Genomic DNA, 55105 nt, shown 5'->3' with positions numbered 1-55105 from the left:
GATCTGGCCGGAAGTCACGGCCGGGAAATTGTAGCCGGTCGCCCAGCGTTGCGGGTCGAGCTCGCGGTAGAGCGACAGCTCGCCGGCGGTGAAGGCCTGGAAGAGCACGCCCCCGTCGACGAAATACTCGTAGCGCACCCGGTCGAGGTTGTTCACGCCGCGGTTGAGCGGCAGATCCTTGCCCCAGTAGTCGGGATTCCGGTCGAAATTCACGAACCGCCCGGGCTCGAACTCGCCGATCACGTAAGGACCGGAGCCGACCGGCTTCTGCAGGCTCGATTCGGCGAAGTCCCGCCCCTCCCAGTCCGCCTTCTTCAGGATCGGACGCCAGGCGATCAGCAGCGGCAGCTCGGAATCGGCGGCGTTGAAGGTGAAGCGCACCGAGCGCTCGCCGGTCTGCTCGGCGCCCGCCACCTTTTTCCAGGCGGTGGCGTATCTTGGCAGGCCCTTCTCGCTCAGGGTCTGCATCGACCAGATCACGTCCTCGACCGTGACCGGGCTGCCGTCCGAGAACCGCGCCTCCGGGCGCAGGGTGAACTCGACCCATTCCCGATTCGGCCCCACGTCGATCGATTCGGCGAGCAGCCCGTAGAGCGTGAAGGGCTCGTCCCAGTTCCGCCCCATAAGCGTCTCGAAAACCATCGTCTGGACGGCCCAGGGGGCGCGGCCCTTGAGGATGAACGGGTTGAAGCTGTCGAAGCCGCCGGTCTCGCCGATGCGGATGCTGCCCCCCTTCGGCGCGTCCGGGTTGGCGTAGGGCAGCGCCACAAAATCCGGTGGGAGCGCCGGCTCGCCATACATAGCTATCGCGTGCTGCGGCTGGGCGATCGTCGCGTCGGGGGCGAGAAGCGCGGCGCAGGCGACGATCCCCGCCACCCGGAGCAGGCGTGTCATATGCGTCACATCCCGGATTCCGATTAACCGGCCCCAGCTTTAACCCCGCCCCCCGGGGCCCGCAGCAAGATTTTTGGCTTGGCGGTAGGCCATTGATTTCGTATAAGAGGATCACTGCTCGATAGGTTTCTTGCCTGTATGAAACCTGCCTCAACGACTTGACGCCCTCCTCGTGAGGGCGTCTTTTTTTGCCCTGCCGCATGCGCGGGCGCCGTTGTTCGCAATTGCAGCATCCATGTCGAATTCCGGCCCCGAGACCTCCCGTCGAAGGAATTCGTGAAGTCGCGAGTCTCGTCCTTTCGGGTAGGCTCGACGTTCAAGGGGAGGAATTCACCGCGGAACGAGGATTCGAGTAATGATCGAGCTGTTGATCGCCGCCTGCCTTTCCACCGGCGCCCGCGAGTGCCGCGACTTCTCCCTCCTCTACGACCCGCAGGACTTGACCGTGACGGCCTGCGCCATCCACGGCCAGCGCGAGATCGCCGTCTGGTCGCAGACGCATCCCGGCTGGCAGGTCGCCCGCTGGACCTGCGGCTTCCGCGCCCCCGGCAGCGCCGACATCTGATCCCGGCTCACGACTCGGGCAGGCCCGCCTGCGCGAGGGCGGCGACCTCGGCATCCAGCACCGCCGGATCGCTATAGAAGCTGCCTTCGCGCCAGACGCTCCGGGTGAGCTGCGGATACTCGGCCTGCGCCTGCCGCACGTAGGCCTTCGCCTCCTCGATCCGGCCGAGACGGACGAGCGCGATGGCAAGCGACAGCTTGTTGTAGGGAGAGAGGTTCTCGATCCCGGCGAGCGCTGCCGCCGATTCCTCGTAGCGCCCCATCAGGCGATAGATCCAGTGCCGCATCTGGGCATAGACGCGTTCCATGCGCGGCTCGCGCAGCTCCGCGCGGTCCAGCCAGTCGAGCGCCATCTCGTAGCGGCCATCGGCGATGAGAACGTTGGTCAGGTAGCGCAGGACGTGGCCGTCATAGGGCGCCATCGCGATCGTCAGCTCCGCCTCTCCGACCGCGGCGTCGAACGCGCCCTTCTGCATCAGCACCATGGCGTTGAGCCAGTGCGCCACCCGCTGCGTCTCTGGCGTCAGGTCGTCGCGCGCCAGCGCCCCGCTCACCAGCCGGTCGGCCTCGGCGTAGTGCCAGGCGATGTCGCCGTCCCAGAAATCCCAGGCGGCGGTCCAGTGATACCAGGCGAGCTTGACCGCGAGCAGCGCCGAGTCCGGATACCGCGCCAGCCCCTCCTCCCAGATCCGCCCGCCGCGCGCGTTCTCTTCGGCCGTTTCGGCGTTGTAGTAGACGTCGAGCCCGCGCAGGAAATAGTCGTACTCGCCGAGCGAGGTGCTGTCCTTGCCCCAGGCGTCGCGGAACTGCGCCAGCCGCAATTGCCCGCCCTCGCCGGCGACGGCCCCGAGGATCTTGTCGGAGACCTCGTCGATCAGCGCCCAGGGGTCGGGGCCGACGCGCTCGAACCGCTCCGCCCAGACGCTCCTGCCGCTGCGCGCGTCCTCGAGCTGCGCCGTGACCCGCAGCTTGTCCCCCTCGCGCCGGACGCTTCCCTCGAGCACGTAATCGGCTCCCAGCGCCGCGCCGACCGCCCGCGCGTCCCGCGGACCGTCCCCGTGGGCGAAGGCCGATCCGCGCGCGATGACCACCACGTCCGGCGAGCGCGCCAGCATCGTGATGACGTTCTCGGCCACGCCCGGCCCGAGATAGTCACGCGCCTCCCCCGCCATGCTCGTGAACGGCAGCACCGCGACCACCGGCGTCCGTGTCGCGACCGGATCGTCGCCGAACATCCGCCACGCGCCGACCGCCAGGGCCGCGACCACCGCCGCCGCGGCGAGGATCGCCGCGCGCCGCGCCCCGCGGGCGGCGGCGTCCCCCTGCCCCTCCGGCCCGACGGCGAGCCGGTAGCCGCGGCGCGGGACCGTCTCGACGAGGGTCCTGCCCTCGTCGCCGAGCGCCTTGCGGATCTCGCCGACGCACTGCACCAGGCTGTCGTCGGTCACGGCGATCCCGGGCCAGACCGCTTCCATCAGCTCGTCCTTGGTGACGAGCCGGCCGGGATTCGCGATCAGGTGGCGCAGCACCGCGAAGGCCTGCGGCCGGAGCGCCGCCGCCTGCCCGGCCGGGTCGACGACCCGCCCGGCGTCGAGGTCGATCACGGCGCGCCCGATCCTGACGGCTCCGCGCGGCGTCCCTGCGGCTGTCGCCATTCACTCGTCCCCCGAGGAGCGAACGCCCCATCATACACGAGGCCGCACCGCCCCGTGACGCGAAACCGGCGCAAATCCCCCGGCGTTCGGCGAATTTCGGCGTTTCATCGGCGCGATCTCGGGACCGTCGGGCCGGCCGGGCGCAGGCTTTCCCTAAGAATCGGGGAGAACGCCATGCTCGAGCTCGTGATCGTCGCCTGCCTCTCCGCCGGGGCCTGCCGGGACTTCTCGCAGCTCTACGACCCGCGCGACGTGTCGCTGATGATGTGCGTCGCCGGCGGCCAGGTCGAGGTCGCCCGCTGGGCCGGCGAGCACCCCGGCTGGGAGGTCCGCCGCTGGCGCTGCGGCTACCTGCCCGCCGGCCGCGCCGAGATCTGAGCCGGCGATCCGCTCCGGCCCCGCCGCCGCCGGTTGCCTTCGCAACCGCAGCGACTATGCTGCCGCACGGCAACAACCGGCGGAGAAGGCGATATGTCGCTGAAGGGCAAGGTGGCGGTCGTCACCGGATCGAACTCGGGGATCGGCCTCGGCATCGCCGAGGCGCTCGCCGCGCAGGGCGCGAGCGTCGCGATCAACTCCTTCACCGACCGGCCGGAGGACCATGCGCTCGCCGCGAGGATCGCCGACGAGCACGGCGTCAAGGCCGTCTACATCCCGGCCGACATGTCGAACGGCGCCGCCTGCCGGGCGCTGATCGCCACGGCGAAGGAAAAGCTCGGCTCGGTCGACATCCTCGTCCCCAACGCCGGCATCCAGCACGTCGCCCCGATCGACGAGTTCGACCCGGCGATGTGGGACCGCCTCCAGTCGATCATCCTCGGCTCGACCTTCCACACCACCGCCGCGGCGCTCCCGATCATGCGCGCCGCCGGCTGGGGCCGCATCGTCGTCATCGCCTCCGCCCACGGCCTGACCGCCTCGCCGTTCAAGTCCGCCTACGTCGCCGCCAAGCACGGCCAGATCGGCTTCGTGAAGGTCTGCGCGCTCGAGACGGCGCAGGAGGCGATCACCTGCAACGCCGTCTGCCCGGGCTACGTGCTGACCCCGCTGGTCGAGGCGCAGATCCCCGACACGATGAAGCAGTACAACATGGACCGCGAGACGGTGATCCGCGAGATCCTGCTCCAGCGCCAGCCCTCGAAGCAGTTCGCCACCGTCGAGCAGCTCGGCGGCGTCGTCACCTTCCTCTGCTCGCCCGCCGCCGAGCAGATCACCGGCACGGCGATCTCCGTCGACGGCGGATGGACGGCGCTGTGACCGCCGCCGCGCGCGGGGCCGCCCGGAAGGCCGGCCCGGTGAGCGCCGGCGGTCGCCGGAGGCCGTCGCCGTGAGCGCCGGCCGGCAGGGCCGCAAGGTCGTCAACCTCGCGCTCCAGGGCGGCGGCGCCCACGGCGCCTTCACCTGGGGCGCGCTCGACCGCCTGCTCGAGGAGGAGCAGGTCGAGATCGAGGGCATCACCGCGACCTCGGCCGGGGCGATGAACGCGGCCGCGCTGAAGTCGGGCTACGTCGCCGGCGGCCGCGACGGCGCGCGGGCCTGCCTCGACAAGTTCTGGCTCAAGGTCGCCGGCCTCGACGGCTTCCTGCCGGAGGGCGTGCTCGACTGGCTGCGCGCCGTCGCGCCCTCGCCCGCCGTCACCGCCCGCATCCTCGAGCTGAGCCCGGCGGCGCTCGCCGCCGACGCGGTGACGCGGGTGCTCTCGCCCTACCAGTTCAACCCGACGAACTACCACCCGATGCGGTCGATCGTGACCGGGATGATGAACTACGACGCCATCGCCCGCGACGCCTGGCCGAAGCTCTTCATCTGCGCCACCAACGTGCGCAGCGGCAAGATCAAGGTGTTCTCCGGCCCCGAGATCGGCCCCGACGCCATCCTCGCCTCGGCCTGCCTGCCGACGCTCTACCAGGCGATCCAGATCCCCGACCCGGCGACCGGCGTGGTCGAGGCCTACTGGGACGGCGGCTACATGGGCAACCCCGCGCTCTTCCCGCTCTTCTACAACACCGGCACGAACGACGTGGTCATCGTCCACATCAACCCGATCCGCCGCGACGAGCTGCCGGACACCGCGACCGAGATCCTGAACCGGATCAACGAGATCAGCTTCAACGCCTCGCTCCTGCAGGAGCTTCGGGTGATCGAGTTCGTCCATCGCCTGATCGAGGCCGGCAAGGTCGACCCCACGGCGATGAAGGACGTCCGAATCCACTCGGTCAGCGACGACGCGCTGATGCGCCAGCTCGGCGTCGCCACCAAGCTCACCCCGAACCGCGGCCTGCTCCTCCAGCTCAAGGAGGCGGGCCGCGCCGCCATGGACAACTTCCTGCGCGAGCACTGGGCCGCCATCGGCGTCGAAAGCTCGGTGAACCTCCGAGCGGTGTTCAGCTGAGGCGCCCCGCAACAGCGGCGGGACAAGGACAGCCCGGGCGCGTCGGATCGACGCTGCCACGAGGCGGGACGGCGCCGCTGGTCGACCCTTGCCGCCGCCTCCGTCGCGTAGCGCGGCCGGCTCACTGCACGACACCTGTCTGCTCTGCTGGATCCACGGGGGGCGCGCGCCGACCGACCGACCGAAGCGGGCTTGCCCGCGAGGCCCGGCGCGACAGGCGAAAGCACGGCTTTCGCCGCGCCGACGGCTGGAGCGCGTTGGCGCGGAAGCCGTGGGGGGTGAAGATTTCTCCGTCGCGCGCCATCCGTCCGTGAGCGCCCCGGCGAGCGCGGAATCGCGCTCGCCCCCCGCAGGGGCGATCGCGGACGGATTTGCCGCGGGTCAAATCCGTCTGGCGTCGGCGTCGCGGCCAGCCTCGGGCCGGGCTTCCTCTCCACTGTCGTGCAGTGTGCGCGGTCGGCTCACCCGCCAAACCCGCCCTAATAAAATCAATGGCTTGCTGAATTTTCACGCGTGAACACTACCGCGGCCCGCTCTGCCGCGGGGTCCGCGCCGCCGCCGGCTTCAGCCGCCAGCTCCGGCCCGGGCGCACGACGTCGCGCCACTTGCGGTCGTCCTGCGACTGCCCCGCCAGCGTCGCCTGCACGTCGGCGATCGCCTCCGGCCGCAGCCGGTAATACTGGTGCCGGCCGTGCGACAGCGCCGTCTCCGAGATCTCGCGGCAATCGACCGCGAAGACCCGCTCCCCGACGTTGTCGAGCGTCTGCGGCCCGTCGGCGCCCAGCCGGTCGGCCATGCCCTTGGTCCGGTCCGAGATGGTCAGCGCCACGTCGTTGCTGGCGTGGTAGACGAAGACCCGGTTGGCGAGCTGGTCGAGCGCCTTCAGCTTCAGCGCCGCCTGCAGCGCGTCGTGGTCCTCGTCCGCCGCCATCAGGAAGGCGCAGTCGAACACCCGCGGCGTGCGCCCCTCGTTCAGCTCGACGAACTTGCGCACCGCGTGCCGCAGCGCCCAGTTCCCCATGCTGTGCGCGAGGATGTGCAGCCGCCGCGTGCACTGCCGGAGCGCGTTGCGGTCGGGCACCTCGCCCCGCCGCTGCGCCTCGAGGATGGTCTGCCGGTCGTCGCTCCGCATCTCCTCGAGGAACTCCACCAGCCGCTTCAGCGCCCGCCCCATGGCGAGCCCCGAGGCCTCGGCGTCCTCGCGGTCCGAGAAATAGCTCCACGACGGCTGCACCTGCCCGTCCGAGGGCCAGGAGAACAGCACCACCATCACCTTCTGCCGCGCCGTCGAGTAGAGCTCCTGCAACGCCGCCGCCCGGACCACCGAGTTCTCGAAGGTGTTGGCGAAGCCGTGCAGGTAGACGATGACGTCGAGGTTCTCGGCCTTGAGCCGCTCCCGCAGCTCCTCGAACATCTTGCCCGAGCCGAGCTTCTGGCCGGCGTCCTCCGGCTTGGTCGCGTCGAGCGTCTCGGCGAAGATGCGCACCTTCCCGACGCTCCAGGCGTCGTCGTCCTTGGGATCCTTGCCCTTCAGCCGCGCCTCGGCGACGCCGACCCGGAAGCATTGCGGCCCCGCCGCGTTGAACCGGCGGCCGAAGATCTCCGAGGCCGGCGCCACGGTCTCTCCCGGCTTCGATCCGACGAGCAGGTCCCGGTTGGTGGCGAAATAGACATCAGGCATCGGAATGTCCCCCTTATGCCCTATGCTCCAATGCCGCGACCCTACCACGCCCGAGGTTCCCGCGATATGTCCCCGTTCCTCGCCTCGCCCCTCGCCGCCGCCGCGCTGCTCCTGCCCTCGCTCGCCTTCGCCGCGCTGACGCTGATGCGCGATGCGCCGGCGGAATGGGGGCGGGCGGCGCTGATCGCCTGGACGGCGCTGGTCGCCGCCGGGCTCGGCGGCATGGCGGGCGGCGGACCGCTCGCCGCCGGGCTCGTGCTCGGGTTCGCCGCCATCATGACCGGCGGCCCGCCCGGCCTCGTCGTCGCCGCCCTCGCCGCGGCCGCGCCCCTCGTTCTCGGCGCCCCGCCCGCGCCGCGCTGGGCGCTCGCGGCGCTCGCGGCCCTGCCCGCGCTCGCCGCCCTGCGCGCCGCGCTCGCCTGACCTCGGCCTTGAAGTCGCGGGGCGCGCGGGCTACCTCAGGTCGCCCGGGCCCAGGTGGACGAGACCATGACGTCGCTGCTGCAGATCCTGCTCCTTCTCCTCGACGTGATCTGGTGGGTGGTGATCGCGCACGTGATCATGAGCTGGCTGATCGGCTTCAACGTGCTGAACCGCAGCCAGCCGCTGGTCTGGCAGATCTGGAACGGGCTGGAGCGCCTGCTGGAGCCGATCTACCGGCCGATCCGCAGCGTGCTGCCGAACCTCGGCGGGCTCGACCTCACGCCGCTGGTGGCGATCCTCTGCCTCTACGCGATCCGGATCGTCCTCATCAACAACGCCAGCCTCTTCCTCTGACCCCGCCGCGGCGGGGTCAGTCGAGCCCGTCCTCCGGCGGATAGATGGCGACCCCGGTGAACGTCTGGTTGACGTGGACCGAGTTGAACTGCTCGCCATAGGTGTTGAAGCCGACCACGCCGCGCTCCGACAGCACCCGCGACATCTCCGCGCGCGCGCCCTTCTGCTCGACCTCCAGCCGCCGCAGGATGCAGTCGCAGCCGATGATCGCCGCCGGCCGCACCGGATGCGCCAGCCGGTCGAGCGAGCGCGCGAGGTGCGCGCAGATGTCCGTCGGCTCCGCCAGCGTCAGCGTCAACCCGACCTCGATCGCGGCGTAGAAGCTCAAGGCGCCGTCCGGCTCCACCTTCTGGATCGCCCGCACCCCGTGCCCGCCGGGCGCGGTGACCAGCACCGGATGCGCCGCGAAGACGTGCGGGGTGAGCTCGCCGATCTCGCGCCCGATCCGCCGCGCGTATTCCGCCGCCGCCGGGCGGCCGTCGATCTCGTGGACGATCCGCCGCGCCGCGTCGGCGCGCGTCACCCGCATCGTCGCCCGCGTCGGCCGGAAATGGTCGAACTTGAACACCCGCGCCGGGCAGCGGCTGCGCAGCACCGCCAGCACCGCCGCGTTCTCGTGCGCCGCCCCGCCCGCCAGCACCGCGGTGCGCCGGAAATCCAGCCCGTCCCCCGCCGAGCCGCCGAAGAGCGGCACCGTGCCGAGGCTGTAGCGCAGCGCCGCCACCAGCAGATCCTCGCGCTGCGCCAGCCCGTCGTTCAGCAGCCAGGCGATCTCCCAGGTCCAGTCCGGCCTCTCCGCCGCCAGCTCGCCGCGCATCGCCAGCGCCCGGTCGCCGACCCGCCCCGCGTCGAAGCCGCGCAGGTCCCCGATCAGCTCCACCCGCGCCGCGAAATGCGTCGCCGCGAAGCCGATCGCCACCACCTCGCCCGAGGCGTAGCCGTTCGGCGAGATCTCTCCCGCCGTCGTGCAGCCGATGACCGGAACCCCGGGAAACGCCGCCGCCGCCTCGCCCGCCAGCCGCGGCAGATCCGCCTCCGGCGCCACGAAGATCGCCACGAGCGCCAGCCCGCCCTCGGCCCCGCGCGCCGCGAGATCCGCCAGCGCCCCGGCGGCGTCGGCCACCGGCGCGTGCGCGGTCAGGACGCCGCGATCCAAAGCAAGCTCGCCAGCAGGGGTGCTTATCCCGCCGTCCACGGCCTTCCTCCCGTTCTTTTGCCGCGAGTGTAGGATTGACCGCTCGCCCTTGGCAAGATAATTGCGCGTGACGCTCGTGCGACATGCCAAGAATTGCTCATATTTGCATCAGACCGGCGGTTGTCCGGCCGCGAGAGGAGCCGGTGACGAGCGCCAGGCCCCGGCGAGACCGACGAGCGACAGGGAGCTACCCCGGGAAGAGGGTGATGCCGCCGTCGACCCGGATCACCTGGCCGTTGATGAACTTCGCCCGCGGCCCGGCGAGGAAGGCGACGGCGTCGGCGATCTCCTCCGGCTCGGCGTAGCGGTCGAGCGAAACCTTGTCGCTGCGCATCCGCTCCGGGTCCACCACCCGCGTCGCCTGGAAGCGCGCCGACTTCGTCGGCCCCGGCGAGACGGCGTTGATCCGCACCCCCTTCTCGATCAGCTCCTTGGCGAGGCAGCGGGTGTAATGCACCACCGCCGCCTTCAGCGTCGAGTAGACCACTTCCGGCGAGCAGCCGAGATGCGCCGCCGCCGAGGCGATGTTGACGACCGACCCCGAGCCCCGCGCCACCATCGCCGGCACGAAGGCCTGGCAGACCAGCATCGTGCCGATCAGGTTGTTCTCGGTCAGCACCTTGATGTCCTCGAAGGCGACGTTGAGCGCGTCGTTCGGGTTCGGCTTGCCGCCCGAGGCCCCGATGTCGCCGCCGGCGCAGTTGACGAGGACATGCACCTCGCCGAGGCCCGCGTCGATCTCCGCCTTCATCCGCGCCACGGCGTCCTTGTCGCCGATATTGCCGGTGACCGCCACGCACCGCACTCCGTGGGCCCGGATGCGGTCGGCCACCTCCTCGATGTCGCGGAACTCGCCGTATTTCGCCGGCCCCGCCGCGTCGAGGTCGTGGATCGCCACGTCCGCCCCCAGCTCCGCCAACCGCTCGGCCATGTAGCGCCCGAGCCCGCGGCCCGACCCGGTGACGAAGGCGGTCTTGCCGCTCAGTTCCCTGTCCATCTTTCCTCCCTCGCAGCGACCCCGCCGGGCCCGCGTAGGGCGGGTGATTCACCCGCCCTACAGCCGCTCCCCGCGCGCGCCCAAACGTGAACGCTTGGTGAATGCTTCCGAATACCCAAGCCTTATCAGCCTCTTGACCCCGCTATCACGCGTGTTAGCCGACGCTGTCACGCGTGATAGCCCGCTCATCCCATATCCCCGCCGTCCGCATGTTCTCCGCGCTGCGGCGGATCATCGCCATCTCGTACGCCCCGAGCGCCGCGTCCTCCCCGCGCTCCCACGGCGTCAGCACGTCGTCGTCCTCGTGCAGCCGGTTGACCTGCGCCGCGGCAAGGCACGCCGCCAGCCCCCGCGCGTCCTTCGCCGGGTAGCCCCGCCACCAGCCCGGAGTGAGGAGCCGCACGTGCCGCGCCTCCAGCGCCGCCGGCTCCAGCACGGCGTCGGGGGTCGCGCCGGCGGCGTGGATCAGCCGGATCATCTCGGCATGGGGCACGCACCCGTCCCCGATCGCGCAGCGCACCAGCCGGAACCCCTCGGGCGAGAGCTGGACCCGATAATCCTTCAGGTGCAGGTGAACCACATGCGGCGCGATCGCCCGGGCGAAGTCGAGCGGCGCCTCGGCGACCGGAAAGGTGTTGCCCATGTCGAAGGTGATCCCCACCCCCGGCTGCGCCGCGCAAAACCCGACCAGCTCGGCCGAGCCGAAGTCCTGGTGGTTCTCGATCCCGAGCTTGCGCCCCTCGTCGGCCGCCCGCGGCCCCCACTCGGCCAGAGCCGCCGTGATCGTTTGCAGGAGCCCGGGCCAGTCGGGATGCGCGGCCCGGTCGCCGCACAGCACCGGCGACAGCCCGAGCCGGATCACCTTGGCGTCGAGGAGCCGCGCCGAGCGGAAGGCCGCCTCCATCGGCCCCATCATGTCGAGCCCGGCGCTCGCCACCGGAACCATGTCCAGCTCCGCCAGCCGGTCGCGCAGCCGCCGGATCGCGTCGTCGGACATCTCCTGGAGCCACGGATCGAAGATCTCGACGACCTTCGCCCCCAGCTCCCGCGCGATGGCGAGGAAGCCCTCGAGCCCCGCGCCCTCCGGGTTCGCCCGCGGCGTGCCCCTGCCCTGCAACCCCAGCGTCCAGGTCAGCCCGTAGGGGTTCAGCCCGACCCGCATCAGCGCAGCCCCGCGTCGACGACGATCGTCTGCTTGGTGATCATCCGGCTGTCGTCCGCGGCGAGGAACAGCGCGGCGCGGGCGATCTCCTCGCCGACCAGCAGGCGGGGGATGCATTGCCGGTCGATCATGGCCTGGACCGACTCCTCCGTCGGATACCAGAGCCGGAGCTGCTTCTCGGTCATCACCGCCCCCGGCTCGATGGCGTTCACCCGGATGCCGTCCGGCCCGTAGGCCCGCGCCAGCGCCCCGGTCAGCCCGGTCACCGCCGCCTTGGCGGTGACATAGGCCGCCATGTCGCCGGCCCCGAAGCGCCAGGCGATCGAGGAGAAGTTGATGATCGACCCGCCCCCCAGCGCCTGCATGTCGGGATGGACCGCCTGCGCGGTGAAGTAGTGCGGGCGGATGTTGATGTTCTGGGCGCGGTCCCAGTCCTCGGGCTCCAGCGCGTCGATCGGATGGCGGCGGTCGTCGGCGGCGTTGTTGACCAGCACCGAGATCGGGCCGATCGCCGCCCGGGCGACCACGATCGCGGCCCGCAGCGCCTCGATGTCGGTGATGTCGCAGGAGAGCGCCACGGGCCGGTGCGGCGCGCCGTGCAGCTCGGCGACCAGCGCCTCGGCGGCTTCGTCCTGGATGTCGAGGAACGCGACGCGGGCGGCCTGCCCGGCGAAGGCGCGGACGAGGTCGGCGCCGATGCCGGTCGCGCCCCCGGTGATCAGGACGGCGCGGTCGCGCAGGCTCGGATAGGCGGCGAAGGTCATGGGCGCTCCCGGATCAGGCGTTCGGTGTCGGGATCGAACAGGCAGGCGTTGGCCATGTCGACGCCGAGCTCGACAACCTCGCCCATGGCGGGCGCGCTGTCGGGATCGAAGCGGCCCGTGACCTCGACCGCCCCGAAGCGCATGACGGCATGGGTCTCCGAGCCGGTCGGCTCCACCACCTCGACCGGCGCCGTCAGCCGCGCGACGCCGGTCTTCTGCGAGCGCATGTCGGCGCCGTGGCGGAACAGGTGCTCGGGGCGCACCCCGAGGATCACCCGCCGCCCGCCGGCCGCGGCCGCCGGCTCGCCGTGGAGCGGCAGCAGCGCCCGGCCCTCGCCCATGGCGATCGCGACATGGGTGCGGTCGCCCTCGCGCACCAGCTCGGCCGGGATGAAGTTCATCGCCGGCGAGCCCATGAACCCCGCCACGAACAGGTTCGCCGGCCGGCGATAGATCGCCTGCGGCTCGTCGTATTGCTGGAGCTCGCCCTTGTGCATGACCGCGATCCGCGAGGCGAGCGTCATCGCCTCGACCTGGTCGTGGGTGACGTAGACCGTGGTCTTGCCGATGCGGTGGTGGAGCTTCTTGATCTCCGTCCGCATGTCGACCCGCAGCTTCGCGTCGAGGTTCGAGAGCGGCTCGTCGAACAGGAACAGCGCCGGATCGCGCACCAGCGCCCGCCCCATGGCGACGCGCTGGCGCTGGCCGCCGGAGAGCTGGCCCGGCTTGCGCCGCAGCAGCGGCTCGATCTGGAGGAGCGCGGCCACGCGGGCCACCGCCTCGTCCTGCCGCGCCTTCGGCACGCCGCGGCTCTCCATCCCGAAGGTGATGTTCTCGCGCACCGTCATCGTCGGGTAGAGCGCATAGGACTGGAACACCATGGCGATGTCGCGGTCCTTGGGCGGGACCGAGTTCACCATCCGCGGCCCGATCCAGATCTCCCCCCGGGTGACGCTCTCGAGCCCGGCGATCATCGCCAGCAGCGTCGACTTGCCGCAGCCCGAGGGTCCGACCAGCGCGATGAACTCGCCGTCGCCCACCTCGATGTCGACGCCCTTCAGGACCTCGAGCGCCCCGTAGCTCTTCCGGGCGCCCCGGATGCTCAGGGTCGCCATGCCGCCCCCGTATGGTGTTCACGCGTGAATATTACGTAAGTCATTGATTTCATTATACCAGACTTTTTGTGCACGGCAATGTACGCGGCGCCGACCGACCGAAGCGGGCTTGCCCGCGAGGCCCGGCGCGACAAGCGAAAGCACGGCTTTCGCCGCGCCGGCGGCCGGAGCGCGTTGGCGCGCAGGCCGGCGGGGGCGCCGATTTCCCCGTTGCGCGCCATCCGTCCGTGATCGCCCCGGCGAGCGCGGAATCGCGCTCGCCCCCCGCGGGGCGATCGCGGACGGATTTGCCACGCGTCAAATCCGTCTGGCGTCACGCGTCGCGACCTGCTTCCGGCGGGGTTTGCGTTCCAGCGTCGCGCAGCGTCCACGCTCACTTCACCGCCCCTTGCGTCAGCCCGCGCACGAAGTACTTCCCGCCGAAGAAATAGATCAGCAGCGGCGGCAGCGCCCCGATCAGCACGCCCGCGCTCATCACGTCGTAGTTGCGCACGTTGGTCTGGTCCGAGGCGAGCGCCACCAGCGCCGCGGTGATCGGCTGCGCCTTGCCGGAAGTGAAGACCACGCCGAACAGGAACTCGTTCCAGATCCCCGTGAACTGCCAGATCACCGTCACGATCAGGATCGGCGGCGACAGCGGCAGCACGATCTTGCGGAAGATGCGCCAGAAGCCCGCCCCGTCGATCCGCGCCGCCTTGATCAGGTCGTCGGGAATGTTGACGTAGTAGTTGCGGCAGAACAGCGTCGTGAACGAGATCCCCTGCACCGTGTGGATCAGCACCAGCCCCGCCGTGGTGTTCGAGAGCCCCGTGGCGCCGAGCACGTAGGCCCAGGGCATCAGCGCCACCTGCCCCGGCATGAACACGCCGAACAGCATGATCGTGAACAGCGTCTCCGACCCCGGAAACCGCCACTTCGACAGCACGTAGCCGTTCACCGCCCCGAGCAGCGTCGAGATGATCGTCGCCGGGATCGCCATCTTGAGCGAGTTGACGAAGTTGCCGCGCATCCCCTCGCAGAGCCCGTTGATGCAGTAGGACGACCAGGCGTCCCCCCAGGCCGAGAAGCCGATCGAGCGCGGAAAGGCGATCAGCCCGTTCTGAAGGATCTCCGGCAGAGGCCGGAACGAGTTGAAGATCACCACGAAGAGCGGCAGCAGGTAGACGAGCGAGAAGAGCCCGAGCAGCCCGTAGACCGCCACGAGCCCGCCGAGCCGGCGCCGCCGCGCCGCCGCCGCCTCGGGATCGAGGACCAGCGCCTCAGCCATCCCCCGCCTCCTGCCTGCGCCGCCAGATGAGGAAGAGCGCGTAAGGCACGAGAACCACGGCAAGCGCCAGCAGCATCATGATCGCCGCCGCCGCGCCGATGGCGATCTGCCCGCGCTGGAACATCAGGTCGTAGACGAAGATCGCCGGGAACGTCGTGGAGATGCCGGGCCCGCCCCCGGTCAGCGCCACCACGAGGTCGAAGGTCTTGATGGCGAACTGCAACAGCACCACCGCCACCGCGATGAAGATCGGCCGGATCGAGGGCAGGATCACCTTGCGATAGGTGCGGAACGCGCTCGCCCCGTCGATCGCGGCGGCCTTGACCAGATCGCCGTCCACCGAGCGCAGCCCGGCGAGGAAGAGCGCCATGGCGAAGCCCGAGGATTGCCAGATCCCGGTCAGGATCACCGCCCAGATCGCGTGCTCGCGGCTGGTGGTCAACGCGAACGAGAAGTCGCTCCAGCCGAGCGCGCGCACCAGGAACTCGATCCCCGCCGTCGGCGAGTAGAGCCAGGACCACACCGTGCCGGTCACCACGAACGACACGGCCAGCGGATAGAGGAAGATCGTCCGCCACGCCGCCTCGGCCCGCACCCGCTGGTCGATCAGGATGGCGAGCAGGAGCCCGATCGCCATCGAGCCCGCCACGTAGAAGCCCGAGAACAGGAAGAGGTTGGTATAGGCGATGTTCCAGCGCCGGTTCGCCCACAGCGCGGCGTAGTTCTCGAAGCCGACGAAGCCGTAGGTCGGCAGCAGCGTCGAGTCCGAGAGCGAGATGTAGAACGTCCAGAGCGTGAAGACGACGACGTAGACGAAGCTCGCGAGGAACGACGGCAGGAGCACGAGGAGCGGCCCGTGGCTCCGCAGCCGGTTGCGCCAGGCCGGCTCGGCGGCCGGGACGGGAACGGTCGTGTAGGTCATCGCCGCTTCCTGCGGGCGGCGGCCGGGCCGCCGCCCCGCCTTGTCACATCTGCGCCTCGACCTCGTCGGCCATGGCGTTGGCGGCGTCCTCGGGGCTCATGTCGGAGTTCACGAACTCGGTGATGACGTCCATCATCGCGCCGCGATACTTCTGCAGCACCGTCATGTTGTGCGCCATCGAGCGCACCAGCGTCCCCGCCTCGATCGAGGCCTTGAGGTCCTGCTGGCTGAGCTGCTGGCAGGGGTTGAAGCCCTGGCTGAGGTCGACGTCCATCCGCGCCGGGATCGAGCCCTTGGCCTGGTTGAAGGCGACCTGGAACTCCGGCGACAGGATCAGCGTCGCCAGCATCTTCTGGCCCTCGATGTCGGCGGGCTTCGACTGCTCGAAGAACACCACCGAGTCGGCGTTCAGGATGAAGCCAGGGCCGCCCCAGTCCATCGGCGCCGCGCCGCAGGTGTAGTCCTTGCCGTAGGCATAGCCGCCGGCGTTGAAGGTGCCGATCGACCAGTCGCCCATGATGAAGAACATCGCGTCGCCGTTCGCGACCATGCCGAGGGCGGTGTCGAAGTCGCGGCCCGCGATCGCCGGGTCCATGTACTTGTCGACCATCAGCCGGAACTGCTCCAGCGCCTTGACCATGCCCTCGGAGCGCAGCGCCTCGGGGTCGCCCTCGACGAAGGCCTTGCGGTAGAGGTCGATGTCCGTGCCGTAGACGACCACCTCGAAGGTGGTGGCGTCGGTCCAGTCGGCGCTCATGTGGGCGAGGCAGATCTTGCCGGCGGCGATCGCCTTGTCGCAGTCGGCGTTGAACTCCGCCCAGGTCTTCGGCAGCTCGGCGACGCCGGCGGCCGCCATCGTCGGCACGGACGCGTAGAGCCAGTTGATGCGGTGGATGTTCATCGGCGCGGCGACCCAGTGGCCGTCGGGCTTCATCACCTCGAGGAGCTCCGGCGCGACCAGCGCGTCCCAGCCCTCGGCGGCGGCGAGCTCGTCGAGGTTGGCGGTCTTGCCGGTGGCGTTCCACTCGGCGATCTCGGGGCCCTTGAGCTGCACGGCCGTGGGGGCGTTGCCGGCGAGGACGTCGGCGCGGAGCTTGGCCAGCGTGTTCGCGGTGTGGCCGGCGACCGCGGTCTGCTCCCAGACGCCGCCCCGGGCGGTGAACATCTCGCCGAGCTTGGCGATGGCGGCGGCGTCCGAGCCGGTCGCCCACTGGTGCAGCATCAGCACGTGGGGCGCGTCCTGCGCGGCCGCCGCGCCGGCGAGCACGGATGCGCCGAGGATGGCGGCGAGCGCCGTTCTTGTCCGCATGTTCTTCCTCCCGCTGCGGCGCGGATCCCTGCGCCGGCTTCGCTGCGCCGCCCCTTGCGACGCCCCCTTCTGCGAGGGTTGAATTTTTCCTATTCCGAACATATCCCGGTTGTCAATCGCCGGACCGGCGCGCGGACGAGGAAAAGGTCGCCATGACCGGAACCGGGCTGGAGAGGCTGACGAGCGGCGGCGGCGCCGACAGCGCCCAGGGCCGCATCGTACGGGCGATGCGGGCGCAGGGGCCGCTTTCCGCCGCCGAGCTGGCGCGGGCGACCGGCCTTGCGCGCTCCACCGTGTCGACGGCCTTGGCGGGGCTGCGCAAATCGGGCCTCGTGGTCGAGGCGGCGGGCGCGCCCGCCGCCCGCGGCGTCGGCCGGCCCTCGGCCGCGCTCACGCTCAACCCGGAGGCCGGCACCTGCGTCGGGCTCCACCTGGGCCTGGAGGACGTCCGCGTCATGGTCGCGGATGTCTCCCATTCCGTCATTTCCGAAAAAACCATTCCGCTCTCGCTCGACTATGCGCCGGAAGCGGCGGCCGAGGCGGCGCGCGCCGCCGCCGCCGCCGCCTACGCCGAGGCCGGGCTGGCGCCGGCCGGGATGATCGGGGTCGGCGTCTCGGTCTCCGGGCCGGTGGCGCCCGACGGCACGGTGCATCGGGCGAGCATCATCCCCGGCTGGGCCGGGCTCAACATCCGCGAGGTGTTCGAGCCCGCCTTCGGCCGGCCGATCTTCGCCGACAACGAGAGCAACTGCGCCGCCATCGCCGAGATGACCTGGGGCGCGGCGGTCGGCGAGCCGGACTTCGTGCTCTTCAAGGTCGATCTCGGCGTCGGCGGGGCGATCGTCGCGAACGGAAGGCTGGTCAAGGGCGTCGCCGGCGGCGGCGGCGAGTTCGGGCATGTCTCGCTCGACCCGGCGGGCGAGCTCTGCCGCTGCGGGAATCGCGGCTGCCTCGAGATCTCGGCGAGCTTCGCCCGCCCGCTGGCCGAGCTGTCGCGCCTCGCCGGCCGCGCCGTCGACATGGACGCGGCGATCCGCATGGCCGAGGCCGGCGACGCCGGCGCGCTCGGGCTGATCGAGGACACCGCCGGGCGGGCGGGGCGCGGCCTCGCCATGGTGGGCACGATGCTGAACCCGCCGCTGATCCTGATCGGCGGCCGGATGGCGCTGGCGGGCGACCTGCTGATGGCCCCCCTCGTCCGCGCCTACGAGCGGCAGGCGCTCATCAAGGCCCGCGGCCTGCCGCCGGCGCAGCGCACCCGGATCGCCGTGGGGCGCTTCACCGAGACGGACTCGCTCCTCGGCGCCGTCGGGCTGGTGCTGCGCGACGTGGGCCGCCTCGGGTGACGGAGGGGGCCCGAGGGCCTTCAGGAATCGCGCCCCGGAGTGAGGGTGGTTTTCGCTTCAAGGAAAGCCGCGATCCCCTGCGGGGCTTCCGCGCAGGTGGCTTCCGCTATATGATTACAGGTGATTACAACGGAGCACATCATGCCGCGACACGCTGCAACCGAACCCATCACCATCCGCACGGCCAAGGTGCCGGAGATCGACGCCCTGGCGCGGGCGATGGACCGTTCCCGCAACTACATCGTCAATCAGGCGATCGAGCAGTATCTGGAAGCCAACGCGTGGCAGATGGAGCGGATCGCGGCGGGAATCGAGTCCGCGCGGGCGGGCGAGGTGCAGCCTGCCGATGAGGTCTTTGCCGGGATCGCGGCGAAGCACGGCTGGGCGCGTTGAAGCATCTGGTCATTGCGGAACCCGCCGCCCGCGATCTCGAAGGCATCGTGGACTACATTGCGATGGACAATCCCGTCGCCGCCGAGGGGGTCTATCGCGGGATAGTGGCGGCGGCGCTGAAGCTGCCCCGGTTCCCGGCGCTTGGGCGTCCCGGCCGCCACCCCGAAACCCGCGAGCTGAGCGTTTCGGGACTGCCCTATCTGATCGTCTATGAGGTCGACGCCGAGGCGGTGACGATACTGGCCGTATTCCATACCGCCCGCGACCTGGCGCAGGCCTTGCGGGAACGGATGAACGTCGGTTGATGCGAGGAACGGACCAGCCGGTCCGGGTCGTGATCGCCGCGCACCCGGTGCTTGCGGCCAGGCGGCGCGTCGAAGGCCGGGCGCGCCAGTTTCGGTTTCACGGGCCGCGAAGTCTCCGATGATGCCCGTGGCGGCAGGCGCCCTCAGGCCGTCGCCAGCCAACGCTGCTCCCGCGACGAGCGCAGGATGGTCTCGACCAGCTCCTGCACCCGCAGCCCGGCGCGGAAGTTGAAGGGCTCGGGGATCCGTCCGGCGATGGCGTCGAGATAGCCGGCGACCTCGATCGCCTTCAGGTCGTTGAAGCCGAGCTGGTGCCCCGGCGCGACGCAGAAGCGCCCGTAGGGCGGATGGTCCGGCCCCGCCTCGATCCGCCGGAAGCCCCGCCGCCCCGCTGCGTCGGCGGCGCTGTAGAAATGCAGCTCGTTCAGCCGCTCCTGGGTGAACAGCAGCGCCCCCTTCGAGCCGTAGACCTCGAAGTCGTGCTGCATCTTGCGGCCCATGGCGACCCAGTTCGCCTCGATCGACCCCGACGCGCCCCCGGCGAAGCGCACGAAGGCCCGGGCGACGTCGTCGGTCTCCACCGCCCGCGTCCCCCCTGCCCCGTCGGGCCGCCGCGCGATCGCCGTGACCGCGTCGCCCATCACCGACTCGATCGGCCCGAGCAGGAACTCGGCCGTGGCGAGCGCATGGCTCCCGATGTCCGCCAGCACCCCGCCGCCGACGGGGTCGTTGCGGAAGCTGAAGGGCGCCGCCGCGTCGGCCATGTAGTCCTCGGCATGGACGCCGCGATAGCTCCTGATCTCGCCGAGCTCCCCCGCCGCGATCATCTCCCGCGCGACCCGCAGCATCGGGTTGCAGATATAATTGAACCCGACCTGGGTGCGCGCCCCGGCCGCCTCCGCCGCCTCCGCCATCTCGCGCGCCTCCGCCGCCCGCGGAGCGAGCGGCTTCTCGCAATAGACGTGCTTGCCCGCCGCGATCGCCGCCAGCGCCATCTCGCGATGGAGCGCGTTCGGGGCGGTGATGTCGACGAGGTCGATGTCCGGATCGGCGACCAGCGCCCGCCAGTCCCCCGTCGCCCCGGCGAACCCGAGCGCCGCGGCCGCCGCCGTCGCCGCCGGCTCGTCGCGGTCCGCCAGGGTGTGCAGCACGAGGTCATAGGGCAGGTCGAACACCCGCTGGGCGGTGGCGAAGCCGAAGCTGTGGGTCTTGCCCATGAACCCCGAGCCGATCAGCCCAATGCGAAGCTGCGGCTTCTCACCCGGCATGGACAGGCGCTCCGTTGACCACGAGCGCCGGGTCGATCCGCCCGGCGAAGAAATCGATGACGTTCTGGACGGAGCCCAGCGCCATCCGCTCGGCGCACTCGGTCGTCAGCCCCGCGACATGCGGGGACAGCACCACCTGGTCGAGCGCGAGGAGCGGGTTCTCCGGCGCGACCGGCTCGTCCTCGTAGACGTCGAGCCCCGCCGCCGCCAGCCGCTCCTCCGTCAGCGCCGCGACCAGCGCCGCCTCGTCCAGCAGCCCGCCGCGCGCGGTGTTGACGAGGATCGCGGTCGGCTTCATCGCCGCCAGCTCCGCCGACCCGAGCAGCGCCCCGTCCGTCCGCGGCGCGTGGAGAGTGACGAAGTCCGCCCAGGGCAGCCCCTCCTCCAGCGAGACCGCGGCGACCGGCCCCTCCGGCCAGCCGCGCCCGGCGAGGAACGGATCATGGGCCCGCACCTCCATCCCGAACGCCGCCGCCATCCGCGCCACGTGCCGCCCCGCCCGGCCGTAGCCGACGATCAGGAGCCGCTTACCCCCGAGCTCGCAGGGCTCGAGCCGGTTGCGCCAGCTCCAGTCCCCCGCGCGCACCGAGCGGTCGGCCCGGAGCGCCCGCTTCGCCGCGGCGAGCATCAGCATCATCGCCTGCTCGGCGACCGAGACGGAATTGACGTCCCCGCACACCGCCAGCGCGATTCCCCGCGCCGTCAGCGCCGCCGCGTCGACCGTGTCGTAGCCGACCCCGTGCCGCGACACGATCCTGAGCCGCGGCGCCCGCGCGATCGTCGCGGCGGTGAGCGGCTGGGTGCGGATGACCAGCGCGTCCGCCCGGTCGACCAGCGGCGCGTAGCTCGCCTCGGAGACCTCCTCGACGTAGTCGAAGGTCAGGTCCGGGCAGTCGCGCAAGAGCCGGAGCCCGCTCGGGTGCAGCGCGCCGGCGACGAGGACATGGGGCATCAGTAGCCGGCCTTCCCGCTGGCGGCGGCCGTCGCGCCGCCGCCGGTGAGCTCGCGAAACCGCGCCACGCTCGCCGCGGCGCCGGCGGCGAGCAGGCGGGCGTCGCCGCTCACCGTGGTCATGTCGAACCCCCAGCCGATGGCCCGCGCCGCATATTCCGGGGTCCCGCAATGCAGCGCCGCCCGGATGCCGGCGCGCCGGCAGGCGGCGACGATGGTCCGGAGCGCGTCGACGAGATCGGGCTCCTCGCGGTCGAAGCCGGGGGCGCGGCTGCCGTTCGAGAGGCTGAGCGTCAGGTCCGCCGGCCCGACATAGATGCCGTCGAGCCCCGGCGTCGCGGCGATGGCGTCGAGGTTCGCCATCGCCTCCGCGGTCTCCACCATGGCGAAGGTGAGGATCTCGGAATTGGCCTCCGCCGCGTAGTTCGCCCCGGCGGCGTAGACCGCCCGCGTCGGCCCGAAGCTGCGCTGGCCGAGCGGCGGATAGCGGACGCAGGAGACGAACTCGGCCGCCTGCGCGGCGGTGTTCACCATCGGGCAGATCACCCCGTAGGCGCCCGCGTCGAGCAGCTTCATGATCATCCCCGGGTCGAGCCAGGGCGCCCGCGCCAGCGGCGTCGCCCCCGAGGCCCGCACCGCCTGGAGCATCGGCAGCACGTCCGTGTAGTCGAGCGCCCCGTGCTGGACGTCGATCGTCACGCTGTCGTAGCCCTGCGCCGCCATGATCTCGGCGGTGAACGGGTTGCCGATCGAGAGCCAGGCGTTGATCGTCGGCCGCCCCTCGGCCCAGATCGCCCGCAGCCGGTTCGGGATCATCCGCGCCTCCCCGGCACGCCGCCGTTTGCGGCTAACACGCGTGATAGTGAGATCAAGTCATTCATATCATTCATGATTCCATATCCCGTCAACCATCCGTCAAGGTCTCAGAACACGATCTGCGCGAGCTTGACATCGAGATAGTCGGACATGCTCTCCGTGCCCCCCTCGCGGCCCATGCCGGAATGCCGGACCCCGCCGAAGGGCGCCTCGGAGGCGGCGAGCGCGAAGCTGTTGATCCCGACCATCCCGGCCTTGAGCCCGGCCACCACGCGCCGGGCGCGGTCGGGGCTGCGGGTGAAGGCGTAGGCCGAGAGGCCCATCTCGCCGGCGTTGGCGCGCGCGAGCGCCTCGTCCTCGTCGCGGAAGCTGGCGATGGCGGCTACGGGTCCGAAGTTCTCCTCGGCGAAGACCGGCATGTCGTCGGTCACGTCGGCGAGCACCGTCGGCTCGTGGAAGAACCCGGCGTTGAAGCCCGCCGCCCTGCCCCCGCCGGCGACGACGCGGGCGCCCGCGCGCGTGGCCCCGGCGACGACGGCCTCGATCTCGGCGAGGCGCCGGGCGTTGATCAACGGCCCCATCTGCACGCCCGGGTCGAGCCCGTCGCCGAGCTTCAGGGCCTTGGCCCGCGTGGCGAAGCCCTCGACGAAGGCGTCGTGCAGGCTCTCGTGGACGAGGAAGCGGTCGGGCGTGACGCAGACCTGCCCGGCATTGGCGAACTTGGTCGGCACGGAGACGTCGAGCGCCGTGGCGAGGTCGGCGTCGTCGAAGACGATCAGCGGCGCGTTGCCGCCGAGCTCCATCGTCACCTTCTTCATCGTCGCCGCGGCGTCGCGGATCATCTGCTGGCCGACGCGGGTCGATCCGGTCAGCGAGACCTTGCGGACGGCGGGCGCGGCCATGATCGGGGCGTAGGTCGCCTCGGTCGCGCCGACGACGAGGTTGACCGTCCCCGGCGGCAGGCCGCCGGCGCGGCAGCAGTCGACCAGCGCCATGGCGACGCCCGGGGTCTGGCTCGAGGGGCGGGCGATGACCGCGCAGCCGGCGGCGAGCGCCGGCGCGATCTTGCGGGCGAGGAGCGCCGCGGGGAAGTTCCAGGCGGTGAAGGCCGCGACGACGCCGACGGGCTCGCGGGTGACCTCGAAGCGGCCGCCGGGGACGCGGCTTTCGACGATGCGGCCGTAGATGCGGCGCGCCTCCTCGGCGTGCCAGCGGAACTGGTCGATGGAGAGGCCCCATTCGCGCTCGGACTGGGCGATCGGCTTGCCGGTCTCGGTCGAGATCATCCGCGCCGCCTCGGCCTTGCGGCGGAGCATCTCGTCGGCGATGGCGTGGAGCGCGTCGGCGCGCTCGAAGGCGGAGCGGGCGCGCCAGGCGATGAAGCCGCGGCCGGCGGAGTCGATCGCGGCCTCGGTGTCCGACACGGCCGCGCTCGGCGCGTCGCCGAGCGGCTTGCCGCTCACCGGGCTGATCACCGGCTCGGCGGCGCCGCCGGCGGCTTGCGTCCAGGCTCCGTCGATGAACAATCCGAAGCTCCGGTACATCGCCTTCCCCCCGTGGACGCCCCCTGCCCCCGGGTCTCTGCCCGGCGTCGCGCAACGTTTGTTGCATACCCATTGCTTTGTCAACAACCATTCCGTAAGACGTCCGGAAACCGCTGCGGGAGGAGCGAGATGACCGCGTCGACGATCAGACTGACCATGGCGCAGGCGCTGGTGCGCTATCTCTGCAACCAGTTCACCGAGATCGACGGCGAGCAGGTCCCGCTCTTCGCCGGGGTGTTCGCGATCTTCGGCCACGGCAACGTCACCTGCCTCAGCGAAGCGCTTGAGCCGGTTCAGGAAATACTGCCCACGTGGCGCGGGCAGAACGAGCAGTCGATGGCGCTGGCCGCCATCGCCTTCGCCAAGGCGAAGCGGCGGCGGCAGATCATGGTGGCGGCCTCCTCGATCGGGCCGGGGGCGACCAACATGGTCACCGCCGCCGGTCTCGCCCACTCGAATCGGCTGCCGGTGCTGCTCCTCTCCGGCGACAGCTTCGCCAACCGCCGGCCGGACCCGGTGATGCAGCAGGTGGAGCATTTCGGGAACCCGACGATCACGGTGAACGACGCCTTCAAGGCGGTGACGCGCTACTGGGACCGCATCGCGCTCCCCGAGCAGATCATCGGCTCGCTGCCGCAGGCGGTGGCGGCGATGCTCGACCCGGCGGATTGCGGGCCGGCGTTCCTCGCGCTCTGCCAGGACGCCCAGGAGATGGCGTTCGACTACCCGGAGGCGTTCTTCGCGCCCAATGTCTGGACCGTGCCGCGGCCGCGGCCGGACCGGGTGCGGCTGGCCGAGGCGGTGGCGCTGCTCAAGGGGGCGAAGAAGCCGCTGATCATCTCGGGCGGCGGGGTGCGCTACTCGCTGGCCGAGGAGGTGGTGGCCAAGTTCGCGGCCGACCGCGGCATCCCGCTGACCGAGACCATCGCCGGCAAGGGCGCGGTCGCGCACGACCATCCCGCCCATGCCGGGCCGATCGGCATCCTCGGCTCCACCTCGGCGAACGCGCTGGCGGCCGAGGCGGACGTGGTGCTGGCGATCGGCACCCGGCTGATGGACTTCACCACCGGGTCCTGGACGGTGTTCAACCACGACGCGCGGATCGTCGGGATCAACGCGGCGCGCTGGGACGCGACCAAGCACCGCTCGCTCGCGGTGGTGGGCGACGCGCGCGAGACGGTGGCGGAGATGGATGCAGGCCTCGGCGACTGGAAGGCGCCGGCGGCGTGGACGGCGCGGATCCGGCCGCTGATGGCGGAGTGGAACGGCATCCTCGACGAATTGCAGAAGCCGACCAACGCCGAGACGCCGACCTATGCGCAGGCGATCGCGGCGGTCCATGCCGCCGCGCGGCCGACGGATCCGATCCTCACCGCGGCGGGCGGGCTGCCGGGCGAGCTGGTCAAGGGCTGGCGGGTGAAGAGCCCGAACACCTTCGACTGCGAGTTCGGCTTCTCGACCATGGGCTACGAGATCTCGGCCGGCTGGGGCTACGCCATGGCGCGGCCGGGGACGACGCCGATCGTGATGGTGGGCGACGGCACCTACATGATGATGAACTCGGAGATCTATTCCTCGGTGCTCGCGGGGCACAAGTTCATCCTCGTCGTCTGCGACAACGGCGGCTATGCGGTGATCAACCGGCTGCAGAACGCCAAGGGGACGCCGGGCTTCAACAACCTGATCCGCGACTGCCGGGTGACGGCGCCCTTCGCCGTCGACTTCGTCAAGCACGCGGAATCGATGGGGGCGCTGGCGCGGCGCTGCGAGAGCCTCGCCGATCTCGCGGACGCCATGGCCTGGGCGCAGGGGACCGACCGGACGACGGTGATCTCGATCGACACCGACGCCTTCGCCTGGGCGCCGGGGGATGCGGACTGGGACGTCGGCGTGCCGGAGGTCTCGGAGCGCGACAGCGTGCGGGAGGCGCATGCGAGGCAGGTCGAGATCCGGGCGAGGCAGCGGGTGGGAGTGTGAGGCGATGAAGGCGAGGCTGGGCATCGCCCCGATCGCGTGGTGGAACGACGACCTCGCGGAGCTGTCCGACGACGTGAGCCTCGAGGAATGCCTGCGGCAGGCGCGCGAGGCCGGGTTCACCGGCATGGAGACCGGCCGGCGCTTCCCGATGGACGCGGCGGTGCTCGGGCCGATCCTCGGGCGCTACGGGATCAGCGTCTGCGGGGGCTGGTTCTCCGGGCTGCTGCTCGACGGCGAGATCGAGGCCGAGAAGGACCGGATCGCCGCGCAGATGGCGCTCTTCAAGGCCGCCGGCGCGCCGTGCATCGTCTACGGCGAGACGGCGCGGTCGATCCAGGGCGACCGCTCGAAGCCCCTCGCCACGAAGCCGAAGCTCTCGGAGGAGGAGATCGCCGCCTACGGGCGGAAGATGACCGCGTTCGGGGAATGGTGCGCCGGGCAGGGGATGCCGCTCGCCTATCACCACCACATGGCGGCGGCGATCGAGACGGAGCGGGAGCTCGACCTCTTCATGAAGCATTCCGGCGAGGGGATCCCGCTCCTCTACGACGCCGGCCACATGGCCTTCGCCGGGGGCGACGTGCTCAGGGTGATCGACAACCACCACGCCCGGATCAGCCATGTCCACACCAAGGACGTCCGGCGCAGAGTGATCGACGGGCTCGACCGCAGCCGGGAGAGCTTCCTCGACGCGGTGGTGAAGGGAGCCTTCACCGTGCCCGGCGACGGCGACCTCGACTTCGAGGCGATCGTGAGGCGGCTGGCCGCCCACGGCTACGAGGGCTGGTTCGTCGTCGAGGCCGAGCAGGACCCGAAGGTGAGCCCGCCGCTGGAGATGGCGAAGGTCGGGCACCGCGAGCTGGAGCGGGTCATGGCGGCGGCGGGGTATACGGTCGAGGCCTGATACTGACGCCGGCCGCATCTCGGGGCGGCCGCCCCGCCCGGCCTCGCGGGTTGCGCCCGGGCCCGGCGACATCTCAAGGGGGCATCGGCAGGGACCGGGGGCGCCCGGAGCGCCGGCCTTGGGGCGCGAGGCGAGCCCTCACGACCCGCAGGTTGGAGGGGGAGCGGCGCCGCGCCCCCGATCGAGGGAGGCCGCGCAGCCGGCCGACCGCCAAGCGGCGGCCGAGCGGGACCCCCCTGCGGGGTCCCCGAGGGCGGCGCTGCGCCCGGCCGGGGCGGGGCGCGACGGGTCAGGCCTCGGCGTCGGGGGGGCGTTGCGCCTCGTCGAGCATCTGGGCGATCTCGCGGCGGATCAGGCGGCGCATGTTGCGGCTGATGCGCTCGCCGAGCTCGCCCTGCAGCTCCTCGCGGACGATGTCGTTGATCGTCTGCCGCAGCGCCTCCTCGTCGAAGATCGGCGCCGGGCTCGGGCGGGGGCGCGCCACCGCGAGGCCGTCGGAGAGAAGCTCGCCCGCCCGCGCCGGCGGCGGGGCCGCGGCATCGACGCGCATCTCGGGCGTCAGCAGGATCACGTCGCCGCCCGGCGCGTTGTCGAGGCGGGCGCCGGTCTCGGCCGAGACGAGGGCGCGGATCGAGGCGAGGACCTCGGCGAGCGACTCGGGCGTCTCCTCGCCCGTGCGTCGCTGCCCCGGCTCCTCGGGATCGCTCACGGCTTCTCCCAGCGCTGGCGGATCTTCTCGACCACGCTGGTGTCGTAGCCGCCGACCGGGGCGCGCTGGACCTGGCGGAAGTAGATGTCGGGGTTGTAGCTCTCGATGCCGAGGTTGAGGTGCTCGACGGTGAGCAGGCCCATGGCGCGGAGCACCGCGTAATGGGCGACGTACTCGTTGCGCCGGGCGCGGACCACCTCGGCCTCGGCCTGCAGCCGCTCCTGGTCGGCGTCGAGCACGTCGAGGGTCGAGCGGGCACCGAGGCGGGCCTCCTCGCTGACGCCCTCGTAGGCGATCTGCGCCGCGACGACCTGCTCGCGGTTGGCGACGATGGAGGCGCGCGCCACCTCGAGCTGGGTCCAGGCGTTGTTGGCCTGCTCGGTCACCTGCCGTCCGGAATCCTGCACCTCGAACTTGCGCTGCTCCAGCACCTGCTGGGCCTGGCGGATCAGCGACGAGTTGCGGCCGCCGGAATAGAGCGGCAGGTTCGCGTCGATCGAGGCGCTGAGGTTGTAGCTGTCGTTGGTCAGCCTCGTGTTCGGCGCGACGTTGGGCGAGACGCGCTGCCAGGTGTAGTCGACCTGGCTCGAGGCGGTGATCGAGAGCTTCGAGGCGGAGCGGGCGCGGTCGAAGTCGGAGACCGCCGCGCGCTCGTTGAAGCGGGCCGCGACCATGGCCGGGTTCTGCTGGACGGCGAGTTGCGCCGCCGCCGCCGCCGAGGGCGGCAGCTGGGGCAGCACCGGCGGCGGCTCCAGCGTCCCGGGGAGCGAGCCGACGGCCGCGAGGTAGGCCTGGCGGGCCACCTCGAGGTTGCCGGTGGCGTCGACGAGGTTGCCGCGCGAGGCGGCGAGGCGGGCCTCGGTCTGGCTGACGTCGGTGCGGGTGACCTCGCCGACCTCGAAGCGGTTGTTGGTGGCGTCGACCTGCTCGCCGAGGACGCGGACGTCGTTCTGGGCGATGCGGACGAACTCCAGCGCCTGGATCACGTCCATGTAGGCGGTGACCGCGGCGAAGAGCACCTCCTGCTCGACGTTCACCAGGCTCGCCCGGCCGGCGGCGACGCCGTAGCGGGCGGATTCGATCGCGGCCTTGCTCTCGCCGCTGTCGAAGAGGAGCAGGCTCGCCTGCAGCGCGACCTGGGCGCTGTTGTCGAAGGGAAAGTCGGAGATGTCGGTCTCGCCCGCCGCCGAGGCGCCGGCCTGGACCTGCGGGCGGCGCGCCGAGCGGGCCTGGGCGATGTTCTCGTCGAGCGCGCGCAGCGAGGCGCGGTTGGAGTCGAGGAGCGGGCTCGTCTGGTAGGCGCGGATCAGCGCGTCGGTCAGCGTCTCGGCGAGCGCCGGCGGCGACCAGGCGATGGCGCCGGCGAGGAGCGCCGCGGCGAGGGTGGATAGGCGGGTGCGCGTTTCTGACATGCTCGACCTCGGCGCCCCTCTGCCGGGGGCTCGCGGGAGTATTGGGGGGCCTCCCCTCAAAACTCAAACTCTTTCGTGGCGGCGAAGCCCGGAAGCACCGGCGCCGTTGCATCGAAGGCGCGCCGCCAGGCGATGGCGCCGTCGATCTTCAGCCCGAGGCGGGCCTGGCCGAGGGCGCCGTCGAGGAAGACGGCGACGATGCGGCCCCCCGGCTTGAGCTGGTCGGCGAGCGCCTCGGGCAGGCGCTCCACCCCGCCCTCGACGACGATGACGTCGTAGGGGCCGTGGGCGGGGACGCCGGCGGCGAGCGGGCCGGCCTTGACGACCGCGGTCTCGACGCCCTGGGCGGCGAGGGCGGCCTCGGCGGCCGCCGCCATGGCGGCGTCCTCCTCGACGGCGACCACCGCCTCGGCCATGTGGGCGATGACGGCGGCCGAGTAGCCGAGGGCGCAGCCGACGTCGAGGACGAGGTCCGAAGGCCCGATCTCGACGGCGTCGAGCATCTTGGAGAACACCCGCGGATCGAGGATGACGCGGCCGTTCGGCAGGGGCACGTGCTCGCCGTAGTAGGCGACGGGGCGCAGCGCGTCGGGGACGTAGACCTCGCGCGGGACCTCGAGCATGGCGAGGATGATCGGGTAGCGGGTCACGTCGGACGGACGGACCTGGCAATCGACCATGGCTTCGCGGGCGGCGGCGAAATCGACCATTTCAGGCATCCCTCGGGGCTTTCCTGCGGTGATCGCACATTTCCCCCCGGCAGGCAACGCGATGCGGGCGGGGGGTCATCCCGCCGCCGGGAGGCCGTGGGCGGGGTGGGAGAGCGCGGTCATTATGCCGCGGAGCTCGGCGAGGCCCTTGAGGCGGCCGATGGCGGGGTAGCCGGGCTGGCCGCGGCGGCGGAGGTCGTCGAGGATGTCCTGGCCGTGGTCGGGGCGCATCGGGATCGAGGCGTCGGCGCGGCCCGCGGCGGCGCGGCGGCGTTCCTCGGCCACCACGGCGGCAATGACGGCGACCATGTCGGTGGCGCCGCCGAGGTGCTCGGCCTCGTGGAACGAGCCGCGGACCGCGTCGGTGTCGCGGGCGACGTTGCGCAGGTGGAGGAAGTGAACCCGGTCGCCGAGGCGGCGCATCATGCCGGGCAGGTCGTTGTCGGGCCGCGCGCCGAGCGAGCCGGTGCAGAGGGTGATCCCGCTCGCCGGACTGTCGACGGCGGCCATGACGGCCGTGTAGTCGGCCTCGGTCGACATCACCCGCGGCAGGCCGAGGAGCGGGAAGGGCGGGTCGTCGGGGTGGCAGCAGAGGCGCAGGCCGAGGGACTCGGCGGCGGGGACCACCTCCTCGAGGAAGGCGACGAGGTGGGCGCGCAGCCGGTCGGGGCTGATCGCGCCGTATTCGTCGAGATGGGCGCGGAGGTCGTCGAGGGTCATGTTGTCGGCCGCGCCGGGCAGGCCGAAGGCGACGTTGCGGGCGAGGCGGGCGCGGGCCGCGTCGTCCATGGCGGCGAAGCGGGCGGCGGCCTCGGCGCGGAGGTCCTCGGGGTAGTCGTCGGGGGCGGCGGGGCGCTTGAGGATGTGGAGGTCGAAGGCGGCGAAGTCGGCGAGGTCGAAGCGCATGCAGGTGCCGCCGTGGGCGACGCGGTACGCGAGGTCGGTGCGGGTCCAGTCGAGGACGGGCATGAAGTTGTAGCAGATCACCTCGACGCCGGCGGCGGCGAGGTTCCCGAGGCTCGCGCGGTAGTTCGCGAGGTGCTCGCGCCAGGCGCCCTTCTGCTTCTTGACGTCCTCGGAGACGGGGAGGCTCTCGACCACCTCCCAGGCGATGCCGGAGGGGGTTCCGTCGGTCCGGGTCGCGATCTCCTGCTGGCGGCGGGCGATCTCGGCGGGCTCCCAGACGGCGCCGGTCGGGACGTGGTGGAGCGCCGAGACGACGCCCTCGACGCCGGCCTGGAGCATGTCGTCGATCGAGACCTGATCCTTGGGCCCGAACCACCGCCAGGTCTGCCGCATGCGTCGTCTCCCTCCAGCCCCTGGGGGAATCGCGTCCCCCGGGGCTGATTAGCAGATGCGGGCGTCCGTGTCGGCGCCGCGTGTTCACGCGTGAAAACTCGCCAAGCCATTGATTTCGTGCAATCGTTAACGGGAGCTTGCTGTCGGCCCACACTACACGACGCCTGCCCTGCCGGATCCACGGGGCACGCGTGCCGAGCGACCGAAGCGGGCTTGCCCGCGAGGCCCGGCGCGACAGGCGAAAGCATTGCTTTCGCCGCGCCGACGGCTGGAGCGCGGTTGCGCGCGGAAGCCGTCAGGGGTGAAGATTTCCCCGTCGCGCGCAATCCGTCCGTGAGCGCCCCGGCGAGCGCGGAATCGCGCTCGCCCCCCGAGGGGCGATCGCGGACGGATTTGCCGCGGGTCAAATCCGTCTGGCGGCGCCGTCGCGGCCTGCTTCCGGCCGGGCTTCGGCTTCACCGTCGTGCAGTGTGCCGTCGGCCGGGGCAGCGGGATCCGGGCGCGGCGCGGATCTGATATATCAGGGCCTTGCCTCGTGGGCCCGCATGGGGTCAGATTCGGGCGCGACGGGCCCGGAGGTCCGCGACACGGGGAGGAAGAGAGGATGCCGAAGATCCTGATGCTGACCGGCGAGTTCACCGAGGAATACGAGATCTACGTCTACCAGCAGGGCATGGAGGCGATCGGGCATACGGTGCATGTCGTCTGCCCGGACAAGAAGAAGGGCGAGATGATCCGCACGTCGCTGCACGATTTCGAGGGGCACCAGACCTATCTGGAGCGCTACGGGCATCTCGCGGAGATCAACAAGACCTTCGCCGAGGTGGACGTGACGGAATACGACGCGGTCTACTGCGCCGGCGGGCGCGGGCCGGAATACATCCGCACCGACAAGCGGGTGCAGGCGATGGTCAAGCACTTCCACGACGAGGGCAAGCCGATCTTCACCATCTGCCACGGGGTGCAGATCCTCGTGGCGGTCGACGGGGTGGTGAAGGGCAAGCGCGTCGGCGCGCTCGGGGCCTGCGAGCCGGAGGTGCGGCTGGCGGGGGGCACCTATGTCGACCTGTCGCCGACCGAGTCGCTCATAGACGGCAACATGGTCTCGGCCAAGGGCTGGACGGCGCTGGCGGCGTTCATGCGCGACTGCAACACGGTGCTCGGCACCGAGGTGCGCCACGGCGAGCCGCTGGCGCGCCGAGCCGGCGGCGGCGTGACGGGGGCAGCGTGAAGGGGGCGGCTTGATCGCTGCGCCGGGCCGCTGGGCGCTCTGCGTCGGCGCGGTCCATCGCGACGTCATCGCGCGCGCGGCCCGGCCGCTGCTGCCCGGGGACGACGCGCCGGGGCGGGTCTCGGCCCGGCCCGGGGGCGTGGCGCTCAACGTGGCGCTGGCGCTGGCCGGGCTGGGGCGGCCCGTGGCGCTGCTCGGCGCGGTCGGCGCCGATGCGGAGGGCGCCGCGCTGGTCGCGGCGGCGGTCGCGCGCGGGGTGGACTGCGCCCACGTGCTGCGGCGGGGCGTGACGGACACTTATGTCGGCGTCGAGGGGCCGGACGGGGCGCTGGTCGCCGCCGTCGCCGATTGCGCGGGGCTGGAGGCGGCGGGGGAGGCGATCCTCGCGTCGCCCGCGCTGGCGGCGGCGTGGCCGGGGCCGGTGGTGGCGGACGGCAACCTCTCCCCTGCCCTCCTCGCCGGGCTGGCCGCGACGCCGGCGGGGCGCGGCGGGCTGGCGGTCGTGCCGGCGAGCCCGGCGAAGGCGGGGGCGCTCGCCGGGGCGGCGTTCCGCGGCCGGGCGGCGATCTACCTCAACCTCGGCGAGGCGGCGGCGGCGCTGGGGCGGCCCCTGCCCTCGGCAGCGGTTGCGGCGGCCGCACTGCGGGCCGAGGGGTGGTCCGAGGCGCTGGTGACGGACGGGCCTCGGAGGGCGGCATGGGCGGGGGCCGGGGGCCGGGCCGAGGCGGCGCCGCCCGTGGTGGCGGCGCGGTCGGTCACCGGGGCGGGCGACGTGCTGGTCGCGGCGCATCTCGTGGCGCGGGCGGAGGGGCGCGACCCGGCGGCGGCGCTCGCGGTTGCGCTCGCCGCCGCGGCGGCGCATGTCTCGCGCTCCGACGCCTGCGAGGTCCCCTGATGCCCGGAAGCCCCTGCCCCGGCTCCTGCCGCCCATGCGGCGCGTCGGCGGAGCGCGACCCCGGCCGGAAGCGGGTCGCGACGTCGAAGGCTGACGGATGTGACCCGTGGCGAATCCGTCCGCGATCGCCCCTGCGGGCTGGCGAATTCACGCTTCTCCTCCAGCCGCCATGGACCGAACGACAGGAAGCCGATAGCCGGCCGACCGAAGCGGGCTCCGCCCGCGAGGCTGCGGCGCGACAGGCGAAAGCACGGCTTTCGCCGCGCCGACGGCTGGAGCGCGGTTGCGCGCGGAAGCCGTCAGGGGTGAAGATTTCTGCGGGAGCGCGCAATCCGTCCGTGGTCGCCCCGGCGAGCGCGGCAACGCGCTCGCCCCCCGCAGGGGCGATCGCGGACGGATTTGCCGCGGGTCAAATCCGTCGGGCGTCGCCGTCGCGGCCCATTCCTCCCGATCCGTGGCTTCAGCCGGGATGTGTGAATGCCGTAGCGCTGCGAGGGGCGAGCGCGTTTCCGCGCTCGCGGACGGATGGCGCGCTCCCGGAGAAATCGGCGCCCCTCCCGGCTTCCGCGCCAACGCGCTCCAGCCGCCGGCGCGGCGAAAGCCGGGCTTTCGCCTGTCGCGCCGTAGCCTCGCGGGCGGAGCCCGCGTCGGTCGGCCGGGACAGCCCGCAGGCGGCGTCGTGAGCGCGCCGCTGCGGGTGTCGCCCGAGGTCGCGGAGGCCCTCGCCGGGGGGCGGCCGGTCGTCGCGCTGGAATCGACCATCGTCACCCACGGGATGCCGCATCCCGCCAATGTCGAGACGGCGCGGGCGGTGGAGGCCGTCGTCCGGGCGGGGGGCGCGGTTCCCGCGACCATCGCCGTCTCGGGCGGGGCGATCGAGGTGGGACTGCCGGAGGCGCGGCTGGAGGCGCTGGCGGCGGCGCGGGACGTGCGCAAGCTCAGCCGGGCCGACCTCGCGGTGGCGCTGTCGGAGGGGTGGACGGGGTCGACCACGGTGGCGGCGACGATGATCGCGGCGCGGCTCGCCGGGATCGCCGTCTTCGCGACGGGCGGGATCGGCGGGGTGCATCGCGGGGCGGAGACGAGCTTCGACATCTCGGCGGACCTCGAGGAGCTGGCGCAGACGCCGGTGACGGTGGTGGCCTCCGGGGCGAAGGCGATCCTCGACCTGCCGAAGACGCTGGAGGCGCTGGAGACCCGCGGCGTGCCGGTGATCGCCTATGGCCAGGACGCGCTGCCGGCGTTCTGGTCGCGCGACAGCGGGCTGAGGGCGCCGCTGCGGCTCGACACGCCGGAGGCGGTGGCGCGGGCGCACCTGATGCGGGCGCGGCTCGGGCTGCCGGGGGGGCAGCTGGTCGCCAATCCGGTCCCCGTGGCGGCGGAGATCCCGGCGGCGGAGATCGCGCCGCATATCGGCTCCGCGCTGCAAGCGGCGGACGCGGCGGGGGTTTCGGCCAAGGAGGTGACGCCGTTCCTGCTCGGCCGCGTGCTGGCGGCGACGGAGGGGCGCTCGCTCGCGACCAACGTGGCGCTGGTGCGCGACAATGCCCGGGTGGCCACGGCGATCGCCGTGGCGCTGGCGCGGCTGGCGGCGGAGGCAGGCGGGGGCGTGTCGTAAATTCTTGATCGTCGTGCGATTCCGCCGGGGCGGAAAGCGCGCTAGGCTCGCGGCGGAAGGAAGGTTTCGCGCATGGCCCGAAAGACAGTCCGGCGTCCGCGCCCGCCCAAGACGCCGCTGGGGCAGCGGCTGCGCGGCAATTTCCTGACCGGGCTCGTGGTGGTGCTGCCGGTGTTCCTGACGATCTACCTCGTCTGGGTGATCGTCGGCATCGTCGACGCGCGGGTGATCCCGCTGATCCCGCGGCAGTACAACCCGGAGAACGTCTTCGGGCGCAACATCTTCGGGCTCGGTCTGGTGATGTTCGTGGTCTTCACCACGCTGGTGGGGGCGATGACCAAGGGCTATGTCGGCGCGCGGATCATCCGGGCCGGCGAGGGGCTGGTCGACCGGACGCCGATCATCCGGCGGATCTACAACGCGCTGAAGCAGATCGCCGAGACGGTGTTCAGCCAGACGAACACCTCGTTCCAGCAGGCGTGCCTCGTCGAGCATCCGCGCAAGGGCTGCTGGCGGGTGGCCTTCGTCGCCGGGCCGACGCGGGGCGAGGTGGCGGCGCAACTGGGGGGCGAGTTCGTCAGCGTCTTCGTGCCGAACACGCCGAACCCGACGGCGGGGTTCCTGATCTTCGTGCCGCGGGCGGAGGTGCTGATGCTGGAGATGTCGATCGAGGACGCGGCGAAGGTGGTGATCTCGGGCGGGATGGTGACGCCCGGGGATCCGCGGGTCTCCGGCCCCCTGCCCGCCGCGCCGGCCCGGCGGACGGCGGCGCGGCAGGGGTGAGGTGGGGTAATGCCGGGCGCGCGGTCCGCTCCGTCGCGATCCGTGGCCGGGCGTCTTGACGTCCGGCGTGTGAGGTCCCGCCGTCCCCGCCCCTGCCGCTCCGAGTCGAGCCGGGAGACATGTGCATTTCTCCCGGCGGGCGCCGTCGCGGGACCGGCCGCGCCGCCCCACAAAGCAGCGCGTCCCTCGTCGAGGCGGCGGGGCGGTCAGGCCTTGTAGCCAGAGATGTCCTCGGAGACCTTGGCCATGTTGGCCTCGCGGAGCTTGGCGGCGGCCTCGTCGTAGAGGAAGGGCAGGAAGGCGTAGCGGCGGCCCGAGGTGACGCGGCTGACGGCGTGGAGGAGCGAGCAGGAGAACACCACCGCGCCGCCGGGCGGGGCCTTGAAGCCGCGGGTCCCGTATTCGGGGAAGCTGACCTCGCCGCCGTCGAAGGCGTCGTTGAGGTTGACCGAGACGGCGAAGCGGCGATGCGCCGTGCCATGGGTGGTGTTGTCGCGGTGCGCGGCGAAGTGGCCGCCGTCCTCGGCGGCGTAGCAGGCGACGAGGTAGCGCTCCATGCGCGTCGCCTCGAACTGGTGGACCTTGCGGATCTCGGGGACGACGCGGCGCAGGAAGCGCGATTGCAGCTCGCCGATCAGCGCCTGGTCCTCGATGACGTGGTCCTTGCGGCGCTTCTGGCGCTGGTCCATCACCGCGACGGTCTTGCCCTCGACGTCGCGCATGACGCCGGATTCCTCGCCGCCATGGGCCTCGTAGCGGGCGATCAGCCGGGCGCAGAGCTCGGGCTCGAAGACGCCGGGCAGGAGGATGATCGGGGCCTGGAGCTCGACGCCGGCGAAGCGCGCGGGCGGCGGCAGCGCGGCGAGGCGGTCGAGCGCGGCGGCGATGTCGGAGCGGTCGGGGGCGAAGGGGATGACGTCGATGATGCGCAGCGTCGGGTCGAGGATCATCCACATTCGCCGCACCGCGAGGCCCTCGCCGGGGGCGGGCGCGGCCACGGGGAGCGCGCCGAAGGCGCGGCCGACGGCGCCGTCGAAGTCGAGGAAGAAACGGATGCCGGGGAGGCGGTCGGCGACGCGGCCCTGCGCCTCGTCGGCCGGGTCGGCGGTGACGCCGAAGAGCGAGGCGCGGGCGTCGTCGAAGAGGTCGGGGCGGGCGGCCGCCGCGGCGAGGGCGGCCCGGGCGTGCGGGTCGGCGGCGGTGCCGAAGAACAGGAGCACGAGATAGCGGCCGCCGGCGCTGTCGAAGGCGTAGCGCGGGTTGCCGGCGGTGCGGGCGCGGAACCACGGCGCGGGGTCGCCGGGGAGGAGGTTGACGTAGTCGGGCATGGCGGCTCAAGCGGCGGCTCTCGGGATCCCGTCGAGCCTATCGCGGCTTTTCCCCGGCGGCACGGCGAAAATGCGCCGGGAAGGCTGACGCGGTCGGCATGACGGCTCGCGCCGGCTCCGGGAGCCCGACGGGCCGGCCGCTGCCTTACCTCGGCGACAGGGCGAAGATGCGCCAGGAAGGTCGATATAGTCGGCGTGACGGCTCGCGCCGGCTCCGGGAACCCGGCGCGGCCTTACCCCCGGCGGCGGCGCCAACGATACGGCCAAAATGCGCCGGAAAGCGGCCCTTCGGTTGCGCGCGGTCGCGGCAACGTCACATAAGGGAGCTAGGGCTCCGCAGCGCGGGCGACCGACGGGGGAGGACGAAGATGAGGATCGCGGTTCTCGGCGGCGACGGCTTCTGCGGCTGGCCGACGTCGCTGCATCTCTCGGACCAGGGGCACGAGGTCCATATCCTCGACAACCTCAGCCGGCGCTGGATCGACACCGAGCTCGGCGTGCAGTCGCTGACGCCGATGGACTCGATCCAGGAGCGGACGCGGATCTGGCGGCAGGAGACCGGGCGGACGATCCGCTTCCACCTGCTCGACCTCGCCCGGGACTACGAGCTGCTGAAGGGCTGGCTGCGCGAGCACAAGCCGGACGCCATCGTGCATTTCGCCGAGCAGCGCGCCGCGCCCTATTCGATGAAGTCCGACCGGCACAAGAACTACACCGTCTCGAACAACGTCAACGCCACGCACAACCTGCTGAACGCGCTGGTGGAGACCGAGACGGACGCGCATCTGGTGCATCTCGGCACGATGGGCGTCTATGGCTATTCCACCGTGGGGGCGGCGATCCCGGAGGGGTATCTGACCGTCGGCGTGGAGACGCTGGACGGGCGGACGGTCCCGCAGGAGGTGCTCTATCCGACGCGGCCGGGCTCGATCTACCACATGACCAAGAGCCTCGATCAGATCCTGTTCCAGTTCTACGCCCAGAACGACGGGCTGAGGATCACCGACCTGCATCAGGGGATCGTCTGGGGGACGCATACCGGGCAGACGCGGCGGCATGTGCAGCTGATAAATCGCTTCGACTATGACGGGGATTACGGGACGGTGCTCAACCGCTTCCTCATCCAGGCGGCGATCGGCTATCCGCTGACGGTGCATGGCACCGGCGGGCAGACGCGGGCGTTCATCCACATCCAGGACTCGGTGCGCTGCATCGAGCTGGCGCTCGGCGACGCGCCGAAGCGCGGCGAGCGGGTGAAGATCTTTAACCAGATGACGGAGACGCACCGGGTGCGCGACCTCGCCGAGCTGGTGTCGCGGCTGACCGGGGCGGAGATCGCCTGGCTGCCGAACCCGCGCAAGGAGGCGGCGGAGAACGACCTCGTGGTGCGGAACGACCAGTTCCTGGCGCTGGGGCTCGAGCCGGTCACGCTGGCCGAGGGGCTCCTCGCCGAGGTGGTGGACGTGGCGCGCAAGTACGCCTACCGGGTGGACCGCTCGCGCGTTCCGGCGGTGTCGGCCTGGACGCGGGAGATCGCCAAGATCGTCGAGCGCGACCCGGAGCATCGCGGGCTGAAGTCGGTTTCCTGAGGTCGCGGCCGGGGAGCGTTCCTCTCGCGGGGCAGACGCGCTAGGATGCGGGCATGAACCGCCACGCCCCCGCCCCGCGCCGCGCCACCTACCGGGACGTCCTCGACGCGCCGGAGCATATGGTCGCGGAGCTGATAGAGGGGGCGCTGCATGTGCATCCGCGCCCGGCTTCGCGGCATGCCCTGGCGGGCTCGGTATTGGGCGGGGAGCTCAACGGGGCCTTCCAGCGCGGCCGCGGCGGTCCCGGCGGGTGGTGGATCCTCGACGAGCCGGAGCTGCATCTGGGCGAGAATGTGCTCGTGCCGGACATCGCCGGCTGGCGGCGGGAGCGCATGCCGGCGTTTCCCGATGCGGCGTGGTTCGATCTGGCGCCGGACTGGGTGTGCGAGGTCCTGAGCCCGGGGACGCGGCGGATCGATCTGACGGACAAGCGGCGGCTCTATGGCGCGGCGGGGGTCGAGCATCTGTGGCTGGTCGATCCGCTGGCGCGGACGCTGGAGGCGTTCGCGCTGCGGGAGGGGGCGTGGACGCTGGTCGCCGCGCTGAAGGAGGACGACGAGGTGCGGGTGGCGCCGTTCGAGGCGGTGGGGTTTCCGCTGTCGGCGTCGTGGGCGGATTGATGCGATGAACCGGCACGCCCCCGCTCCCCGGCCCGCGACCTATCAGGACGTGCTCGACGCGCCGGAGCATATGGTCGCGGAGTTGATAGAGGGGGCGCTGCATGTGCATCCCCGCCCTGCCCTCTTGCACGCCTACGCGGCCACCTCGCTCGGCGACGAGATCGTCTCTCCGTTCGGCAAGGGACGGGGGGGACCGGGCGGGTGGATCATCCTTGTGGAGCCGGAGCTCCATCTCGGCGACGACGTGCTGGTGCCCGATCTGGCGGGCTGGCGGCGCGAGCGGATGCACCGGCTCCCCTCCACGGCCTGGACGGAGATCGCGCCAGACTGGGTGTGCGAGGTCCTGAGCCCGGGGACGCGGCGGATCGACCTGACGGACAAGCGGCGGCTCTACGGGGCGGCCGGGGTGGCGCATCTGTGGCTCGTCGATCCGCTGGCGCGGACGCTGGAGGCGTTCGCGCTGCGGGAGGGGGCGTGGACGCTGGTCGCCGCGCTGAAGGAGGACGACGAGGTGCGGGCGGCGCCGTTCGATGCGGTGGGGTTTCCGCTGTCGGCGTTGTGGGCGGATTGAGCCGTGGCGGGCGGTGACGGGGCGCCGGCGCTCGAGGGGGCGCCGGGGGGATCGGCGGCGTTCGTGACGCTGGTGACCAATGCGGATTACCTGCCCGGGGCGCTGGCGCTGGTGCGCTCGCTGGTGCGGACCGGGACGGCGGCGGATGTGGTGGCGATGCACACGCCGGCGGTGGCGGCGGGGGCGCTCGCGCCGCTGGCGGCGCTGGGGGCGCGGCTGGCGGAGGCCGACCTGCTGCCGACCTCGGAAGGGTTCAACGCGGCGCATTCGCGGCGGGCGGTGCATGAGCGGGCGCCCTTCACCAAGGGCGAGAAGCCGGCGTTCCACACGCCGCTCGACAACTTCGTCAAGCTGCGGCTGTGGCAGCTGCCCTACGAGCGGGTGGTGTTCCTCGACGCCGACACGATCGTGCTGCGGCCGATCGACCGGCTGCTCGACTATCCCGAGTTCTCGGCGGCGCCGAACGTCTACGAGAGCGTGACGGATTTCCGGCGGCTGAACTCGGGGGTGTTCGCGGCGCGGCCGTCGACGGCGACCTTCGCGGCGATGCTGGCGCGGCTCGACGCGCCGGGGGCGGTGTGGCGGCGGACGGACCAGACGTTCCTCGAGGCGTTCTTCCCGCGCTGGCAGGGGCTGCCGGTCTACGACAACCTGCTGCAATACGTGTGGCTGAACCTGCCGGAGCTGTGGGACTGGCGGCTCGCGAACGTGGTGCATTTCCAGTACGAGAAGCCCTGGGACCCGGCGAACCCGAAGGCCGGGCGGCTCGCGCCGCTGATCGCGCTGTGGCGGGCCTTCCATGACGGCGGGGAGATCCCGGACATCGACGCCCTGCCCGGACCGGACGCGTGCGCGTCCTCCTGACCGGCGGCTCCGGGCAGGTCGGGGCCTTCGTGGCGCCGGCGCTGGCGGCGGCGGGGCACGAGGTCGTGCATCTGGCGCGGCGACCGCCGGCGGCGGGGGAATGGGCGCGCTGGGCGCTGGGGGACGCGGGCCCCCTGCCCCGGGCCGAGGCGCTGGTGCATCTCGCCTTCGCGCATGTGTCGGGACGCTATCGCGGCGGCGAGGGCGAGGATGCGGAGGGGTTCCTCGCGGCGAACCTCGGCGGCTCGCTGGCGCTCGTGGCGGCGGCGCGGGCGGGGGGCGTGCGGCGGGTGGTGTTCCTGTCGAGCCGGGCCGTCTATGGGGACGGGCGACGCGGGGAGGCGCTGCGGGAGGACGATGCGCTGGCGCCGGATTCGCTCTACGGGGCGATGAAGCGCGACGTGGAGGCCGCGGTCCTGGCGGCGCCGGGGGGCGTGGCGTTGCGGGCGACGGGGGTCTATGGGCTCGCGCCCGGGGCGGCGACGCACAAGTGGACGGGGCTCTTCGCGGAGTATCTGGCGGGGCGGCCGGTGGCGCCGCGGCGGGCGACGGAGGTGCATGGCGACGACCTTGCGGCGGCGGTCGTGCTGATGCTGGCGCGGCCGGCGGCGGAGGGGGCGTTCAACGTCTCGGACCTGATGGTCGACCGGGGCGATCTGCTGGCGGCGGTGCAGGCGCGGACGGGGGCGGCGGGAGCGCCGCCCGGGCCGGATCCGGGGCCGGCGCCGGGGGAGATGGCGACGGAGCGGCTGCGGGCGCTCGGCTGGCGGCCGGGGGGCGCGGCGCGGCTGGCGGGGTTTCTCGATGCGCTGTTCGGGCCGCCGGAGGAGGCGGCGCCGCCCGCCTGACGGGCCGTCATGCGTCTGGCGCAAGGCGGGTCTGCAAAAACGCCGAGTGGCGCGGCGGCGACACCGGTGCAAGAATGCCATTCCTGTTGGCCTTCCTGTTTCGGGTTCATCCATGATGTCCGCCCTGTACGAGGTGATCGGTCTGGTCGCCGCCGCGTTGACGACGTTCGCCTTCCTGCCCCAGGTCGTGCAGACTTGGCGGAGCCGCTCGACCGAGGGGCTGAACCTGCCGATGCTGCTCGTGCTGTCGGCCGGCATCCTGCTCTGGACGTTCTACGGCGTCGGGACCGGCCAGCTGCCGGTGATCCTCTCCAACGGGGTGACGCTGCTGCTCGTCGCCGTGCTGCTGGCGCTGAAGCTGCGGGACCTGCGCCGGCCGCGGGCCTGAGGCTATCGGCGCTTCGGGCTGCGGCTCCGACGCGCCCGCCTGCGCGGGCGCCTGCTGAAGGCGCCGGAATCCCGGCGAAACGCCAGCCACGCCGCTTCTTCGTCTCCGCCGTCAGCCCTCGAGGCCGAGGCGGCGGTGCCACTCGGCGAGGCTCTCGTCGGGGTAGCGGTCGAAGCTGCGGTCCTTGGGGCCGAGGCAGGGCTCGACCCAGGCCGGGCGGCCGGCCAGCATGAGGTGGGTGCGTTCGGGCGGGACCGGCAGGGGCGTGTCGATGGCGCCGGCGTGGGGGTGGATCAGCTCCGGCCAGCGCGGGTCCCAGACCCAGAGCGCCGTGCCGCAGCGGCCGCAGAACGCCCGCTCGCCGGGGCTGAGCGCGTCGCCCTCGTCGTGGAGGACGGCGTGGAAGCGGCGGACCTCCGCCTCGCCCTCGACCTTCAGCGACGCCGCCTCGGCCCCGAGGTTGATGGCGAAGCCGCCGGTTCCCGCGGTCTTGCGGCAGATCGAGCAGTAGCAGAGCAGGAACGGATAGGGATGCGGCGCCTCGACCGCGAAGCGGACGGCGCCGCAGTGGCAGGAGCCTTCGAGGTGCATAGCCGTCTCCTCGGCGCGTATCTACTGGCTTCCAAAGATGAGAATCATTGAGCTAACCGCGCACACGACGCATATCGGCGCGTATGGTATCATAACAAAGGGCTGGAAAGCGACACGCCACGGATTGCTTTGCTCTTTCCAGTACTTCTCGCGATCTCCTTCAGAAACCACCGGATAGTACGTTTTATAGCCCCTGAACTACCAATCGTAGCTCTGGAACGGCGCTGGATCAGGGAAGATCCTGTATGGATCTGATCGAAAGTGTGCCTCGATCACTTTGATCCTGGGGCGTAGAGCCGCTTGGAACATCTTCCAGTAGGTTTCAACGTACCAGATTGAGATCGTGACAATAGCTACAGCTATTGGGATGAGATAATTCAAACTATACGACTCATTGAATCCTAGGGCAATCGCAACTATTGCGCCGCTGGCGACCCATCCTTTTATAGTTATGGATCGACGATCGTAATCTTCGTAGAGATTTTGAAGAAGTATATACTCATCCTTCAGAAAACTGTCTCTCTGTTCAGAATCCATGCGCCCTCCTGGCGTGCAGCTGATCGACAGCTACTTCGTCCCGAACATCCGGTCCCCCGCGTCGCCCAGCCCGGGCATGATGTAGCCCTTCTCGTTCAGGCGCTCGTCAAGGGCGGCGGTGACGACGCGGACGTCGGGGTGGGCCTCGGCCATGCGCTTCACGCCCTCGGGGGCGGCGAGGAGGCAGAGGAAGCGGATGTCGGTGGCGCCCTTCTCCTTCAGCAGCGTCACGGCGGCGGCGGAGGAGTTGCCGGTGGCGAGCATCGGGTCGAGGACGATGGTGACGCGCTCGTGGAGGTCGGCGGGGACCTTGTCGTAGTATTGCACCGGCTGGAGGGTCTTCTCGTCGCGGTAGAGGCCGATGAAGCCGACGCGGGCCGAGGGGATCAGCTCGAGCACGCCGTCGAGGAGGCCGTTGCCGGCGCGCAGGATCGAGATCAGCGCCAGCTTCTTGCCGAGGAGCGTCGGGGCCTCCATGCGCTGGAGGGGCGTCTCGACCTCCATGGTCGTCATGGGCAGGTCGCGGGTGACCTCGTAGGCGAGGAGCAGCGAGATCTCGCGCAGGAGCTGGCGGAAGCCGGCGGTGGAGGTCTCGCGGTCGCGCATCAGCGTCAGCTTGTGCTGCACGAGCGGGTGGTCGACGATGGTGAGCTGGGTCATTCTCTCTCCAGGCGGGCGAGGAGGCGGGCGCGGGTCGCGTCGTCGCAGAAGGCGCCCGCGAGCGCGTCGCGGTTGAGGGCGGCGAGGTCGGCCGGGGTCCAGCCGAAGGCCTGCGCGAGGGCGGCGTACTCGGCGGACAGCGTGGTGTGGAAGTAGGGCGGGTCGTCGGTCGAGAGGCTGACGCGGACGCCGGCGGCGCGCAGGCGGGCGACCGGGTGGGAGGGCCAGTCGGGGTAGAGGCCGAGGGCGAGGTTGGAGCCGGGGCAGACCTCGAGGAGGATCTCCTCGGCGGCGAGGCGGCGGACGAGGGCGGGGTCCTCGATGGCGCGGACGCCGTGGCCGATGCGGGTGACCGGCAGGCAGTCGAGGACCGCGGCGACGCTCTCGGGGCCGGCGACCTCGCCGGCATGGGCGGTGAGGCCGAGCCCGGCCTCGGCGGCGGCGGCGAAGGCGCGGGCGTAGTCGGAAGGGTGGCCGACGCGTTCCTCGCCGGCGAGGCCGAAGCCGGTGACGCGGGGGTGGGGGGTGGCGGCGACGGTCCGGGCGGCGCGCTCGGCGCGGTCGCGGCCGAGGTGGCGGATGGCGACGGGGATGAAGCGGGCCTCGACCGCGGGGACGGCGTCGGCCCCCTGCCCCATGGCGGCGAGGAAGTCGGGCCAGGCGGCGGGGTCGCCGGCGGCGCAGAGGTCGGGGGCGAGGAAGAGCTCGGCGTAGATCACGCCCTGGGCGGCGGAGGTTTGCAGGACGGCGGCCACGAGGCGGCGGAAGTCGTCGGGCGTGGCGAGGACGGAGCAGGCGGCCTCGTAGGTGCGCAGGAAGCCGGCGAAGTCGGACCAGCGGTAGGCGCCGTCGGGGGTGAAGAGGCGCGAGAGGTCGATGTGCTTCTCGGCGGCGAGCGTGCGGATGAAGGCGGGCGGCGCGGCGCCTTCGAGGTGGAGGTGCAGCTCGACCTTCGGGAGGGCGGTCCAGTCGCCGGGCGCGGTCATCGGCGGGCCGCGGGACGGCGGAGCAGTAGGCGGAGGGTGCGGCAGGCGCTCATGGGACGGCCCGCGCGGAGGCCGAGGGACGGGAGGCGGCGGCCCGCTGTCGTGGCGCGGGGGCGGTCATGGGCGGACGGTCCCGCGGGGATCCGGCGGCAGGCCGCGAAAGCGCGTGACGGGCGCGGATCCTGGCGCCGGCCTCGCTGCGGCGGGCGGTGGCGGCAGCCAGAAATGCAGCGGCGGTTGGCGGCGCGGGGTCACGGGCGGGGGGTTCCGTGGCGGCCGGGAGGCAGGCCGAGGTGGCGGGCGATGGTCTCGGCGACGTCGGCGAAGGCGATGAGGCCGAGGGGGGCCGGCGCGCCGGGGCCGAGGGCGAGGACGGGGACGCGCTCGCGGGTGTGGTCGGCGCCGGGATGCGTCGGGTCGTTGCCGTGGTCCGCCGTCAGGATCAGCAGATCGTCGGGGCGGAGGCGGGCGAGGATCTCGGGCAGGCGGGCGTCGAAGGCCTCGAGCGCGCGGGCGTAGCCGGAGACGTCGCGGGGGTGGCCCCATAGGGTGTCGAAGTCGACGTAGTTGGCGAAGATCAGGTCGCCGTCCCCGGCCGCGTCGAGCGCCGCGAGGGTGGCGTCGAGGAGCGCCATGTCGTCCTTGCCCTTGGCCAGCGTGGTGATGCCGCGGTGGGCGAAGATGTCGCCGATCTTGCCGACGGCGTGGGTGCGGCCGCCGGCCGCCACTACGCGGTCGAGGATGGTCGGCTCGGGCGGCGGGATGGCGAGGTCGCGGCGGTTCGCCGTGCGGACGAAGGTCTCCGGGGTCTCGCCGGTGAACGGGCGGGCGATGACGCGGCCGACGCGCAGCGGGTGGACGATCCCGGCGGCGATGCTGCAGGTCTCGTAGAGGCGGTCGAGGCCGAAACGCGTCTCGTGGGCGGCGATCTGAAGGACGCTGTCGGCGGAGGTGTAGAGGATGGGCTTGCCGGTGGCGATGTGCTCCGCGCCGAAGCGGCGGATCACCGGCATGCCGGAGGAATGGGCGTTGCAGAGCGTGCCCGGAAGGTGGGCGCGGGCGATCAGCGGGTCGAGGACCTCGGGCGGGATCGCCGGATCGGTGCGGGGGAAGTAATGCCACTCCCAGGGGACGGGGACGCCGGCGAGCTCCCAGTGGCCGGAGGGGGTGTCCTTGCCGCGGGAGATCTCGGTGGCGGCGCCCCAGAGGCCGTTCGCGGTGTCGGGGAGGCCGGTCTCGAGGCCGGAGGCGAGACGGATCGCCGGGCCGAGGCCGAGGGCGGCGAGGTTGGGGACGTGGAGCGGGCCGGAGCGGCCGTCCTCGGCGCGGCCTCCGGCGCAGGCGAGCGCGATGTGGCCGAGGGTGTTCGCGCCCTCGTCGCCGAAGGCGGCGGCGTCGGGGGCGCCGCCGCAGCCGACCGAGTCGAGGACGAGGAGCGCGGCGCGGGGCATCAGGCGGCGTCCCGGGCCGGAGCGGGATCGCCCGGGGCCGGCCGGGGGAGGCGGCCTTTGCCGCCAAGAGGAGCGCGCAGGTGCGCGCAGGGTCTTTTTGTTTTTTTTCCGCCTGTTGGCGGAAAACGACTGCTCTCCAGGTTAGCAAACCTGAATGAAATCCTGTGCGCCGTGGCCGGGGGCCGCGTGGGGGCGGGGACCGTCGCGCGATCCGCTCCGCGACGCGCGCGCCGAGGCCCGGGGCGCGGTCCGCGCGGCGGGCGCGACGCGGGCTCGGCGGTCCGGGCGGGGGCGGTCCTGCGACCCGCTCCGCGATGCGGGCGCGGCCCAGCGGCCGTGCGGCGGTGGGCGGGCGCGGTCACGCGATCCGCTCGACGATGAGCGCGCCCTCGTCGGGGGCGCGGCCCTCGATGCGGTAGGCGAGGCGGAGGCGGTCGGCGGCGCGGGCGAAGGCGGCCTCGTCGGCGGCGTGGAGGCGGGCGATGGGCGTGTCGGGCTCGACCACGGCGCCGAGGCCGACGAGGCCCTCGAAGCCGACGGAATGGTCGATGTCGTCGGCGGCGCGGCGGCGGCCGCCGCCGAGCTCGACGACGGCGTAGCCGAGGGCGCGGCCGTCGATGGCGGCGACGTGGCCGCCCTGCCCCGCGGCGACGTCGCCCATCACGGGCGCGCGGCGGAGGTGGCGGTGGTGGTTCTCGAGGATGTCCCGCGGCCCGCCGAGGGCGGCGACCATGCGGGCGAAGCGCTCGGCCGCGGCGCCGCTGTCGAAGACCCCGGCCATGCGGCGGGCGCCCTCCGCGGGATCGGCGGCGAGGCCGGCGAGCGCGAGGAGCTCGCCGCCGAGGGCGAGGGTGACGTCCCAGAGCCGGCCGTCGATCTCCTCGCCGGTCAGGAAGCGGATGGCGTTCGCCACCTCGACGGCGTTGCCGGCGGCGGAGGCCAGCGGCTCGTTCATGTCGGTGACGAGGGCGACCGTGCGGCAGCCGGCGCCGTTGGCGACGTCGACGAGGCTGCGGGCGAGCGCGCGGGCGTCGTCGCGGGTGGCCATGAAGGCGCCGGAGCCGGCCTTGATGTCGAGGACGAGGGCGTCGAGGCCGGCGGCGAGCTTCTTCGACAGGATCGAGGCGGTGATGAGGTCGATCGACTCGACGGTGCCGGTGACGTCGCGGATGGCGTAGAGCCGCTTGTCGGCGGGGGCGAGGTCGGCGGTCTGGCCGATGATCGCGCAGCCGACCTCGGCGACGACGCGGCGGAAGGTGGCGGCGTCCGGCTGGGTGACGTAGCCGGGGATCGCGTCGAGCTTGTCGAGGGTGCCGCCGGTATGCCCCAGCCCGCGGCCGGAGATCATCGGGACGTAAGCCCCGCAGGCGGCGAGCGCGGGGGCGAGCATCAGCGAGACGTTGTCGCCGATGCCGCCGGAGGAGTGCTTGTCGACGACCGGCCCGGGCAGGTCCCAGCGCAGCACCTCGCCGCTGTCGCGCATGGCCAGCGTGAGGGCGACGCGCTCGTCGGTCGACATGCCGCGGAAGAAGACGGCCATGGCGAAGGCGGCGGCCTGGCCCTCGGTGATCGCGCCGGAGGTCAGGCCCTCGACCATGAAGCGGATCTGCGCGGCGGAGAGGGTCCCGCCGTCGCGCTTGGCGACGATGATCTCCTGCGGCAGCATCAGTAGGCCTCGTCCCCCTCCATCGGGTCGTCCGCCACGCCGAGCTCGGCGAGGATCGCGTCGAGGAGGCCGGAGGCGCCGATGCGGAAGTGCCGGGGGCCGGCCCAGCCGGCGCCGAGGATCGTATCCGCGAGCGCGAGGTATTCGGCGGCCTGGGCGACGGTGCGGACGCCGCCGGAGGCCTTGAAGCCGACGCCGCGGTCGAGGCGCGCGATGGTCCCGAGCAGGATGCGCGCAGCCTCGGGCGTCGCGCCGACGGGGGTCTTGCCGGTCGAGGTCTTGAGGAAGTCGGCGCCGCCGGCGATGGCCGCCTCGGCGGCGCGGGCGATGAGGACCGGGTCGGCGAGCGCGCCGGTCTCGAGGATCGCCTTCAGGGGGATGGCGCCGGTGATATCCTTGATCTCGCGGAGAAGTCCCGCGACGATCATCGGGTCGCCGCCGGCGGCGAGCTTGCGCCAGGGGATGACCATGTCGATCTCGTCCGCGCCGGCGAACATCGCGGCGCGGGCCTCGCCCTTGGCCTCGTCGAGGTCGTCGTCGCCGGCGGGGAAGTTGATGACGGTGGCGACGCGGACGCCCGTCCCGCGCAGGGCGGCCTTCGCCTGGGCGGCGAAGCGCGGCCAGACGCAGACGGCGGCGACGGAGCCCTTCGGGGTCTGGGCGCGCCGGCAGAGGGCGGCGACGTCGTCGGCGTCGCAGGCGTCGTCGAGGTTCGTCAGGTCGAGGCAGACGAGGGCGCGGCGGGCGGCGTTCCGGAGCCCGGCGGTCACGCGCCGACCCTGGCCATGTGGTTGAGCGTGAAGGCTCCCGGCAGCAGGTCGCCGACCGTGGTGTGGAAGCGCGCGCCCGCGAGGTCGGCGAGGGTGACGGGGGTGTCGGGGGAGGCGAACTCGGCGAGCTTCTGGCGGCAGCCGCCGCAGGGCGGCGTCGGCTCGGGGCTGTCGGCGACGACGACGACCTCGGCGATCTCGCGGGCGCCGGCGAGGCACATGGCGGCGATCGCCCCGGCCTCGGCGCAGGTGCCCTCGGGATAGGCGACGTTCTCGACGTTGCAGCCGGCGAAGACGCGGCCGTCGGCGGCGCGCAGCGCGGCCCCGACCTTGAAGCCCGAATAGGGGGCGTGCGCGTTCTCCCGGGCGGCGAGCGCGACCTCGTGCAGGCTCATGGGGCTCTCCCGGCTCGTGGACGGCCCCGACTATGGGACGGCGCCGGACGGATTGGCAAGCGCCGGCGGCGCTATTCGCCGGCCTGGCGCTGGCCGGCGGCGGCCCAGGATTCGAGCTTGCGGTAGATCGTCGAGGGCGAGAGCTCGAGCATCCGCGCGGCGCGCGGGATGGAGCCGTGGCAATGCTCGATCGTCGCCTCGATCAGCTCGCGCTCGACCTCGGCGAGCGGGGTGCCGACGAGGGCGGCGACGTGGTTGCGCGTGCCGAAGACCGGCTGCTGCGGCGCGAGGGCGGCCAGCGCGGCGGGCGGCGGCGCGGGCGGCGGCGCGGCCCGATCCTCGGCGCCGGGGCCGGCGCCGAGCGCGATCTCGGCGGGCAGCATCTCCGGCAGGACGACGGGGCCGTCGTGGAGCACGACGACGTTGCGGATGACGTTGAGGAGCTGGCGGACGTTGCCCGGCCAGGCCCGCGCGGCGAAGAGCCGCTCGACCTCCGGGGCGAGGGAGACGAAGCTCTTGCCCTCCTCCGCCGCGAAGTCGCCGAGGCTCGCTCGGGCGATCTCGACGATGTCCTCCGGCCGCTGGCGCAGGGGGGGCATGTGGATCGGCACGACATGGAGGCGGTAGTAGAGGTCCTCGCGGAAGCGGCCCTGGCGCACCTCCTCGGCCGGGTCGCGGTTGGTGGCGCAGACGATGCGGACGTCGACCGGGACGGGCCGGGCGGCGCCGACGGGGTGGATCTGCGAGGTCTGCAGGAAGCGCAGGAGCTTCGTCTGCAGCGAGAGGTCCATCTCGCAGATCTCGTCGAGGAAGAGCGTGCCGCCGTCGGCGACCGCGGCGGCGCCCGGCTTGTCGGAGAGCGCGCCGGTGAAGGCGCCCTTCAGGTGGCCGAACACCTCGGATTCGAGCAGGTCGCGCGGGATCGCGGCGCAGTTCAGCGGCACGAAGGGCTTGCGGGCGCGCGTCGACATCGCGTGGATGGCGCGGGCGCAGACCTCCTTGCCGGTGCCGCTCTCGCCGGTGATGAACACCGTGGCGGTGGAGCGGCCGATGGCGCGGACCATGCGGTAGATTTCCTGCATCGGCGCGGAGTGGCCGATGAAGCCCTCGAAGGTCTCGCGCTGCTCGTGGTCGTCGGGCAGCAGCGGGTCGAGGGTGGCGATGGCGTTCTCGACCGCCTTGATCAGGCGGGATTCGTCGAAGGGCTTCACGAGGAAGTCGAAGGCGCCGGCGCGCATCGCCTCGACGGCGCGGTTGATCGAGCCGTTGGCGGTGATGACGATCACCCGGCTCTCCGGCGCGTCGTGGCTCAGCTCGGCGAGGAGCTCGAGGCCGTCGCCGTCGGGGAGCTGGAGGTCGAGGAGCACGAGGCGGGGGCGGACCTCCGCGCAGATGGCGCGGGCCTCGGCGAGGCTGGCGGCGCAGGTCACCCGGTAGCCCGCCCGCTTCAGCACCGCCTCGTAGACCATGGAGAGGGACGAGGTATCCTCGACGAGCAGGACGCGATCGGGCATGGCGCCGCTCCTCAGCCCGCCGGACGGCGGCTGCGCGCGAACGCGACCGCGGCCTCGATCTCGTCCATGCAGCGGCGCACCAGCGCCGACAGGCCCGGGCCCTCGTCGCCGTGGGCGGCGCCGTTCAGCGTGCGGGCGCAGGCCTGGAGCCGGGTCGCGCCGATGGCGCCGGCCACCGAGATCAGGATGTGCGAGGCGGAGCGGATCGCCTTGCGGTCGAGCGCCTCGATGGCGGCGGCGAGGTCCTCGCGGGCCTGGAGGAGGTCGGCGACCACCTTGTCGAGGAGCTCCGCCATCATGTTCATGCCGATCGAGGCGCAGAGCGCGTCGAAGATCGCGAGGTCCGCGACCGGCGCGCCGTCGGCGTCCTCCGGGCCGGCCGCGCCGCCGGCCGCGGCGGCGGGCCCCGCGGCGATGTGCTCGCGGAGCGCCGCGCCGAAGGCCTCGATGCTGGCGATCGGCTTGGAGATCAGGCCGTTGGCCCCCGCCGCGGCGATGCGCTCGCGGTGCTCGCGCATCGCGTAGGCGGTGAGCGCGACGATCGGCACGCGGGCGCGCCGGTCGCCACGGCCGCGGATGGCGCGGATCACGTCGAGCCCGGACATCCGCGGCATCTCGATGTCGGCGATGACGAGGTCGAACTCGCCGGCCTCGAAGCGCTGCAGCGCCTCGACGCCGTCGGCGCTGACCTCGACCTCGGCCCCGAGCGCCGCGAGCATCTGCGTGGCGACCATCTGGTTCGTCGGGTTGTCCTCGGCGAGGAGGACGCGCAGGCCGTGCAGCACGTCGCGGCGGGCAGGCGGCGCGGAGGCCGCGTCCGCGGGCTCGTCCGGCTGGACGCAGAGGCGCGGCGGGAAGGCGAGGCGGGCCTCGAGGCCGCCGCCGGGGCCGGCGTCGCCGAGCGTGAGCAGGCCCCCCATCTCGGCGCAGAGGCGCCGCGCGATGTGGAGGCCGAGCCCCCTGCCCTCGCCGCGGATCTCCGTCAGGCCGCCGCGCTCGCCCATCACGCGGTCGAGCGTGGCGCGCGGCAGGCCGGGCCCGTCGTCGCGCACGCGCAGCACGCAGCCGCCGTCGTCGCCGCGCAGCACGTCGATGCGGACGCGGCCCGGGCCGGAATGGCGCACGGCGTTGCAGATGACGTTGCCGAAGGCGCGCTCCAGCGCGACCGGGTCGACGTCGAGCGCCGCGGGCGCGTCCGGCGCGGCGCGCGCGACGAACTCGACGTCGTGCTCGCGGGCCTCGCCGGTCCAGCGGCGCGCCAGGTGGCGCAGGAAGGCGTCGAGGTCCACGGGGGCGTCGCCGGCGTCGGGCGCGGCCTCGTCGAGGAGCTGGCCGAGGACGCTGGCGAGCGTCCGCGAGGCCGCGGCGACGCGCTCGATCTGCTCGCGCAGGCCGGGATCGAGCCGCGCCTGCTCGAGGATGGCGACGCCGCCGGTGACGCCGTGCAGCGCGCAGCGGACGTCGTGCGCGATCATCGCGCGGTCGCGCGCCGATCCGCCCGCGGCGGCGATCGCGTGCATGGAGGAATCGAGCGTCGCCATCCTGATCCTCGCGCGGCGGGCCAACGAGCCGGAGCCGGGGTTCCGATCGTAACCTTGTGGTTGAAATTCGGCCGCGTCGTTCGTGAGACGATACACGACGATTCGCAAAATGGCAAAATGCAATTTAGGGAAGAGTCGCTTGTCGCGGCCGCCGGGCGGGCGGCCGCCCGCCCGTCACGCCTCGACCGTCACGCCTCGCCCGTCAGGCCCCCTCGACCGTCAGGCCTCGGCGGCGACCGGGCGGGCGGCGACGGGCCGGGCGGCGGCGATCACGCGGGCCGCGGCCTCGACGGCGCCCCGGCCGTGCGGCAGGCCGCAGGCGGCGAGGCCGGCCTCGATCGTGGCGAGCGCGCCGAGGAGCATCGGCGGGTCGACATGGCCCATGTGGGCGATGCGGAAGAGATCCTCCTCGCGCTCGCCGGGGCCGACCAGACCGACGCCGAGGGTGAGCCCCGCCTCCGCCTCGCACCAGCGCTGCAGCGGCAGCGCACCGGCGCCGGCGAGGCGCACCGTGGTCACCGCGTGGCTGCGCCGGGCCGGGTCGGCGATGTTGAGGGCCAGCGCCCCGGCGGCGCCCCAGGCCTCGACCGCCGCCCAGACCGCCCGGGCGAAGGCGGCGTGGCGGGCCCAGACGTTCTCCAGCCCCTCGGCCTCGATCATCGCCAGCGCCTCGGCGAGGCCGTAGATGTGATGGGTGGGGGCGGTGCCGCAGAAGAGCTGGTAGTAGCGCGCCGGCGCGATGCGCGGGCCCCAGTCCCAGTAGGGCGAGCGGCAATCCACCGCGGCGGCGCGGGCGCGCGGGCCGATCCAGACGGCGGCGACGCCCGGGGGCGTCATCAGCCCCTTCTGGCAGGCCCCGACCAGCAGGTCGGCGCCGAAGGCGTCCATCTCGAGGCGGTCGCAGCCGAGGCTCGCCACGCCGTCCACGGCGAGGAGCGCCGGATGGCCGGCGGCGTCGATCGCGGCGCGCACCGCGGGGATGTCGTTGCGGACCGAGGAGGCGGTGTCGGCATGGACGACGAGGACGGCCTTGATCCTTCCCTCGCGGTCGGCGCGCAGGCGGTCCTCGATGCGGCCCGGGTCGGCGGCGGCGCGGAAGCCCTCGTCGAGGGTCTCGACCGCGATCCCCATCCGCGCGGCGGTGTCGGCCCAGCCCTGGCCGAAGCGGCCGGTGACGACGACGAGCGCCCGCTCGCCGGGAGCGAGCAGGTTCGCGGTCGCGGCCTCCCAGGCGGCGTGGCCGTTGCCGATGTAGAGGGCGACGTCGCCCGAGGTCCGCGCCACCCGGCGCAGGCCGGCGAGCACGCCCTCGGTGACCTCGGCGAGCTCGCCCCCGTAGATGTTCGGCGCGGCCCGGTGCATGGCGCGCAGCACCCGGTCGGGGATGACCGAGGGGCCGGGCATGACGCGGAGGTCGCGGCCGAAGGCGAGGGACATGGGCATGGCTCCCGAAAGACGGCGGCGACGTTATCGCGGCCGGCCGTCGGAGGGAAGGCGGCGGGAGGGAATGCGCGAAGAGCCTTTTTCGCGCCCGCCCCGCGTGCTACGCCCTCGCGCCGACGCGGGGGAGCCATGGCGAAATACAAGCGCAAGCCCGAGCCCGGGCCGATCACCACCGGTCCCTACGTGCGGCTCTGGCGCGAATGGCTGAGCCGCAACCGCCGGCTCTACATCCTCGGCCTCGGGCTGATGATCCTCACCGCCGGCGCGACGGCGGCCTACGCCAAGCTGATGCAGATGATCGTCCACGCCTTCGAGAACGGGCAGTACTCGGTGATGTACTGGGGGCCGCTCGCGGTGATCGGGCTGACGGTGATCAGCGCCTCGACCGACTACATGCGCGAGACCACGGTGCAGCGCGCGGTGATCCGCACCGAGACCGACCTGCAGAAGGCGATGTTCGCGCGGCTGGTCGGGGCCGACCTCGCGCATCTCAGGACCGAGGCGCCGGCGGGGCTGGCGGCGCGGTTCTCCTCCGACATCGGCCTCGTCAGCCGCTCGGTGAAGTCGCTGATGGGCGGCATCACCAACGTGCTGACCATGGTCGGCGCCTTCGGGATGATGCTGACGATCGACTGGCCGCTGACGCTCGCCATGTTCGGGGTGTTCCTCGTCGCGCTCTTCCCGGTGATCATCATCGGGCAGCGGCTGCGGCGGGTGTCGCGCCGGACCCAGAACCAGATCGCCTCGATGACCTCGACCGTGACCGAGGGCCTGTCCGGCATCCGCATGGCGCGGACCTACCAGCTCGAGGAGCCGATGGCGGAGAGCGCCGGCCTCGTCTTCGAGGGGCTGTTCGGGCTCAAGGTCAAGGCCAACAAGTGGCAGGCGCGGCTGTCGCCGCTGATGGAGATGCTGGGCGCCGTCGCGGTCGGCATCCTGCTCTTCGTGGTGGGGATGCGGATGAGCGCGGGCACGATCACGCTCGCGGACTTCACCGGCCTCCTGACCGGGCTCGGGGTCGCGGTCTCGCCGGCGCGGCGGCTCGGCTCGACCTATGCCGCGGTGGCGACGGGCGGCGCGGCGCTCGACCGCATCTTCATGCTCTTCGACAGCCAGAACTCGATCGTCGACGGGCCGCGGACCATGGGGCGGACGATCGGGCTCATCACCTACGAGAGCGTCGATTTCGCCTATCCCGACGGGCATGTGGCGCTCGAGGATTTCGAGATGCGGGTGCAGCCGGGGTCGCGGGTGGCGCTGGTCGGCCGGTCGGGCGCGGGCAAGTCGACGGTGTTCAACCTGCTGCCGCGGCTCTACGACCCGGTGGACGGGCGGATCTGCCTCGACGGGATCGACATCCGCGAGCTGACGCTGGAATCGCTCCGCAACCAGATCGCGGTGGTGAGCCAGGATTCGGTGCTGCTGACCGGGACGGTGGCGCAGAACATCGGCTTCGGGCGCAGGGGCGCGACGCGCGAGGACATCGTCGCCGCCGCGGAGGCGGCCGCGGCGGACGGGTTCATCCGGGCGCTGCCCAAGGGCTACGACACGATGATCATCCCGTCGGAGGCCTCGTTCTCGGGGGGCGAGCGCCAGCGGCTCTCCATCGCCCGGGCGATCCTGCGCGACGCGCCGATCCTGCTCCTCGACGAGCCGACCTCGGCGCTCGACGCCGAGAGCGAGGCGATGATCCGCACCGCGCTCGACCGGCTGTCGCACGGGCGGACGACGCTGGTGATCGCCCACCGGCTGACGACGATCCTCGACGCCGACAGCATCGTGGTGATGGACCGCGGCCGCATCGTCGAGCAGGGCACCCATGCCGAGCTGCTGGTCCATGGGGGGCTCTATGCCGACCTCTACCGGCTCCAGTTCGCGGGGGCGGAAGTGTGACGGCGCCTGGGTGGGGCGCTTTTCCCGGGACGCGCCCGTCGCCCTGGCGACCGCCCGGCGATGCTGCTGGACGAGCCCGGGCAGATGTGAACGGGCGGTATCTCGATCATGCTTATTTGCGCACAAATAGTGTCAGGACCCATTAAGGGGATTCCCTGATCAGGGTATTTGTGATTCATTCTGGGAAAAGGAGCAGTCCCATGAGTGATCGCTTTTGGCTGACCGCCGAAGAGGTGGCGCTGTTGTCTCCGCTTTTCCCCAAGTCTCATGGAATACCCCGGGTTGATGACCGGCGGGTTCTCAGCGGAATTATCCACGTGATCCGCAACGGTCTCCGCTGGCGCGACGCCCCGCCGGAATACGGTCCCCACAAGACCCTCTACAACCGGTTCGCCCGCTGGTCCGCCAAGGGGGTCTTCCAGCGCATCTTCGCCGAACTCGCCGCCCTCGAGGGGCCGCAGGCGCGCCTGATGATGGACGCCACCAACCTCAAGGCCCATCGCACGGCCGCCTCGCTGAAAAAGGGGGGCCCGAGCCCAGGCGGCTCGGCCGGTCGGCAGGAGGCCTGACCAGCAAGCTCCACGCCGTCTGCGAC

The 55105-nt window shown here is 72.3% G+C and carries 53 protein-coding genes and 1 pseudogene (1 of these 54 cut by a window edge); 23 read left to right on the top strand and 31 right to left on the bottom strand.

Features of this window, described 5'->3' with window-relative positions; translation table 11 throughout:
• Window positions 1–894, bottom strand: the 5' end (the start) of a protein-coding gene (locus KBB57_RS05105) for an extracellular solute-binding protein (RefSeq protein ID WP_290747458.1). It extends 924 nt beyond the left edge of the window; the window shows 894 of its 1818 coding nt (coding positions 1–894); it begins with the start codon at window positions 892–894; its stop codon lies off the left edge, out of view.
• Window positions 895–1249: 355 nt separating this feature from the next.
• On the opposite strand from KBB57_RS05105, the gene KBB57_RS05100 reads away from it, so the two are divergent.
• A complete protein-coding gene (locus KBB57_RS05100) occupies window positions 1250–1459 on the top strand; it encodes a hypothetical protein (protein WP_290747457.1) in 210 nt (69 codons plus the stop codon).
• Window positions 1460–1466: 7 nt separating this feature from the next.
• On the opposite strand, the gene KBB57_RS05095 is transcribed toward KBB57_RS05100, so the two are convergent.
• Window positions 1467–3113: a winged helix-turn-helix domain-containing protein gene (locus KBB57_RS05095; RefSeq protein WP_290747456.1), complete on the bottom strand. Its 1647-nt coding sequence runs from the start codon at window positions 3111–3113 to the stop codon at window positions 1467–1469.
• Between the two features lie 174 nt (window positions 3114–3287).
• Here KBB57_RS05095 and KBB57_RS05090 point away from each other — a divergent pair, with 174 nt between their 5' ends.
• From KBB57_RS05090 to KBB57_RS05080, 3 genes are all read left to right on the top strand, one after another.
• Window positions 3288–3491 (top strand): hypothetical protein, encoded by a 204-nt coding sequence (locus KBB57_RS05090; RefSeq protein ID WP_290747455.1) that lies wholly within the window; start codon window positions 3288–3290, stop codon window positions 3489–3491.
• Window positions 3492–3584: 93 nt separating this feature from the next.
• Window positions 3585–4370, top strand: a complete 786-nt coding sequence (locus KBB57_RS05085) for a 3-hydroxybutyrate dehydrogenase (RefSeq protein ID WP_290747454.1) — start codon at window positions 3585–3587, stop codon at window positions 4368–4370.
• A 70-nt stretch (window positions 4371–4440) separates the two neighbouring features.
• Complete coding sequence (locus KBB57_RS05080; RefSeq protein ID WP_290747453.1) at window positions 4441–5505, top strand: patatin-like phospholipase family protein; 1065 nt, start codon at window positions 4441–4443, stop codon at window positions 5503–5505.
• A 520-nt stretch (window positions 5506–6025) separates the two neighbouring features.
• Here the strand turns inward: KBB57_RS05080 and KBB57_RS05075 are convergent.
• Window positions 6026–7186 carry an alpha/beta hydrolase gene (locus tag KBB57_RS05075; protein ID WP_290747452.1) on the bottom strand — a complete coding sequence of 387 codons (1161 nt, stop codon included), beginning with the start codon at window positions 7184–7186 and terminating at the stop codon, window positions 6026–6028.
• Window positions 7187–7252: 66 nt separating this feature from the next.
• Here KBB57_RS05075 and KBB57_RS05070 point away from each other — a divergent pair, with 66 nt between their 5' ends.
• Window positions 7253–7609 (top strand): hypothetical protein, encoded by a 357-nt coding sequence (locus KBB57_RS05070; protein WP_290747451.1) that lies wholly within the window; start codon window positions 7253–7255, stop codon window positions 7607–7609.
• A 66-nt stretch (window positions 7610–7675) separates the two neighbouring features.
• Window positions 7676–7963, top strand: a complete 288-nt coding sequence (locus KBB57_RS05065) for a YggT family protein (RefSeq protein ID WP_290747450.1) — start codon at window positions 7676–7678, stop codon at window positions 7961–7963.
• Window positions 7964–7979: 16 nt separating this feature from the next.
• On the opposite strand, the gene KBB57_RS05060 is transcribed toward KBB57_RS05065, so the two are convergent.
• The 8 genes from KBB57_RS05060 to KBB57_RS05025 form a co-directional block, all read right to left on the bottom strand.
• The gene (locus KBB57_RS05060) at window positions 7980–9119 is read right to left on the bottom strand and encodes an FIST N-terminal domain-containing protein (RefSeq protein WP_290747449.1); all 1140 of its coding nucleotides are present in this window, start codon (window positions 9117–9119) and stop codon (window positions 7980–7982) included.
• Window positions 9120–9345: 226 nt separating this feature from the next.
• The gene (locus KBB57_RS05055) at window positions 9346–10155 is read right to left on the bottom strand and encodes an SDR family oxidoreductase (RefSeq protein WP_290747448.1); all 810 of its coding nucleotides are present in this window, start codon (window positions 10153–10155) and stop codon (window positions 9346–9348) included.
• A 154-nt stretch (window positions 10156–10309) separates the two neighbouring features.
• Window positions 10310–11317 (bottom strand): sugar phosphate isomerase/epimerase, encoded by a 1008-nt coding sequence (locus tag KBB57_RS05050; protein WP_290747447.1) that lies wholly within the window; start codon window positions 11315–11317, stop codon window positions 10310–10312.
• Entirely contained in the window at window positions 11317–12081 is a 765-nt protein-coding gene (locus tag KBB57_RS05045) for an SDR family NAD(P)-dependent oxidoreductase (protein WP_290747446.1), read from the bottom strand. The genes KBB57_RS05050 and KBB57_RS05045 overlap by 1 nt, the downstream gene beginning before the upstream one ends.
• On the bottom strand, window positions 12078–13196 hold the full coding sequence (locus KBB57_RS05040; RefSeq protein WP_290747445.1) for an ABC transporter ATP-binding protein: 1119 nt from the start codon (window positions 13194–13196) through the stop codon (window positions 12078–12080). Before KBB57_RS05040 ends, KBB57_RS05045 begins: the two co-directional genes overlap by 4 nt.
• A gap of 373 nt (window positions 13197–13569) precedes the next feature.
• Complete coding sequence (locus KBB57_RS05035) at window positions 13570–14463, bottom strand: carbohydrate ABC transporter permease (protein WP_290747444.1); 894 nt, start codon at window positions 14461–14463, stop codon at window positions 13570–13572.
• A complete protein-coding gene (locus KBB57_RS05030) occupies window positions 14456–15385 on the bottom strand; it encodes a carbohydrate ABC transporter permease (RefSeq protein WP_290747443.1) in 930 nt (309 codons plus the stop codon). The genes KBB57_RS05035 and KBB57_RS05030 overlap by 8 nt, the downstream gene beginning before the upstream one ends.
• A gap of 43 nt (window positions 15386–15428) precedes the next feature.
• The gene (locus tag KBB57_RS05025) at window positions 15429–16694 is read right to left on the bottom strand and encodes an ABC transporter substrate-binding protein (protein ID WP_290747442.1); all 1266 of its coding nucleotides are present in this window, start codon (window positions 16692–16694) and stop codon (window positions 15429–15431) included.
• Window positions 16695–16846: 152 nt separating this feature from the next.
• Between KBB57_RS05025 and KBB57_RS05020 the strand changes: the two genes are divergently transcribed.
• The 3 genes from KBB57_RS05020 (at window position 16847) to KBB57_RS05010 (ending at window position 18738) form a co-directional block, all read left to right on the top strand.
• Entirely contained in the window at window positions 16847–18040 is a 1194-nt protein-coding gene (locus tag KBB57_RS05020) for an ROK family transcriptional regulator (protein ID WP_290747441.1), read from the top strand.
• Window positions 18041–18181: 141 nt separating this feature from the next.
• Window positions 18182–18433 carry a CopG family ribbon-helix-helix protein gene (locus KBB57_RS05015; protein WP_290747440.1) on the top strand — a complete coding sequence of 84 codons (252 nt, stop codon included), beginning with the start codon at window positions 18182–18184 and terminating at the stop codon, window positions 18431–18433.
• A complete protein-coding gene (locus KBB57_RS05010) occupies window positions 18430–18738 on the top strand; it encodes a type II toxin-antitoxin system RelE/ParE family toxin (RefSeq protein WP_290747439.1) in 309 nt (102 codons plus the stop codon). Before KBB57_RS05015 ends, KBB57_RS05010 begins: the two co-directional genes overlap by 4 nt.
• 143 nt (window positions 18739–18881) lie before the next feature.
• Here the strand turns inward: KBB57_RS05010 and KBB57_RS05005 are convergent, their stop codons facing one another.
• From KBB57_RS05005 to KBB57_RS04990, 4 genes are all read right to left on the bottom strand, one after another.
• Window positions 18882–20006, bottom strand: a complete 1125-nt coding sequence (locus KBB57_RS05005) for a Gfo/Idh/MocA family oxidoreductase (RefSeq protein ID WP_290747438.1) — start codon at window positions 20004–20006, stop codon at window positions 18882–18884.
• Complete coding sequence (locus KBB57_RS05000) at window positions 19996–20958, bottom strand: hydroxyacid dehydrogenase (protein ID WP_290747437.1); 963 nt, start codon at window positions 20956–20958, stop codon at window positions 19996–19998. The genes KBB57_RS05005 and KBB57_RS05000 overlap by 11 nt, the downstream gene beginning before the upstream one ends.
• Window positions 20958–21773, bottom strand: coding sequence for an aldolase/citrate lyase family protein (locus KBB57_RS04995; protein WP_290747436.1), 816 nt, complete (start codon window positions 21771–21773; stop codon window positions 20958–20960). The genes KBB57_RS05000 and KBB57_RS04995 overlap by 1 nt, the downstream gene beginning before the upstream one ends.
• A gap of 107 nt (window positions 21774–21880) precedes the next feature.
• Window positions 21881–23299 (bottom strand): NAD-dependent succinate-semialdehyde dehydrogenase, encoded by a 1419-nt coding sequence (locus KBB57_RS04990; RefSeq protein WP_290747435.1) that lies wholly within the window; start codon window positions 23297–23299, stop codon window positions 21881–21883.
• 147 nt (window positions 23300–23446) lie between these two features.
• On the opposite strand from KBB57_RS04990, the gene iolD reads away from it, so the two are divergent.
• Window positions 23447–25294, top strand: a complete 1848-nt coding sequence (gene iolD / locus KBB57_RS04985; RefSeq protein ID WP_290747434.1) for a 3D-(3,5/4)-trihydroxycyclohexane-1,2-dione acylhydrolase (decyclizing) — start codon at window positions 23447–23449, stop codon at window positions 25292–25294.
• Between the two features lie 4 nt (window positions 25295–25298).
• Window positions 25299–26198 carry a myo-inosose-2 dehydratase gene (iolE, locus tag KBB57_RS04980; RefSeq protein WP_290747433.1) on the top strand — a complete coding sequence of 300 codons (900 nt, stop codon included), beginning with the start codon at window positions 25299–25301 and terminating at the stop codon, window positions 26196–26198.
• A gap of 289 nt (window positions 26199–26487) precedes the next feature.
• On the opposite strand, the gene KBB57_RS04975 is transcribed toward iolE, so the two are convergent.
• The 4 genes from KBB57_RS04975 to uxuA all read right to left on the bottom strand — a co-directional run bounded on the left by KBB57_RS04975 (window position 26488) and on the right by uxuA (window position 30328).
• The gene (locus KBB57_RS04975) at window positions 26488–26907 is read right to left on the bottom strand and encodes a hypothetical protein (RefSeq protein ID WP_290747432.1); all 420 of its coding nucleotides are present in this window, start codon (window positions 26905–26907) and stop codon (window positions 26488–26490) included.
• On the bottom strand, window positions 26904–28319 hold the full coding sequence (locus tag KBB57_RS04970; protein WP_290747431.1) for a TolC family outer membrane protein: 1416 nt from the start codon (window positions 28317–28319) through the stop codon (window positions 26904–26906). Before KBB57_RS04970 ends, KBB57_RS04975 begins: the two co-directional genes overlap by 4 nt.
• A 56-nt stretch (window positions 28320–28375) precedes the next feature.
• Complete coding sequence (locus KBB57_RS04965) at window positions 28376–29029, bottom strand: methyltransferase domain-containing protein (RefSeq protein ID WP_290747430.1); 654 nt, start codon at window positions 29027–29029, stop codon at window positions 28376–28378.
• A 75-nt stretch (window positions 29030–29104) separates the two neighbouring features.
• Window positions 29105–30328, bottom strand: coding sequence for a mannonate dehydratase (gene uxuA / locus KBB57_RS04960; protein ID WP_290747429.1), 1224 nt, complete (start codon window positions 30326–30328; stop codon window positions 29105–29107).
• A 604-nt stretch (window positions 30329–30932) separates the two neighbouring features.
• Here uxuA and KBB57_RS04955 point away from each other — a divergent pair.
• The 4 genes from KBB57_RS04955 (at window position 30933) to KBB57_RS04940 (ending at window position 34855) form a co-directional block, all read left to right on the top strand.
• On the top strand, window positions 30933–31559 hold the full coding sequence (locus KBB57_RS04955) for a DJ-1/PfpI family protein (protein ID WP_290747428.1): 627 nt from the start codon (window positions 30933–30935) through the stop codon (window positions 31557–31559).
• Between the two features lie 10 nt (window positions 31560–31569).
• The gene (locus KBB57_RS04950; protein ID WP_290747427.1) at window positions 31570–32454 is read left to right on the top strand and encodes a PfkB family carbohydrate kinase; all 885 of its coding nucleotides are present in this window, start codon (window positions 31570–31572) and stop codon (window positions 32452–32454) included.
• A 679-nt stretch (window positions 32455–33133) separates the two neighbouring features.
• Entirely contained in the window at window positions 33134–34072 is a 939-nt protein-coding gene (locus KBB57_RS04945; RefSeq protein WP_290747426.1) for a pseudouridine-5'-phosphate glycosidase, read from the top strand.
• A 72-nt stretch (window positions 34073–34144) separates the two neighbouring features.
• Complete coding sequence (locus KBB57_RS04940) at window positions 34145–34855, top strand: DUF502 domain-containing protein (RefSeq protein WP_290747425.1); 711 nt, start codon at window positions 34145–34147, stop codon at window positions 34853–34855.
• Between the two features lie 206 nt (window positions 34856–35061).
• Here the strand turns inward: KBB57_RS04940 and KBB57_RS04935 are convergent, their stop codons facing one another.
• A complete protein-coding gene (locus KBB57_RS04935) occupies window positions 35062–36183 on the bottom strand; it encodes a 2OG-Fe(II) oxygenase (protein ID WP_290747424.1) in 1122 nt (373 codons plus the stop codon).
• Between the two features lie 368 nt (window positions 36184–36551).
• On the opposite strand from KBB57_RS04935, the gene KBB57_RS04930 reads away from it, so the two are divergent.
• From KBB57_RS04930 to KBB57_RS04905, 6 genes are all read left to right on the top strand, one after another.
• Entirely contained in the window at window positions 36552–37772 is a 1221-nt protein-coding gene (locus KBB57_RS04930; protein WP_290747423.1) for an NAD-dependent epimerase/dehydratase family protein, read from the top strand.
• 53 nt (window positions 37773–37825) lie between these two features.
• On the top strand, window positions 37826–38392 hold the full coding sequence (locus KBB57_RS04925) for a Uma2 family endonuclease (RefSeq protein WP_290747422.1): 567 nt from the start codon (window positions 37826–37828) through the stop codon (window positions 38390–38392).
• Window positions 38393–38396: 4 nt separating this feature from the next.
• Window positions 38397–38963: a Uma2 family endonuclease gene (locus tag KBB57_RS04920; RefSeq protein WP_290747421.1), complete on the top strand. Its 567-nt coding sequence runs from the start codon at window positions 38397–38399 to the stop codon at window positions 38961–38963.
• 3 nt (window positions 38964–38966) lie between these two features.
• Entirely contained in the window at window positions 38967–39827 is an 861-nt protein-coding gene (locus KBB57_RS04915) for a glycosyltransferase (RefSeq protein WP_290747420.1), read from the top strand.
• On the top strand, window positions 39812–40675 hold the full coding sequence (locus KBB57_RS04910; protein WP_290747419.1) for an NAD(P)-dependent oxidoreductase: 864 nt from the start codon (window positions 39812–39814) through the stop codon (window positions 40673–40675). Before KBB57_RS04915 ends, KBB57_RS04910 begins: the two co-directional genes overlap by 16 nt.
• Before the next feature lie 112 nt (window positions 40676–40787).
• Complete coding sequence (locus tag KBB57_RS04905; RefSeq protein WP_290747418.1) at window positions 40788–41063, top strand: SemiSWEET family sugar transporter; 276 nt, start codon at window positions 40788–40790, stop codon at window positions 41061–41063.
• Between the two features lie 111 nt (window positions 41064–41174).
• On the opposite strand, the gene KBB57_RS04900 is transcribed toward KBB57_RS04905, so the two are convergent.
• The 11 genes from KBB57_RS04900 to KBB57_RS04850 form a co-directional block, all read right to left on the bottom strand.
• Complete coding sequence (locus KBB57_RS04900) at window positions 41175–41654, bottom strand: GFA family protein (RefSeq protein ID WP_290747417.1); 480 nt, start codon at window positions 41652–41654, stop codon at window positions 41175–41177.
• A gap of 198 nt (window positions 41655–41852) precedes the next feature.
• Entirely contained in the window at window positions 41853–42191 is a 339-nt protein-coding gene (locus tag KBB57_RS04895) for a hypothetical protein (RefSeq protein WP_290747416.1), read from the bottom strand.
• A 30-nt stretch (window positions 42192–42221) separates the two neighbouring features.
• Window positions 42222–42851 carry a uracil phosphoribosyltransferase gene (upp, locus tag KBB57_RS04890; protein ID WP_290747415.1) on the bottom strand — a complete coding sequence of 210 codons (630 nt, stop codon included), beginning with the start codon at window positions 42849–42851 and terminating at the stop codon, window positions 42222–42224.
• A complete protein-coding gene (locus tag KBB57_RS04885) occupies window positions 42848–43837 on the bottom strand; it encodes an adenosine deaminase (RefSeq protein ID WP_290747414.1) in 990 nt (329 codons plus the stop codon). The genes upp and KBB57_RS04885 overlap by 4 nt, the downstream gene beginning before the upstream one ends.
• A 251-nt stretch (window positions 43838–44088) precedes the next feature.
• A complete protein-coding gene (locus tag KBB57_RS04880; protein ID WP_290747413.1) occupies window positions 44089–45288 on the bottom strand; it encodes a phosphopentomutase in 1200 nt (399 codons plus the stop codon).
• A 358-nt stretch (window positions 45289–45646) separates the two neighbouring features.
• On the bottom strand, window positions 45647–46954 hold the full coding sequence (gene deoA / locus KBB57_RS04875) for a thymidine phosphorylase (RefSeq protein WP_290747412.1): 1308 nt from the start codon (window positions 46952–46954) through the stop codon (window positions 45647–45649).
• Complete coding sequence (gene deoC, locus KBB57_RS04870; RefSeq protein WP_290747411.1) at window positions 46954–47724, bottom strand: deoxyribose-phosphate aldolase; 771 nt, start codon at window positions 47722–47724, stop codon at window positions 46954–46956. The genes deoA and deoC overlap by 1 nt, the downstream gene beginning before the upstream one ends.
• Complete coding sequence (locus KBB57_RS04865) at window positions 47721–48119, bottom strand: cytidine deaminase (RefSeq protein WP_290747410.1); 399 nt, start codon at window positions 48117–48119, stop codon at window positions 47721–47723. The genes deoC and KBB57_RS04865 overlap by 4 nt, the downstream gene beginning before the upstream one ends.
• A 71-nt stretch (window positions 48120–48190) precedes the next feature.
• Window positions 48191–49633, bottom strand: a complete 1443-nt coding sequence (locus KBB57_RS04860) for a sigma-54 dependent transcriptional regulator (protein WP_290747409.1) — start codon at window positions 49631–49633, stop codon at window positions 48191–48193.
• An 11-nt stretch (window positions 49634–49644) separates the two neighbouring features.
• Window positions 49645–51174, bottom strand: a complete 1530-nt coding sequence (locus KBB57_RS04855; protein WP_290747408.1) for a response regulator — start codon at window positions 51172–51174, stop codon at window positions 49645–49647.
• 219 nt (window positions 51175–51393) lie between these two features.
• A complete protein-coding gene (locus tag KBB57_RS04850; RefSeq protein WP_290747407.1) occupies window positions 51394–52611 on the bottom strand; it encodes an aminotransferase class V-fold PLP-dependent enzyme in 1218 nt (405 codons plus the stop codon).
• 135 nt (window positions 52612–52746) lie between these two features.
• Between KBB57_RS04850 and KBB57_RS04845 the strand changes: the two genes are divergently transcribed.
• A complete protein-coding gene (locus KBB57_RS04845) occupies window positions 52747–54510 on the top strand; it encodes an ABC transporter ATP-binding protein (RefSeq protein WP_290747406.1) in 1764 nt (587 codons plus the stop codon).
• Between the two features lie 200 nt (window positions 54511–54710).
• Window positions 54711–55105: pseudogene (locus KBB57_RS04840) on the top strand (IS5 family transposase); the annotation flags it as partial.

Origin of the sequence: Amaricoccus sp., assembly GCF_017993425.1 — a bacterium.
Taxonomy (GTDB): Bacteria; Pseudomonadota; Alphaproteobacteria; order Rhodobacterales; family Rhodobacteraceae; genus Amaricoccus.
The sequence above is the reverse complement of the archived record's forward strand: the minus strand, read 5'-3'. Positions and strand labels throughout refer to the sequence as shown.

Excerpts from the sequence above, each read along its gene's own strand:
- KBB57_RS05085 (WP_290747454.1), top strand. The coding sequence starts at position 3,585 with ATGTCGCTGAAGGGCAAGGTGGCGGTCGTCACCGGATCGAACTCGGGG.
- KBB57_RS05025 (WP_290747442.1), bottom strand. The coding sequence starts at position 16,694 with ATGCGGACAAGAACGGCGCTCGCCGCCATCCTCGGCGCATCCGTGCTC.
- KBB57_RS05040 (WP_290747445.1), bottom strand. The coding sequence starts at position 13,196 with ATGGCGACCCTGAGCATCCGGGGCGCCCGGAAGAGCTACGGGGCGCTC.
- KBB57_RS05050 (WP_290747447.1), bottom strand. The coding sequence starts at position 11,317 with ATGCGGGTCGGGCTGAACCCCTACGGGCTGACCTGGACGCTGGGGTTG.
- KBB57_RS04925 (WP_290747422.1), top strand. The coding sequence starts at position 37,826 with ATGAACCGCCACGCCCCCGCCCCGCGCCGCGCCACCTACCGGGACGTC.
- KBB57_RS05015 (WP_290747440.1), top strand. The coding sequence starts at position 18,182 with ATGCCGCGACACGCTGCAACCGAACCCATCACCATCCGCACGGCCAAG.
- upp (WP_290747415.1), bottom strand. The coding sequence starts at position 42,851 with ATGACCCAGCTCACCATCGTCGACCACCCGCTCGTGCAGCACAAGCTG.
- KBB57_RS04935 (WP_290747424.1), bottom strand. The coding sequence starts at position 36,183 with ATGCCCGACTACGTCAACCTCCTCCCCGGCGACCCCGCGCCGTGGTTC.
- iolE (WP_290747433.1), top strand. The coding sequence starts at position 25,299 with ATGAAGGCGAGGCTGGGCATCGCCCCGATCGCGTGGTGGAACGACGAC.
- KBB57_RS04865 (WP_290747410.1), bottom strand. The coding sequence starts at position 48,119 with ATGAGCCTGCACGAGGTCGCGCTCGCCGCCCGGGAGAACGCGCACGCC.
- KBB57_RS04965 (WP_290747430.1), bottom strand. The coding sequence starts at position 29,029 with ATGGTCGATTTCGCCGCCGCCCGCGAAGCCATGGTCGATTGCCAGGTC.
- KBB57_RS05045 (WP_290747446.1), bottom strand. The coding sequence starts at position 12,081 with ATGACCTTCGCCGCCTATCCGAGCCTGCGCGACCGCGCCGTCCTGATC.
- iolD (WP_290747434.1), top strand. The coding sequence starts at position 23,447 with ATGACCGCGTCGACGATCAGACTGACCATGGCGCAGGCGCTGGTGCGC.
- KBB57_RS04900 (WP_290747417.1), bottom strand. The coding sequence starts at position 41,654 with ATGCACCTCGAAGGCTCCTGCCACTGCGGCGCCGTCCGCTTCGCGGTC.
- KBB57_RS04995 (WP_290747436.1), bottom strand. The coding sequence starts at position 21,773 with ATGATCCCGAACCGGCTGCGGGCGATCTGGGCCGAGGGGCGGCCGACG.
- deoA (WP_290747412.1), bottom strand. The coding sequence starts at position 46,954 with ATGCTGCCGCAGGAGATCATCGTCGCCAAGCGCGACGGCGGGACCCTC.
- KBB57_RS04860 (WP_290747409.1), bottom strand. The coding sequence starts at position 49,633 with ATGCCCGATCGCGTCCTGCTCGTCGAGGATACCTCGTCCCTCTCCATG.
- KBB57_RS04855 (WP_290747408.1), bottom strand. The coding sequence starts at position 51,174 with ATGGCGACGCTCGATTCCTCCATGCACGCGATCGCCGCCGCGGGCGGA.
- KBB57_RS04880 (WP_290747413.1), bottom strand. The coding sequence starts at position 45,288 with ATGCCCCGCGCCGCGCTCCTCGTCCTCGACTCGGTCGGCTGCGGCGGC.
- KBB57_RS05070 (WP_290747451.1), top strand. The coding sequence starts at position 7,253 with ATGTCCCCGTTCCTCGCCTCGCCCCTCGCCGCCGCCGCGCTGCTCCTG.
- KBB57_RS05035 (WP_290747444.1), bottom strand. The coding sequence starts at position 14,463 with ATGGCTGAGGCGCTGGTCCTCGATCCCGAGGCGGCGGCGGCGCGGCGG.
- KBB57_RS04970 (WP_290747431.1), bottom strand. The coding sequence starts at position 28,319 with ATGTCAGAAACGCGCACCCGCCTATCCACCCTCGCCGCGGCGCTCCTC.
- KBB57_RS05020 (WP_290747441.1), top strand. The coding sequence starts at position 16,847 with ATGACCGGAACCGGGCTGGAGAGGCTGACGAGCGGCGGCGGCGCCGAC.
- KBB57_RS04845 (WP_290747406.1), top strand. The coding sequence starts at position 52,747 with ATGGCGAAATACAAGCGCAAGCCCGAGCCCGGGCCGATCACCACCGGT.
- uxuA (WP_290747429.1), bottom strand. The coding sequence starts at position 30,328 with ATGCGGCAGACCTGGCGGTGGTTCGGGCCCAAGGATCAGGTCTCGATC.
- KBB57_RS04940 (WP_290747425.1), top strand. The coding sequence starts at position 34,145 with ATGGCCCGAAAGACAGTCCGGCGTCCGCGCCCGCCCAAGACGCCGCTG.
- KBB57_RS04885 (WP_290747414.1), bottom strand. The coding sequence starts at position 43,837 with ATGACCGCGCCCGGCGACTGGACCGCCCTCCCGAAGGTCGAGCTGCAC.
- KBB57_RS05090 (WP_290747455.1), top strand. The coding sequence starts at position 3,288 with ATGCTCGAGCTCGTGATCGTCGCCTGCCTCTCCGCCGGGGCCTGCCGG.
- KBB57_RS04850 (WP_290747407.1), bottom strand. The coding sequence starts at position 52,611 with ATGTCCCTCGCCTTCGGCCGCGACCTCCGCGTCATGCCCGGCCCCTCG.
- KBB57_RS05005 (WP_290747438.1), bottom strand. The coding sequence starts at position 20,006 with ATGCCGGGTGAGAAGCCGCAGCTTCGCATTGGGCTGATCGGCTCGGGG.
- KBB57_RS05100 (WP_290747457.1), top strand. The coding sequence starts at position 1,250 with ATGATCGAGCTGTTGATCGCCGCCTGCCTTTCCACCGGCGCCCGCGAG.
- KBB57_RS05095 (WP_290747456.1), bottom strand. The coding sequence starts at position 3,113 with ATGGCGACAGCCGCAGGGACGCCGCGCGGAGCCGTCAGGATCGGGCGC.
- KBB57_RS05000 (WP_290747437.1), bottom strand. The coding sequence starts at position 20,958 with ATGCCCCATGTCCTCGTCGCCGGCGCGCTGCACCCGAGCGGGCTCCGG.
- KBB57_RS05075 (WP_290747452.1), bottom strand. The coding sequence starts at position 7,186 with ATGCCTGATGTCTATTTCGCCACCAACCGGGACCTGCTCGTCGGATCG.
- KBB57_RS04955 (WP_290747428.1), top strand. The coding sequence starts at position 30,933 with ATGCCGAAGATCCTGATGCTGACCGGCGAGTTCACCGAGGAATACGAG.
- KBB57_RS05055 (WP_290747448.1), bottom strand. The coding sequence starts at position 10,155 with ATGGACAGGGAACTGAGCGGCAAGACCGCCTTCGTCACCGGGTCGGGC.
- KBB57_RS04930 (WP_290747423.1), top strand. The coding sequence starts at position 36,552 with ATGAGGATCGCGGTTCTCGGCGGCGACGGCTTCTGCGGCTGGCCGACG.
- KBB57_RS04920 (WP_290747421.1), top strand. The coding sequence starts at position 38,397 with ATGAACCGGCACGCCCCCGCTCCCCGGCCCGCGACCTATCAGGACGTG.
- KBB57_RS04895 (WP_290747416.1), bottom strand. The coding sequence starts at position 42,191 with ATGGATTCTGAACAGAGAGACAGTTTTCTGAAGGATGAGTATATACTT.
- KBB57_RS05030 (WP_290747443.1), bottom strand. The coding sequence starts at position 15,385 with ATGACCTACACGACCGTTCCCGTCCCGGCCGCCGAGCCGGCCTGGCGC.
- KBB57_RS05065 (WP_290747450.1), top strand. The coding sequence starts at position 7,676 with ATGACGTCGCTGCTGCAGATCCTGCTCCTTCTCCTCGACGTGATCTGG.
- KBB57_RS04905 (WP_290747418.1), top strand. The coding sequence starts at position 40,788 with ATGATGTCCGCCCTGTACGAGGTGATCGGTCTGGTCGCCGCCGCGTTG.